Raw genomic sequence first — 57671 nt, 5'->3', positions numbered from 1 at the left:
TTGGCGGCTACATGAATGACAACTTCCTTGCCCTCAATCGTGCGCTTTCACCCAGTAAAGAACAGCTCACACAGCTCACGCGCAATGCCATTGAGGCAGCATTTGTCGACAAAGATACTCGTCAAAGTTTGCATCAAAAACTGGACGACTTTTGGGCAAACCACGGCGTACACTAAAGGAATATTCCCCTCACAGTGTTAACGTGAAGGTGGTTTGAGAAAGCACAGAAAGAAAGCGGGCTTGCCCCGCTTTCTTTTCATCAAGGAGAGACCATGAAAGCCTCGTTGTTTACGCTCACCGCACTCGCCGTATCATTTTCTGTCTTTGCCGACAGCCCTACAAAGCCCTTTGCTGAGACCATTTACCACAATGCTGACGTCATTACCGTTAATGATAATCAGCCAGAGGCCAGCGCCGTTGCAGTGTTAAACGGTAAAATCCTCGCGGTAGGGAGCGATGAAAATGTGCTGAAGTTAGCCGATGCACGTACCAAGGTGATCGACTTGAAAGGCATCACCATGATCCCAGGGTTTATTGATGCTCACGGTCATGTCATGAACACCGGCCTTCAAGCTGTCTCCGCGAACTTGCTCTCTCCGCCAGATGGACCAGTCACAGACATTGCCAACTTACAGACGTCGCTTCGCAAGTGGGCAGAAAAGCCCATCAATAAAGCGCAAGACTTCATCATTGGCTTTGGCTATGACGACTCGCAATTAAAAGAACAAATACACCCCACCCGATACGATTTAGATGCAGTGTCCACCGAGGTACCCATTCTTATTATTCACCAGTCAGGGCATTTGGCGGTACTCAACAGTAAAGCGCTCGACATGCTGGGTTTCACCGCCAAAAGTAAGAACCCACCGGGTGGCATAATACGCCGAGTTGCTGATAGCAACGTGCCCAATGGTGTGCTTGAAGAATCAGCCTTCTTTGGCGCATTGATCCCACTGTTCACACAAATCAGCCCCGAAGAAAACGAATTGTTGTTTCAAGCAGGCATGGAGCTTTACGCCAAATATGGTTACACCACGGCCCAAGAAGGCCGAACCATGTCTGACAGTGTCACCACCATGTACGACATCGCTCAGAAAAAGAAACTGCTGCTCGATGTGGTTGCCTATACCGACATTCAGCTTGGCACCGACATCATGAAACCACCGTACCTAAGCCAAAGCTATAACAATGGCTTTCGTGTGGGTGGCGTAAAGCTGACGTTAGATGGCTCACCACAAGGCAAAACGGCGTGGCTAACCAAGCCGTATTTGATCCCACCAGAAGGTCAAACTGCAGGTTACGCAGGCTACCCCATCATGTCTGATGAAGAGGCTGAGAAATACGTGGGCATGGCGATGAAGAACGGTTGGCAGTTGCTAACCCATGCCAATGGCGATGCCGCGATTGATCAGTACATTCAAGCGGTCGAAAAAGCGACACAGAAATACGGTGCTGGCGAGCGACGCTTCGTTTCTATTCACGCCCAAACAGCGCGAGAAGACCAAGTACAATCGTTTAAAGATCTCAACGTCATCCCTTCGTTTTTCCCCATGCATACCTTTTATTGGGGTGATTGGCATGCGCAATCGGTATTAGGCGATGAAAGAGCCGAGAACATATCACCAACAGGCTGGGCATTAGACCGCRACATGATATTCACGTCACACCACGATGCTCCCGTCGCATTCCCCAATTCCATGCGAGTGTATTCCGCCACGGTAAACCGCATTACACGAAGCGGTCGCATTCTGGGTAAAGACCAACGCGTGTCTTCGATGACCGCACTGAAAGCACAAACCATCTGGGCGGCGTATCAGCATTTTGAAGAAGACACCAAAGGCTCGATTGAAGTCGGTAAAGTCGCCGATTTGGTGCTGCTGTCTGACAACCCTTTGGAGATCAATCCATTAGAACTTGCTGACATCACGGTGCTTTCAACCATTAAAGAGGGAGAAGTGATATACACCCAAGAGGCCGCCATTGCCGATAATAGTTGTTCGACATCGCGAAAATGTCAGGCACTCGCGACACACACCTTCATGATCGCGGGGTTGATCCCCCACATTCACTGATACGACATTAAACGACACTTCATTCGACGATGTCGCCAGCCGAAAAGGGAAATTCAGTTAGGCAGCAAAGCAAGCTGCCTGACTGTCTCGTTGCCAGTGGTACCTGATGTTTAACCACCAATGCGCAATAAACCCTCCTACCCGCACCTTCTTGTTATTTCACTCATTTCTCTCACGTAATATTTGATGTTCTCTTTTCACTTAATACGCACTATGTTGCATTTTATCTACACTCACAGATAAGGAAGAAACAAACCGATTTTTCGTGACGTAGGTTCGCCACATTTACCGTTTGGGATAGATATGCGCATTTTTTCTGCATCAACCGACAAGTCCGCTCCTCTGCAGCGCGCTTGGCACTTGCTTCTCAATATGTCGTCGTTCGTTTTTGCATTAGTGCTTATTTACTGTATCTATCGTCTCTTCCAAACCTACGACTGGGGGCATCCGTTTACCAAGTTCCTCTGTTTTAGCGGGCTGTTTGCACTGGTTCTCACGCTGTTCCGTCACCGAGAACAAACAGACGACGTAGGCAATCCCATCTTGATCCTCGAATCCCTGTTTGCAGCCTTGGTGCTGGCGCTGATTTTTGCGCGCATGGTGCCCGCCTATGGTGACTTCCTGTTTGCCGCACCAACGGTCGATATTGGATACACCACAGAGCACGCCGCCAAACTGCTATTCATTCAGGGTGAAAACCCTTACCTAAGTCAGAGCATTAATATCCGACCAGAATTGGCACCGGAGCACCGCGGGTTTCACTACGGGCCGGGCATGATCTTAGGGTATGCTGCCGCCGCCTATTTCCCAGGCATTGGTTACAAGTTAACGAGCCTTGTGTTTCTCGCCATCACTGCCGTAGCGCTGTGTTCGTTAGTGGCAGGCTGTTTAGCATCAAGAAGCCAGAATGAAACCAACGACTGGCAAGTGCGGAGCGCCGTGTTGGCCTCGATGGTGTTGTTATTCTTGCCAGAGCGATTGTGGTACGAAGTGTTGCAAGTCGGTGCGAACGATATCTACCCCGTGGCATTGTTGCTGTTGGGCTTGGTGTGCGTTCAAAAAGAAAAGTGGTTGCTCGCGGGTGTGTTAATGGGGTTGTCATTCGCCACCAAGTTTTCCCCTGCCGCTTTCCTGCTCGCAATGTTTTTGCGCAAAGATATTCGGCTGAATTTTTTGATTGGTTGCGCCATTGGTGCATCACCCTTACTGATTTTCCTCGCGTGGGATCATCAAAGCATGATTGAGAACGTATTCATTCTGCGCTTTAGCCTGAATTTCGACTCCACGAGCCTCTATTCCATCACGCCAGACGTACTGCATGTGCTGTTCCCGCTCACCCAGCTTTGCGCCCTGCTCTACTTCTTGGTGCGTAACGCCACCCGAACCTTATCTATTGAAGAAACGGTGGTGTGCTTTACCTTGCTGCTGATCATTATTGAAGTCACCTTTAAGGAGATTCACGCTAACCATTTGATTTGGTTTTATCCCCTGATCGCTTTTACGGTAGCACTGTACCGACACAAACTCTTTCCAACCAAATAGCGACAACGAGCAGCGACAAAGTACGCATGAAAAATCCCGTGGCGACGAAGCGTAATAACGTTTGCGTCACCTTTCCTTCCTAATTGTTAAATTCGCGACAACCATTCCTATCGATTACTTCTTAAGCTTTCTTCAACGCAACCAAACGATTCACGGCACGCAGCATAGAAACATAGCCATTGTAGAATCAGGTCAAAATCAGACAGTAAGTGGTTAAAATACCCCCAAAAGTGAATATATTTTCACTTAGGTACTGTGTTTAACGCGCACAATATGAGATAACGTCGCCCTTGCAGCCAATCTGCATACTCGGCGAAGGATGCCGACGTCACTCTTTTAGCTCCATATCCATAAAATCAAAGAACAATTTGCGCTCATACATTAAGGAGGATGTTGAGGCTTAAGAGGCTTTATGAATCAATTAATTTCTGTTGGTGCGCTTGAATCATTTCTGATCGCCATTTTTGTGCTGTTCCTCGGCCACTTCATCAACGCACGCATCCCTGTACTTAAAAAATTCAACATCCCAGAGCCGATTGTCGGCGGTCTAGTCGTAGCAAGTGCCATTACTGTTCTGCACTTCAGAGGCATAGAACTCGACTTCCACTTGCCCTTGCAACACACCTTTATGCTGATGTTTTTCGCCACGGTTGGCCTCGCCGCTAACTACACGCAACTCATCAAAGGCGGCGCAAAGGTCTTCATATTCCTGGGTGTCGCGTCGCTCTACATCATGATCCAAAATGGGATAGGCGTATCCTTAGCCACCGCTCTTGGCCTTGACCCATTAATGGGGCTAATAGCCGGTTCCATAACGCTTTCAGGCGGCCACGGCACAGGTGCAGCGTGGGCACAAACCTTCCAAGATGTTTACGGCATGAACAACGTGCTGGAAATCGCGATGGCATCTGCCACCTTCGGTTTGATCATGGGCGGTATTATCGGCAGCCCTGTCGCACAGCGTTTGATTGATAAAAACAAACTGCAGTCGCAATACGGCACAACAAACAAAACCCACGACCAATTCCCGGAACTCGTGACCTATAGCGAGAACGAAGAAGACAACGTCACGGCGAAGAAGGTGATCGAAACTCTGTTCATCTTGCTGATCTGCGTGACTGGCGCGAAGTATTTAGAACAATGGGTAAGCAGCTTCGACATCAAATGGCTGATGATCCCAGATTTCGTGTATGCCCTGTTCATCGGCGTGGTGATCACCAACTTCGTTGAAGTGAGCAAAGTACAGAAACTGGACGTGGAAACCGTAGATATACTCGGTACTGTGTCCCTCGCGCTGTTCCTCGCCATGGCGTTGATGAGCTTAAAACTGTGGAACATTCTTGATCTGGCGGTGCCTTTCCTCATCATCTTGATTGTGCAATCTATGATGCTGGCGGCATTCACCTACTTTGTGACTTACCGCGTAATGGGGCGTAACTACGACGCTGCCGTTATCGCCAGCGGTCACTGTGGCTTTGGCCTAGGCGCAACCCCAACGGCAGTCATGAATATGGGCTCCGTGGTCAACCGCTTCGGCCCCTCACCACAAGCCTTCATGGTAGTGCCGATTGTTGGCGCGTTCTTCATTGATATCGTTAACCTGATCATTTTACAGGCCACGCTCACGATTATTGGCTAATGTTTTTTATTGCCGCTCTCTCTAGTTGGGAGAGCGGTGATAATCTGCTGTTCACTTCTTCTTTCGAAAATACTCTTCCACAAACTGTTTCATGACCGCCTGAAATTACAACTTCTACATGCCATCAAACAACGGTGTGCGAATAGACACTACTGGAACACACACCTTTGTATTAAGGAGTGACATCGATACAAATAAGCGATGGGCGTGCTTTTGTCCTTGTGATTTAAGGCGGTCGACCTTTGAATAATGCAAAGAGCATATCGTCCAAACACCAACCATTTACCTTGACGCAACACTTTTGAACCTGGAAACACAACCCATTGAAACTGAAAAGGTTGTGATTTTCTTCGAGTGCGTGTCCTGTTAGTGACGGCGAATTCAAATACTAATTACCAATTAACTACCCGATCATCTTCAACATTATTAGCGGAGGTTCGAGGACCAGCATTTTCTGAAGAATAAGACGACGCTCTCTCGAAAGATCTCAACGAATCCATTGCTGCACACCAACCAATGTTTGTTGGTAATTCAGTCGCATTTGCGGGCAGTGCTGAGAAGTAATTAGAAACATCCCTACCCAAGATTCTTTCAGCAACAAAAACAGCTCTTTGCTCCACATAACGATCAGCTAACCTTCCTCTTTGCCCCCACCCAATGACATAGTCATCGCAGGTTGCATTGTCTCTGTCATCGGGCACGCTAACAAAAGCAACATCTGACAAAGCAGAATACCTTTTAAACATCATCATTGATTCCAACAGCATTGCGACATCTTCTTGAGGTGTGTAATAACTGTACAAATCTTCTGCACCATCAAAGTCAAAAAGTAGACCTGCATATGAAGGCTCAATAGACCGGAGAAACTCGCTTGCATTTACGCCTCCAAACATAATATCAGCAATGTCTCGCAGCGTATCGTTAGCCAGCGGTATGCTGCTCTCAAGTTCCTGATGTACTGGCGTAATGCCACTCATCGCTTCGCGGATAGTGCCGCTATCACCAAGAGACAATAACGAATCATGAGGTAAATAGTCGTTTGCATGAGCGAGTTCGTGAGCAAGAAGTCTGAACAAGCCAGGGGCGATCTGATAAGCAGAACGTGCCTCATAACTGTTTGCCCTGAAAGTGTTAGACCAAGTTACATAGTCACCATTCCAATCGACATAACGCCTAAAGGCATCAAATCTAAGTCCATCACCGTAGTCGGTACGAAAATCATCTTGTTTGAAAATGGAGTCCCACTCTTCCTTATTGCGCCAAAGATATCGCGGATCGATATACATGGATGCGGTGTAGGAATGGTAGAACGAAGGACGGATATCGTAACTGATGACAATAGCGTTCACAGACTTAAAAAGATTATTGAGGTCTTGGGACGAGATAGATTCCATCGCTTCAAGGAAACTGGCTGCCATCCAGTCGTGCGACACAACGAGACGTGACTCAATATCGGAGAGTGAAACTGAGGAGGTCGAAACACCTATCGGTTTAATTGCACTTAAACTGCACGACTCATTGTCCAAAAATGCCTTTGAGCATGAAACCAGGTTTGTTGGAGAATCCTCTGAGAAAGCTGAGATGCTGTTAAGAGAGGGGACGCCATTAACGTTGACTGGAGTTCCCTCATCTTCAGGCGCATTTGGTGGACGCTCATTAGAACCACCGCCTCCACCGCATCCTAAAAAAAGCGAACAAGAAACTAAAAATATTAGCTTTGGTACTGATATAAATACTGCCATCTGCGTCATCATCCATGAAATACGGGTTCTTCCGAGCCAGATAAAAGCTCACTGGTCTATTACTGACCATTTGTCCCTGATTCAAGCAGTATACGGCGACTACTTCAGGCTCTCCTTCCCTAAAGTGAGACCGACTGTAAATTACCACGCTAACAGTGGTGGACACCAACGAGGGACTAACCGGACACACACCTTTAATATGGCAAAAAAACCACCTCAGTTATCTTTCTGCCATAAAGACCAATAGCGCCCTCTTCTCCTTGGTTTTGAGCAGGAAAATAGAAAAATCGCTGAAATTACGGCGAATGGGTGTATTGCAGGTAAGCAAAAACCACCGGTAAGGTGGTTATTCAACAATGGTGAGTAGTTTTGGCGATGTTAGCTGGCTGGGAGTCGAAATCCGCAAAGTCGCTTTCTCCCGAGTAAGGATAAAGCGCCCTTAATCGATGACTCTATGCCAATGAGGGTTCCCTTTTCAGCATGTTTGTAGGCATCAAGCCATTCAGAGGAATCAAACCCTAAGCGGTTGAGTATTGGAGGCGTTCGGCTATCAATATGACTACGCCTGCCTTCTCTGCATTGGCGACCCGTCCAATCGACAAATGCGAGATAATCCATCAGTTGAAAAGGTATATATAAATTGCCTGTCAGGTTTATTGTCTCCAAATAATGCGCACCACTGCAAGCTTCCATGCCTATACGTACGTGTTGAATATTTGCTAATGTAGTCAGCAAGTTAGCGCGAGATACAGATTTGTGAAGAATTACTTTTCCTCACTAATCGACAGCGTGCAATGAGAACTGGTGTTTATCGAAGTAAACACCGCAAAAGAATTGTGAAGACATGGAACCTCCGGTTTTGAAAAAGACACCTATGTGTGGCAAATCCGAATGAGGGAGGATCCAATTCATTCGTTATATACCATCTTTCCTGTGGAGGACTAAATGGATAACAATACAATCTATGGGCTACTAGGTAGCATTGTTCTTGCGTATCTCATACCCAAAGTTAGTCCCTATATAGATTTCTTATTTCAAAGAATCTTCGAACTACTTGTCACCAGCGTGCATAACCCAATTAATGGTTACTTCCGAAGGGTGAAACTCAGACGTCTAATAAATTTTCGTAATGACCGTAGAAATGATTCTGCAGTAACAGAACAAATAGTTAAGTCGTACGCATACTTACTACTTTTTTGGGGGGTGTTCGCTTTCTACATCAATCTGCTGTTGAATGAAAGTGTAGTCACGATGTTAGATGGAAATATTGCTCAAGGCATGCTGCTCACGATCCCTATCTATGTTGTAGAGTTTATTTGGCTTTCAGCTTCTGGTAGGGCAAAAAAACTGGTGGCAAGTAGAGGAAGGTGAGCTTATAACAAGTAAATAGACTCTGCAGGGAAAGACACTCTAACTCACAGAATTAACGGTGGAACTAACGAAACATACACTATTAGAAAACCATATTGTGCGAGAAAAGCACCTTAACTTCGATTTATAGCGTTTAGGTGGCTTTCTTTCGTGAAGATAATGCTTTATTCCCCTCAAAACGAAGTTATATTTTCGTGGGATTCTAAAGGGATATTATGAATGCAAGGATATATATTTGGCTTTTGATGGTTGTAGGTTTTGGAGTCAATGCTACAAGCGATAAAAGTGATGAATTTCGCAATTATGTACATCAAAATATAGCAAATCAGCCTCTTAAGAAAGTTGCTTTTGAAGCTGAAATGATCTGGAATGAACTGTTAAACATTTACAGGGATAAAAACAATAAAATAGATGAACTTGATGCTCGTGATTTTATGGTTGAGTTGGTCAGCATAGAAATGTGTTTAAGGCATTTACAATCCAAATTGACTAGTGAGCCCTCTATTAAAACCATGTATTTAGATACAGTAGAGCATTCTTTTGAATATGCAAAAGCACAAGATTATATCTATCAAATAGTTGGCATTGAGTATCAGGATTCAATTATACCTTTACTTCCAGAAATGACTTGTGGTGACCATTTAATCCAAGATGAAATTGATAATGTAACAAATGCATCCATACCAACGTACTAACGGGACATCAACCATTTAAATGCCAAAAAAACACAGAACACACTGCGGGGACACACACCTTAAAATGTCCCATTAGTTCCTCGTTCCATAGAAGCCACCAACGCCTTGCTAGAATAGGATTGGGCAATCCCTCGTTACTCTGACAGATTGACTTCCTCGGCCGCTCGCTCATTTGCAAACTCAACCCGACACTGTCCAATCATATTTTCCAGCGACTGTGCCGAAAGGTTAGGGTTCCATTGGAGAATGCGGCATCTCACGTCAACTGGTTGTGCCAAGTGCGTTTGGATGATTTGAGAGCAACTCATAAGTACCAATCGCTCCAAGCGTTTTACTACCTGAGCTGCGCCTTCAAAATCCGTTCCTGGCAGGATAACGCCAAACTCATCAGAGCTTAAATGTCCAACAAAGTCCCGAGGACGCAATAGACCAAGGCGCATACAGCGGGTAATTCGACGTAAAATCTTCACCGTCGCCGTGTGCCCGTAAGTCATTCTATATAAGCGCAATGAATCTACGCTAAGTACGATAATGTGCAATGGAGACTCATCACGATTCGCAGCAGCCACTTCTTTCATTAGTGACAGAGAAAAACACTTCTCGTTTTGTAACCCCGTTGTTGCATCAATCAGAGCAACGGTTCCCAACTCTTCGTTCAAGGTATAGTTCTTATAAATATGCTTTATAGCCGCTCGATACCAGTGCGTAAGGGTCTGCTGAAGCGTAAAGCTCAGGATAAGTCCAGTGAGAAGAAGCAAGATGTCGATTTTGAAAATATCTGCAAAGTACTCCGTCGGCATAAATAATACACTTCCCAAAATTCCACCAACAAGACCTAAGCCAAGGCCGAGGTAGAGTGCCGGCGGGTAGCTAAAAAATGCAGAAATTGTAGAGACGGAAAAGATAACGCCGAAGATGAAGTAGGAAAGGCTACCGCCTGAAAACTGCAATAAAATGGCGATAACGAGCCACGCTAAAGTACTGAGTACTGCCGTGATCATAGCGGCGTTTTGCCATGTCACGATGTCGGCATGCGTTACTACCCATACACCGTAACCAAGGAAAAACAGGATCGAAAGGGCAACAATGATGACAATGAATACATCATCTGCGCTGTGAATCCACACATATTCACCGCTAACAATCAGTGCAAGTGTAATGAGCGATAGCAGAAGCCTCTTCCATCCCTGTTCCTGTTGATTACGGTTTTGTCGGTCAATATAGGTATCGCTGCTAAAGCGTTCTTCTTTACTCGGGATCATCTAAAAATGCAGCACAAAAAAAATAAGGTTTACAGAATCAAGCGACCCAATCTGTATTCACTTAAATGATTTATGCGATAAATGTGTGAAGCACCCATTGAAACTGAGTAGATTGTGGTTTTGTTCAAGTTTATGTCACCCTAGCTCTTAATACGTGTGATGATCAATTCTCTTCATACTATGATGAGAAAAAATGCGTTGAAGAATGAGAATGCGGTACAGATGCTTGTCGATAAGCTAACGTAACTAATTGGGACATACACAGTTTAAGTCCGACTCACCGTTGCCATAAACATTGGTTCCCCCCTAAATTGACACATCAAATAGTGAGAGAGGTAATAATGTCACGAAAAAAATTCATGGAATCCCATGGTGCAATAAATCGTAACGACCGCTATGGGTGGGCATTTGTAAATCATGAAGACAAAGTGGTTATTTTTGGTGCTTGGGATGTGAATACCGAACCTGATAGAGCTTTGATAATGTCAACAGACTGGGAGCGAAATGAGTTAGGACGTAAGCAAAATGCATTTGGCGAAGCCATGGAGTATATCAAGCTTATTGAAAATAAAGGCTACTCACTAAAAACCTTCCCTATGATATTAGACGATAAATATGAAAATAATTCGGGCACTGGAAGAGCTAAGATCAAGGACTATGTTGAAGTATTGTCAGAAATGACCCTAGAAGTCGTTAGCGGTGATTATTATGCTGTCGGTAACCATGAGGTAAAACATTCTAAAAAAGCCTCTCCGAACGTTGCCCAAGATGTTAGTGACATATTCCAATCTGCAATCGAAAAGACAGAGCGTGAGAACTTAGTGCTCTCACGTATTGGGCAGGGGAAATTCAGACAAAATGTTATCAACGATTGGGGTAATGGTGAATGCTGTGCGCTTACTCTGACGAATGTTCGCGAAATTCTAATTGCATCTCATATCGTGCCTTGGTCTAAATGCGACAGTAATGAACAAAGGCTTGATGGTGCAAATGGCATTTTGCTTTGTGCCCATATCGACAAGCTATTTGATGCCCATCTACTAACCTTCGTCAAGAAAGGTTCAAAATTTGTATCTAAGTTGTCGCCTAAGATCGATCCTTCTGTATTGAAAGGGCTAGGAGTTCAACCTGGTTATGAACTATGCACCGAACGACTCAGCGTTTTACATCGTGAGCGATTTGAAAGGTATATGGTCGAGCATAATAAGCAGTTTCTGCATAAGTATGATAGCTAACGGAACTAACGGGATACACACCATTAAAACGCCAGAAAACCACCTCAGTTATCTTTCTACCATTGAGCCCAATGACACCCCCACCCCTAGGTTTTGATCAGGAACGTAGAAAAACTCGCTGAAATCACACAAGTGCTTAGTTTAAAACTCATTCAGCGAAAACCACTGCTGTAGGGCTTCAGCGGTGGTTTTGATAACTTCGTTTTTGCGGTCTGTTTTCCGGCTAATGATAAACCAAGTTAAAGGCAGCCCTTGCTTGGTGACCGAAACGGGTGCCACCAGCGCTTGTCTGATAGAGCGTTTAAGCGCCCAACGGGAAAGAATACTCACGCCCAAATCAACGGCGATCATTTCTACAATGGCATCGGTCATTTCCACCACTTGCATGTGTGGCAGACGAATACCGGAAGGACGAATAAAGCGCTCATATTCAAAGCCGGGGAGCGCATCCAGACTGTATGTGAGGTATTCGACATCCACCAAATCCTGAGCCTCTATCCAAGGTTTAGCTGTAAGCGGATGATTTGGGTGAGTTACCAGCACCAGTTCATCTTGCATTAGAGTTTTGCAGTCCAGTGCAGGATTCTCTGAACGCGCGGGAGAAATAACGATGTCGCTTTTTCCCGTTATCAAGGTGGCTTCGGCATCGCGTGTGGCGGCAGCAACAAAATCTATCTGGATCTTTTCTCTGCTAAACGCAAGCGATTTAAGAAAACCCGGCACCCAGTGGTAAGCGGAATATTCAGCAATCCCTATTCGGACTAGATGGCTGGCATTGGCAGCAGTGCGTTCAAATTCGTCTTCGGCGCGCGATAACTCGGGCAACACCGATGAGGCGGTTTGAATCAACGCTTGTCCGGCTGGCGTGGGTTTGAGTCTTCTTCCGTCACGCTCGAATATCGCACTTCCCAAACGACGCTCAGCTTCGGCAAGGCGATGGCTCATTGCGGGTTGGGTAACGCCAATGGCATCTGCCGCAGCGCCCAAACTGCCATATTTTCCAATCGCATCAAGCAACTGCCAGTGACGGATATCCAGCCTCATACATGCATCCTTTTTATGTATATATAGAGTTATTCATTAATCATTCTACATAAACATAGCTAGTATTCTCCCGTCGTTATTTAAAAAGTGGTAGGGAGACGTTTCATGGGCATGTGGATGGTGCTGGCAGCTGCATTGGGTTTCAGTTCGAACCCTTTGCTGGCGCAGTTGTTGCTGAGTCAAGGATTCTCGCCGGACTCCATCACTCTGTACCGTTTTGCTATTCCGACACTCGTGATGCTGCTTTTACTGAAAAAACGTCCGGTATTGGATGGTGAATTTCTGCGTTTTATCGCAGTGGGTGGCCTATCGGCACTTGGTATGTTGGCGTTTATGTCGAGTTTAACCAATCTTGAGCCGAACGCCGTGATCCTGACCTATTACGCCTACCCTATGTTCGCCATTCTGATTGGCTGGCTTTGTTTCAATAAAGCAATGAGCCGCAACCGAATGATTGCCGCGATGCTCATAGCTATCGCGGTCGGCATTATGCAGGAATCTCAAGATTTTGGTGCTTCTTGGCTCGATTTTATGGTTTGCCTTGCGGCTCCTGTGTCGTTCGCCGTTGTGATCAATATGTTCTCGCTGCCGCAGAAAACCCAAGATGCCACTGCCCGTATGTTTGCGGCATTGTTGGGTCACATGGTGATTCTCGCCCCTATCACGTTGCTCAGCAGCAATACGCTTTCGATGCCAACATCCTTTGACCAGCTATGGCTGATTCTGGCGCTGGGTGTGTTTTCCGCCGCCTTGCCCCAATACCTGTTTTCACGTGGGGCGCAATTAGCAGACATGGAACAAACCACCATGATCAGCAGTTGTGAGGTGGTATTTGCGTTGGGATTAGCGTGGATCTTTTTAGGTGATGAGATGAATCAAAGTGATGTGATGGCCACTGCCCTGATTTTGTTGGCGGGTTTAATCCGCTATGAGGGTATACCCCAGCCGGAGAGGGCAACAGATACACATGCTTAAGCGAAGAACGCAAAAGACCGCCGTTAGCCTATTTGTTTACCACGCGGTAATTCCCACGCTCTGTCGTTCTTCTCGAAGCCAACCTTAGGATAATACTCGCTCGCGGCGGGCGCAGAAATCAGGAACAGTTTGCAGTGATGTCCGAGTTGATCATTCGTTAATTGCATCAGCTTTTTGCCAATACCCAACCCTTGATACGCATCCTTGACCGCCAAGTCAGAGAGGTAGCAAGCATAGTGAAAATCAGTGATGGAGCGCGACACCCCCACCAGCGCATCACCATCCCATGCTGTTACTGTTAAATCCGCATTTTTCACCATCCCTTCCATTGTTTCCACATCATCAAGCGGACGACGAGCACCAAGGCTTGAATGCGCAAGCACGTCAATGAATTCAGCAGCAGTAATCGCACGGTTAACTTCATAGGTGATTGTCATTGATCTTCCCTCTCTTCTCGTCCTGTCTGCTTTTGCTTGTTTCAGCGTGGTGGTTTACGCGTGGTGGTTTACACATGGTTTCTTAACCAACACCTTCCCTATCACTAAAACAATTACATACTTATCATACCCGTCCGTCTCCCACTCGAATCCATTGTTCAACGCGGATCACATATAGAATTTAAATCTGTGGCTTAAATGCTTAGGAATGGAAGTCTTACGGACTTCTTACAGTGCTAAATTGACCCTGCATGTGCTTTGTTCTGCGAAAGTGTTAATTTGAAGACCGTGGTGGCTTGCTCTCCGCTTTCACACCCACAGTCATTAACGAGTGCGCAACACACATCTCCCCTTCTGATAGCGTATTTATTCTGACGCATCATTGCGAGCCACATCAATAGATTGATCAAAATCATAAATCTCTTCAAAGGGCGGATTTCTACCTTTTTTGGGGAGATTTGTACCTTTTGACCACTTTATTAATAAAGGAAATTGAGCACGAATTTACAGTGTGGATTTCCTCAATGATCAGCAACAAATGGCTAGAACTCTATCAATACATTCAAAAGCACATTGAAACGCTCCCTGCGGAGAGCGATATCGTTGAGTTGCTGAATGATAGAGTGATGTTCCTCAGCGCACAGTTCGTCAATGACGTGTCAGCAAAAAATAAGAATCAACAAGATTGGCTTGAGCACGAAGCGTTTACGCTTGTGATGAGCAACGTTGTTCAACAACTGTCGTTGACGAAACCTCTCATCACCTTTTTGTTTGAAACCCTGATGGCTGCGCAACTTTGTCAGCTTGCGATGGTTACCATCAATGCGCACAAATCCCTGCTTACTGATGATGACTATACGTGCAAATGCGGCTTGGCTTATCAACAGCTCGGTGAGTACGACTTGGCCAAAACTGCCTTTGAAGAATCCCTTTCTCTGAACGCTGAGAATGCCATGACCCTTTGTCATCTTGGCTTTAATTACTTGTTCCAAGGACAAACCGAGGAAGCCATTCATTACTTTGAGCAAAGCACGAAAATCGCACCTGATTTCGTTGGTGGTTACCAAAACCTTGCAGGTGTCTATTACCAAAACGGTGACTTTGCCTTAGCCGCGCAAAATGCCGAACTGGCGTTCAGCAAAGATACCTCGCTCGTTTCTACCTATATCACGGCCATCAGCAGTTACATCGCATTGGGTGAAAAAGCGAAGGCCGATAAATGGGTGAATGCCGCGTTTGAACATAACGTTTCGTCCATCGAGTTAGTCAGATTGGCGGGTATCGCCGCGCATCAAAGTGGTCGTTTGGAAGAAGCTTTAGAAGCACTGAATCACTATTTGGCACATAAGCCAGAAAGCTTTGATGTGTTGAACATTCGTGCACATGTAAAAGCGGACCTTAAGCTCTATGCCGAATTAGAAGAAGACATTGTTCAGCTTCGCGTCTTCGAACCGAACGATGAGTGGTCACTGGAGCAGTTGTTCTTGTGTTACTTCCACACCGAACGATGGAACGAGGCGCAGGCAGTCATGGTGCAACTCAACCGTCTTGCACCCCGTTACAAAATTACTTACCGCGATGAACTCAACACGATCAAGAAAAAGCTGAGCATCGACGTTCTCGAATTATCCTAACTATCTGGAGCAAATGTGAATACGCAAAATCATGACGGCGTTAAGAGCAATTCACGCCGTGATTTTCTGAAGCTGGGCGGTGTTGCCGCAGCAACCGTTACGGTTGGTGCAGCGGCGGGTGCCGGCTTCGTTTTGGGTCGCGACCCTGATGCGAACGTGGGCTGGGGCCGTACTGAGTCTGGTCACGACATGTTCTTCAACCGCGAACCATTTCGTGTAGATGTTGCACCAACCATGGAAGTGGCGGGCAAATTGGAACGCCCAGAGTGGAGTGATTTCCTTTTCCACCGTACCCGTGTGTTTGCTGCTGAAATGAAAAAAGGCTGGGTGCCAACCAATGACTGGCGCGACATTCCCGACGCACGAGTGCGTGACTACTACTCACGTTACCCAGAGCGTTGGGCTGACATGCGCCAATCGTTTGAAGAAAAAGCAGAGCACACCGCGAATTTTGAAAGCCACCGTTCCCGCTTTGCACTTGGCTGGGCGTATTCCGCAGCATACATGCGCGGCAACATGAGCAACTTCCCGCCTAGGCCAGAAGGTCACCCAGACGTGGTGGATTTCCAGTGGGTTAAACGTGCTAAACAAGAGTTTAAATCGCCAGCGCATGCCTCTGAACTCATCAAGAAGATGGCGTTTAAATTCGGCATGAGTATTGTTGGCATCACCAAGATGGACCCGAACTTTGTGTTTAAAAACACCATGCGCGGTATGCCTGATTGGGATGAAAGCATTCCTAAGCACTGGAAGAACGTCATCATTTTCGGTACCCCAATGAACTGGGATCCAATGTATGCCGCGATCGGTTACTCCACCTCTTACGATGGTTACTTCCGTGCGAAAAATGCCTCTGGTCTGATGGCAGCTTACCTTGGGGAGCTAGGTTATGCGGCTCGCCCGCAATGGCCAGGTTCTGATTACGAAATCGTTGTTCCACCACTGGCTATTAAAGCGGGTATGGGTGAAGCGGCGCGTAACGGTATTCTTCTGACACCAGAGCTGGGTCCAAACATTCGTTTAGCGGCGGTGATCACTGAGCTGGATCTGGAAGCAGACAAGCCAATCGACACCAAAGTTAAGCACTTCTGTGAAGAATGTAAGATCTGTGCGGACTCTTGCCCGAGCGAATCTATCAGCAAGGCCGACAAACCTGATGCTGTGGTTCGTGGTTACCGTAAGTTCGAATTTAACCAAGACAGTTGCTGGACTATGTGGCGTCAAGGCCCAACGGAAACCGCGATGGGTTGTCGTGTGTGTATTGCAGTTTGCCCTTACACCCGCAAGAACAACTGGATCCACGCACTGGTGAAAGAAGCGGATCCGCGTGACCCAACGGGTATGACACGCAAAACACTGCTCGCGATGCAGCATAACTTCTTCTACTACCCAGAAGCCGAAGCGTATCACGGTGATTGGAATGGCGGTCGCTTTGCCGGTTATCACCAACCGCCAGAGTGGATGCGCAGCGAGAACTACCTCAAGGTCGAGAAAACTTGGGAATACGACGGCAACTGGGAGGGTTTCTAATGTTTCCACAATCTACAGTACTGGACCCTCTGTTCTGGATGGCATTCGGTGCGCTTCAAGTGCTGGTGTTTGCTGGTGCGAATCAATGGGCTAAACAGTTCGACCTAGGCATGAACTGGTGGAAGTGGGGCTTGGTCGGCGGCTGGTGGGCATCCATTGTCCTGACCGTTGCAGGTGCCTTTACGCTACTGGGCGAAAACGAAGGCCTTGCTGGTTGGTACTTCCTTGGATTTGCTGGCACTGCGCTGATCATTGCAGGTGCCGTGATCTTGCGTCTGTTGTTTGCATTGAAACCAAAAACAACGCTGTAACAGCGTGATTGTTTAACCCATACCCAAACAACCAGACTCTTAAACTTTCAGGGTGCTTGGGTAGCCAAATAGTAGGAACAGATCTTGGGCGTGTTCGATGAACTCGACAGCCTAAGATCTGCATAGATCATGACGAATAAGAAACCCGCTAATCGAAATAAGAACCTTGAGAAGATATTGAGCGTCGCTTCCGTGATTGTTCTGATCTTGGCTTGGTTTCTGGGTGGGCTGCGCACCAACAATTCGCAGACACAATTTTTTGAAAGTATCACAAACAGCGGAGAGCAAATCGTACAGGTTAGCCCTCAGCTGTATAAAATCGTGCCACTCGGCGACAACGCCGATAAGTTGGACGCGCTTAAATGGATAAGCTTCGGCTCGGGCATTGGCTATGGTGGCTCGCTCACTATTGGTGGTGTGTTTATGCCCGATGGTGAAGTGCAAACTATCTCGCTACTTTCTTCCAAAGAAACCTCGTCTTACTTTGAAAAAGTGGTCGATGAGAAACTGCCAGAAGCCTTGCTGGAACAAAACATTCGAACAGCCTTGTACGTAGACGGTGTGTCGGGTGCAACCCTGACATCAGATGCTTATTCCGCTGCGCTGAATCAAGCTGCTGACCCAGTTCGACAGCAGCTATTTAGCTATCAACTGACTGAGAAAGCGTCGCCACTGTCCTATTTCAAATGGCTAGATGCAGCCGCGCTTCTGTTCTTTGTCGCCGCTGTATGGGTAAACAAAACTCGGTCACCGCATAAAGCGAAGATGAATGCAGTCTTGCTAGCGGGATCGACGTTGGTGTTCGGTTTCCACGCCGCCGCCTTGTATTCCGCCTCGACGATGGGTGGTTTGATTTTTGGCTCATGGCTGACTGGTGTCGCAAACTACACGCCGTTTATTCTGCTGGTACTGAGTATCGGCTACATCCTTTACTATAACCGCAATGTTTACTGCCAAAGTCTATGTCCTTTTGGAGCCATTCAGCAGTGTTTGGCAAAAGTGGGCAAAGCCAAAGCATCGCCTGTGCGTCATACCTTTTTTGTTTGGATGCCACGTGTACTTCTGATTGTTACCTTGTGTATGGGCGCATATTTCCGAAACCCTGCCGGTTTTGTGTATGAACCCTTTGGCATTGCTTTTGGCATGATTGGCGGCATGTACCTATTCGTATTGACGGTCATGATTTTATTAACCTCGTTGATCGTGCGTCGTCCATGGTGTCAGAGCTTGTGCCCAATTAACGCGATGACAGATTTCATTGTGTTCAATAAAAACTGGTTTAAGCAGACGCAAAACAAAGCGAAGAAAAAGAACCGTCAACCGCGTGTGCGCAAGGAAGGGACAGAATGAGACAGAAACTTTCGTTTGTTTTCTTTTGTGCGGCGACAGTGCTGATATTGCTGCAATTGATGTCTAACGTCATGGAACTGAGCGAGGAACAAAGTGAAAATCGCCTCATTCACACGGTGAGCCGCCAAATTGAAGTGAAAGCAGTAGATGTGGTTGAAAAGCCGGAAGTGGACTTCAAACAAATGGCGCACGATATGCAGGAAGAAATGTACTGATTATCTCTGCATGAGTGACACCGAAAAACAACAATAAATATATCGGCACTTGGGATTACCTAAGTGCCTTTTGAGCTTTGCATGGTCGAAAAGAATATCCCCGTTGAACGCATGCGTTCAGAAGTCTCGTTGGTGAATCCAAACGGTTTCCGCATCTCTGAATTGTATGCCACAAGAGGCGTGGAAGATGTTTCCAGACCTCACCGTCTGAATTTCAGCGCCTTGGTTTACGTGACCGAAGGTGAAGGAGTTCACTACGTTGATCACCAAATGTATGTGCTGAAACCGGGCACATTGATCACGATTGGACGAAATCAAATCCATGGCTTCGCGCAATCGCGCACCGTTAATGGCTTCGTGATCCCCTTTAATTGTTCCTATCTATCCAATGGGCCGGATGATCCGCATGTCGATCTGATGCTGGATGCGATTACACACATCAACCGTATTCCCAATGTCGGAGAAAATGTCGATACACTCATTCAGCTCCTTTCTGAAGAGTTTGAGTCGACATCTGAATTTAAAGCTGAGGTCATTCGTGGCTTGCTAAGAGCAGTATTGCTTAAATGTGTCGTGCCAGAATATTTAGCGATGCAAAGTTTGCCAATGACGACCAACACGCATACGGATTTTATTCGTCTAAAACAGTATATCGAAGCAAACTTTGCAGAAAGGCCGTCGACCACTGACATCGCCCTTGTGTTAGGAAAAAGCGTTAAACAACTGGATAAACTTGCCCGTTCAAACACAGGCGACAGCGTGAAAGACTTGGTGGACGATCGCGTGCTGGTGGAAGTGAAGCGTTTACTGGCGTTTAGCCAATATTCCATCGCTGATATTGCAGCAAAGTTGGGCTTCAATGAAGCCACCAACATGACGAAGTTCTTCAAACGGCACACGGAAATCAGCCCTAAAGACTTTAGGCAGCTATGTCGTATGGGGCTGTGTAATAGGTAGATACACCGGTTCGCAGGTTCGCGTTACTTACCGCATATCAATCTTGAATAGAGAACGAAAAGAACAAGGGTACTCCATAAAATTCGTTACCCTTGCCTAGGCGCTATTACTCGACTCTAAACATCTGAACCTTATTGTCTAAATCGTTCATTTTCTGACTATAGTGTCCAAGCTTATTCTGAATTATCGCTGACCCTTCACGGGATTTCATTGCAATAGCAACCAATTGTTCCAGCTCAGTTGACACACTCAATACCGTCAGCGCCTGCTGTCTTGCTGCCTCTGTGATGCTGGCATTTTTTTCAGCCATTTCACTGATGTTGGTGCCTAACGTTTGCAAAGAGTCTTTCGCACCTTCAACAGACTGCTGAGTTTGATAACTTACATCTCGACTCTGCTGCATATTCGAAAATGAAGCTTCTGTGTTGTTTCGAATTTCATCAAGCATTGTCGCAATTTGCTCGGTTGATACCTTACTTCGCTGTGCCAACGTTCTCACTTCATCAGCAACAACCGCGAAGCCTCGACCCAAGTCGCCCGCTCGTGCCGCTTCGATTGCCGCATTAAGTGCCAATAAATTGGTTTGCTCCGAGATTCCATTAATACTTTCAAGAATCTCCTTCACATTCATCGTCTGCTGTTCGAGCTCTTGCATCATCAGGAACGTCGTATCAATACTGCCAATGAGTTTTGCCATCGTAGCAACAGATTGCTCACCATTTGACACCGCTTCTCCCGTTACATCCTGAGCAGAATGGGTCGTCTCTTCTACATCAACGGCAAATCTAGCAACTTCATCACTACTCTGTGACATTTCTACCATTGCTGCCGCGAGGCTGTCACAACGTGACGAAGTATCGTGACTCGATTGAACATCTTCTTTGGTAAGCTTCATCACCTCCTCAAGCGTGGCATGTGATTCTTTTGAAATCTCAGTGACCGACCTTAATATGACGCGAATACTCGAAACAAAGGTATCAAAGTGTTTCTCGATATCGCCAAACTCGTCGTCAAACCCGCTGTAAATTTCTTGCGAGATATCTTTGGTGCTTGCCATGTCTTCCATGTGTCGGCCCAATGAGTGAACACGACGATTGATATCTTTTACCGTAAAAATCGAAAGTAAGAGCAATGGAGCAAAAACCGCACCTACCATTACCATTGAAATCACGCTCATCATTTCTACGCGCCCAGTTGCCTCTCGCACGTAGTTCATCATGTTTTCAATAACCTGATTTTTTAGCTTATTGACGGCCACAATGCGTTTCGTCGCCATTGGAAACCATTCTTTCGCAGTAGGTCCGCTGATCTTATCTAAATTCTCACGCTGACTTAGAAATTGAGATTCAATCGTTGATAGTTCATTCCACAAAGGCGCATTTTCTAGTTGCGTAAATGCCGATAACAACTCGCCGCTTAGAACGGTACTCGTACTGTGCGCCTCATAGTTAAAATCACTAATGTAACTCTCAATATTGGCGTACATTCTTAGGTCAGTGCTTCCGCGTGCAAAAACACCATTTAACGCCCCTCGAGATTGGCCGGCCTTCTCTTTCATTTTGATCAACGAAAGAAGCCCAAGCAGTTGTTGTGAAATGATAGGGTCTGAAGATTGGGCGATGATGGCTGAAGCACCTAAAATTGCGTAGCGATTTAGTGTCGAATAATAGTTAAATGGTGAATCGACAATTTCTAAGCGATCAACTTGCGAGCGAATAGATTGTGTCTGTCTAAATTGCGTATTCAAATCGCTCGAAATGGTATTCCAAATTGCAGTATCAATATATTCGGGCGAGAAACTCAGTAAACCCATTTGTGCCGCATCGGCTTTAGGTCGATGATTTACTAATTTCTGAACTTGTTCTGCTTCTCCGTTTGACCCAATAACACCCGCCGTTAAACCGCGTTCGACAGCAAAGTTATGTGCCACATTGTCTAGAAGATTAAACAGCTCTACGACTTCAGCATTCTTGTGGTAATCGTCCACTGCAGCGCGAGAGTTCACAACCTCTCTTAGGCCAAGCAAAACCAGTAAAAAGAGAGGGATACCCGATATTATGATCAGCTTTTTGCTTAAGCGAATTGAACTTAGAAAGTGCAACATAGACAGATACCTAGCGTAGTATAAGACACTATTATCCTAGTAAGAAAATTGTCTATAACTTCATCTATTTACATGCTGAATATGGGGTCTGTGGCTACTATCTCAAATTTGCCAATAAACCAGATTACATGTCTCGAAATCAAATTAATTCCCTTGTTTTTTACGTGGTTATGAAACAGGCATTTCAAATGAACTTTTTGTCACAATTGTACGGAGCCATACCTTTTTGAGCGTAAGATTTGCACAAATAAATCTCTATTCAATCACACTTAACGGAGATTGAAGGGCACGGTACGCGCTTCTCATTGTTTGGATAAAGGATTTGAAAGGGATTCTTTAGAAAGTGGCACTACTCGCTACCTAGCAACGTTCGAGGACATTTCGCCGTCGGCCTTTGGTGCCAATCCAATTAGATCACAAAGATCAATTTGCAACTTTCTTGACGGAATCTGCCTTGGATGACGTTGAACCCAGCGTTCGCCACGCTTCATATTCTTCGCCGTTTATCCAAGTAACGCCGATGTGTTCTTCCCAGTGCTTAAAATCCGCACTGCGATAACGCTCCACCGCGCAGCCACCCGCGCCGAATGCCATTTGGCACACGCTAAGAATGAGGTATTCATCATCATGCCGAAGCGAAGCTCCATCTCCTTTCCAAGGACTACACGATGCCAATGGTCGTGAAGGAGCGCGGAATACGTCAATTTCAGATGCGACGCCATCGAAGGCTTGTACCCGAGTAATCGAACATTTTCCCGCGTAAAACTCGTGATTACCGATAACCACATCAGGTTCGAGTGGTTGCCACCAAGGTATTGGCTTCGACACATCCATTTGGCGTTCGTTTTCTCGTTTATCACACCCTGTTAGCTGGCTGGTAGTCACGACTACCAAGACCGCAACAAGAAGCGGCATCAAAAAAACATATCGTGATGAAGAGGGAACGTTGCTCATCTGCTTACTTGCCTACCTGTTTGCCTTAGCGCCGCTCTCGATTTTTTTCGTTTTTAACGAAAACAATTTTGGCGTCATCGTTCGGTTAATGTCAAAGATGATATTCACTATGCTTCTTTCTGCTTCCCTCCTTCGGCTTCCCAGCGACAACCCTCATCGGCCTCCTTAGTTATATCCATTTCCTGCAGTGTTTGTCTTGATGTTCCGCCCGCCTCTTCATTTAAGTGTTATTTACAAAACAACGAGAGCACTTCTGTTGTTGCGACAATTGCTAACGCTTCAAGTACTTCACTGTGTCGCACTGAATGAAACACTCTGTGCCAATCGCTTCACGCCGCTCTTATATATTTCACCCTCAGTAGACGCAACACTTAGGCGACACACTAACAACGTATTGCTTTTTATAACAAAAATAGAAAAAAGAACGAGACATATAAATTCAGACTCAATTTGGCATGGTTGTTGCGAATAACACCTTCGACTCACGTCATTTGAACCCCTTAATTTTAAGGCACGTTTATTTATTGAAGGATACGTTTAATATGAATTTCAAACGGACGAGAAAATATTCACTCCCCATTTTCGGTGCACTGTTGGCACTTATGTTGTCACTTCCTAGTCAGGCGGGTATTCCAGGAATGCGCGGCTCTCAACACCTTGGTTTTACCGTGCCAAATGCACAAGAAGCGGTGGACTTTTTTGTCGATATCATTGGCTGCGAGGCGTTTTACACTATCGGTCCTTTTGGTCCATTCGACGACGATTGGATGACCGATAATTTGAATGTGAATAAAAAGGCAGTGATCGATATCGCGCACCTCGTTCGCTGTGGTAACGGTGTTTCACTCGAGATCTTCGAGTATTCCTCGCCAGACCAAAATACCACAGGCCCGAAAAACAGTGACATTGGTGGTCACCACCTTGCCTTCTATGTTGATGATATGGATGCGGCAGTCAGCTATCTAGAAAGCAAGGGCGTGAAAATCCTCGCGAAGCCCCATACGTTTACGGATACAGGGATGGAAGGGCTAACTTGGGTCTATTTTATGGCGCCATGGGGCATGCAATTAGAAATTGTTAGCTACCCGTACGGCCAAGGCTATGAGAAATCGACAAAAAGCAGAATGTGGGATCCCCGCTATTAATTCACCATTATACCCAAACTACCTAAAGGTACAGAATTCAGGTTGTTTGGGTATATCACAAAGCGGAGGTGAATCAATTTACCTCCGCTTTTCCAAGGAACAACCCTATGACAGCGTTCAAACGAAAGAGAATAAATATAACCTGTAAACACATTGCCACTTCCATTTTGCTGATCTTTGTTCTTTTCCTCGTTAACGCTCAAAATGCCTATGCCCATTTCACACACTTTGAGCCTCGAATTATTCATGTTTCAGAAAAACATGGCGGCTTAGAACTTTTACTAAGGATGCCGCTCCCCTTACTGTTATTAGATAAAACATGGAGAGGCTCAGACTCTCTTCAGAGTATTCCCTTCACTTATCAGAAAAAAACAGGTGAAGACACGCAATACATTGTTGATGTCAGCGCAATAGAAGAGCACTTTTCCGCTTTCAGTCAATTAGTTACTGATAACTATTCCCTCACACATACCAACCGCCCGCCCAGCGAACTTATCGTCACCGATATTCACATATTCAATAGTGACCAGCGGAAACCATTTAGCTCACTTGAGCATGCGGAGCATTCCTTTATCGGTGGCAATATCGTGGTGGATGCAGATGCCAGTAACTTATTTGAAAGCAGTATCGACGTGCGATTACTTGCCCCCACGGCTACTTTTGATGGCAGGTACAACATTGATAGCGAATTAGGAGTCCACCTGAATGCCATTGAAAAACTAGCAAATATCGTACAAGTACATTCGCAGCAAGGCACATCCAACACATACAGTTCTATTGGTCCATTGCACCTGAGCTTTGAACCGGAACCAGACCCACTCGGTGCATTTATCAATCATTTAGGTAATGGTGTCCTTCATATCCTGATCGGCCTAGATCACGTGCTGTTTGTGCTTCTTATTGCTCTAGCGTCAACCTCTTGGTTGCAAACGCTAAAACGCGCAACAGCGTTTACCATTGGGCACTCAGTCACACTCGCTATGGGCCTTTACGGGCTGACACCCGCAGGCACTTGGTTTATTCCTGCGGTGGAGATACTGATAGCACTCACTATTCTTTACGCCGCTATTGCTGTGGTTACCAAACACCAAGAAATCTTTGGCTATATGGCAATTTCCTTTGTGGGCCTTATCCACGGTTTCGGCTTTTCTTTTATTCTCAATGAGTTGGTATCAGAGGCTGGAGGGTTGAATGTACTCGATCTTATTGCTTTCAATCTCGGCATCGAATTTGGGCAATTGATCATTTATGGCGTATTCGCCATCTTACTGCTCATAAATAGACGATTTGACCCGCTTCAACGACTGCAGCTCAACAAATGGCTACCGTTTGCCGCGATCCTTCTTTCGGTATTCTGGGTCTATGAACGCAGTGTCCAACTATTGACGTAACCCAAATCCAAACCTAATCGGGATATTTGTTGAAGAATCACATGTTTTAAATAGGAGAGAAATATAGTCAGCGGTAACACTCCATATTCAGAAAAAAAATCCCGCCTTTTGCGGCGGGATTGATGCGGTTATGTGTTGCTAATAAAGCAATTAACGAACGTTGTATGAATATGACAACATCAGTTTCATGTCATTACGATCGTTTTTGTAGTTAGTGTCTTCTGAACGGAAATATGCTGGGAAGAAGTTAACATTCAATCCTTTCAAATCTCCTTCAAGGAAACGGTAGCGAATGTTGTAGTCAATCGAGTACATGGTACCGTCGTACGTGCGTTCATCACCAGTAACACTGGTGTCTGTAACGACATCCCAACCGTAGTTACCACCTAGACCCATGCTCAAGCCAGGAATACCCCATGATGCAAAGTTATAGTCAACGCTTAGTTTGACTGCTTTGGTACCATCTGGGTTGTAATCTTCAATTTGTGATGTTGTTTGCATGAAGTTACGGTTGTCAGAGTTTGCCCATGGCGTCAGACGGAAGTTGTATGATGCTGTGTCTGGTGCGTCTGTTTGGCTATACGCTAAACGATATGTAAAGCCGCCATTTTTAACATCAGCACCCAACGCCACGTAACTTTCAACCGAAGCATCATCTACGCCAGACAGATCACCTTCTACATACTTACCGCCTTGGTAGAACATAGTGGTATTCAACTTGGTTTCTGCGTTCAGATCCCAACCGTATTTAACCACAGCTTGCCAGTTATCACGGTAATCTTTACCTTGGCCGTAACCAAGGTCAATCGAGCCGTTATCTAGTGCATAGATGGCGCCGACCGAGTGGATGAAATCAATTTTTCCTGCTGGTTTGCGTGGATTGCCGTTTGCGTCAACAAGCCCGTCCATACCACCTTGGTGCCAGGCGTTAGTCATGTCATGAAACTCATCTGTCCAATCGTTCTTGAACTGATCAGCCCATGCATAGCCCACATGAAAGTTGCCGACTGAAAGCTTACCTTCAGCACCACGATATGAGTGTGGGTTTAAGCCCCAAGAAGAGCGAATCGTACCCATATCAATTCGGGTGTAACCAGCGCGTGCAGCAAAACCAAGATCTTTATCGCCTAACTTCATTTTAAGCGCGGCGATGTTCAAAGACGTATTAGTTTTTTCACATGCATCGCCCTGCACACCATCATCGTTACAGTCGTAGTCATAAAGCAAAATTTCTGACTGACCAACTGTGTCACCAATTTTCATCAGGGTACTACCCCAAACATCAAAACCGATGAAATCTTTGAAATAGCCTGAGCGGTAATCAAAGGCTAATTGAACAGTTTGGTTTTCGATTTGCGGTTTGAAATCTGCACCTGGTGCGCGGTCTTCACGATCTCGGATATAAAGGAAGGTATGAAGATTTAATTTTGAGTCTTCGTAAAAAGCTTGTTTGGCTTCTTCAGTTAAATCAACCGCTGCCACGCTTTGGTTCATAGCATCGTTAGCATCTAACTCGGCAGTAGCCGTAAATGAGCAGAGTGCAGCAGCAATAGACAAACTGAGTACAGACAGTTTATTGGCTTGGATTCTCATTATTAGTTCCATATTGTAGGGTATGTTTTAGGTCTGGATACATAATATTCCAACAAATGAAACAGTAAAAACAAAACGTCATTTCAAATATCGCATTTATGATAACGATCATAAAATGAAAAGATGTTTTATTTTTAAATGATCGTGGTTTTATTTATGCAACATAGATCGCGGACGTCTTAAAAAAAGGGAACATTTGAAAGGGAGAATGGTCTCGGTACGATTGCCAAACAACCTATGTGGAATTCGCGAGGTATGAGCGAGAGGCCTTGGGCTTTGGGTTCTGTTTTTTACAGTGAAGCGTAAACGAACAAGGCAGCTCTTCGTTTCGGACAAAGAAAAAGCCCCTTGATTGCTCAAAGGGCTTGATACTGCAAATTTTGCGTTACTTAAAGCTTGGGTAGGCTTTGCAACCAAGGCGAAGAGAAACTTCCGCGGCCGCTTCGTGTAAGTAGCTAATAAATTCAATTTTTTTGCTTTCAGTGAAGCGCATTGTAGGCAATGAGATACTCAAGCCAGCAACGATATGGTTGAATCTGTCGTACACAGGAACAGCAATACAGCGTAGACCCACTTCTTGCTCTTCGTTGTCTTCACCATAACCCTGTTTTTTCACTACAGGCAGCTCAGCGAGCAGTTCTTCTATGTTTTTATGTGTCTTCGGGGTCGATTGAGTGAACACAACGTCTTTCAGTCGATCACGGACGTCTTCTGCTGACATTTCGCACAACAACACTTTACCAATGGCGGTACTGTAAAGCGGGTTACGCTTACCAATACGGGATTGCATGCTAAGTTTATATTTTGAATCGATTTTATGGATATAAATGATGCTATCATCATCCAAAGCACCAAGGTGTAGCGCTTCCATCGTTTCTTCTGAGATTTTACTCATTTCAATGTTGGCATAGTCAATAATGTCAACATTCTGAAGCGCGCCAGCGCCCACTTCGAACAGTTTTAGTGTTAACGCATAGCGTTCCGTTTCACCTTCCTGAGAAACGTATCCCAGCGTCTTCATGGTTTGCAAGAAACGATAGACCGTACTTTTAGACATCATTAGACGCTGAGCCAAATCGCTTATACCAATCTCTTTCTCGCCACCTAGCGTTTCGAAAATCGCCATGGTCTTTTGAACCGATGAGACGGAGTCAGGTTGCTTATTGCTCATATATTCATCCTTTACACAATTTATTTGCGCTCAATCAAACAGCAGCAAAGTGGACATGCAACATTGTAGGTGTGTTGTCACAGAAATCAATCTTCGAATAAGATTTATAAAACATTATTTTTATCGCGTAGTACGCTATTTTGAAACAGAGATAAAATTCATTCATCCCTTAATATTCATTTTTGCGATGATACATTGAACATATAGACTGAAGCTGAACGTAAAAGAAGTTAGACAGTTTCTTACCGAATTTTTAAGAAGATAATCGCTCAGCATTTGTCCCAACAAGAAAGCGCCAACTAAATGCTGGCGCTCATTAAAGGCTATTTATTGAATACGATAGCTAAAGTGGTAGGTGCTACCCCCTAAGTTCGTGGTATCGACCGACCAGAACCCATCAACCCAAGAAACGCGATTTTCTACGTCATGCGCTTTAGTATCCCCTAGCGCATCCAAGAACTTCACTTTTACTGGTTCGTTGGTGCGCGTTGGTTGGCTAATCCACACATTCATTCGTTTTCCCTTTCTCTGCGTCATCACAGAGAACTCACCTTCTGATTCAAAATAATCATTCATAACAGGTGCTGCAGTAAACACGTTGGCGGCAAACACCTTTTGTTTCTTCTCAATAACTGCGTGCGCTTCGCTTGTCTGAACGACAATCTCAACGTCTGGTTTTTTCGCGTATTTTTCTGTCTGCTTCGCGGAGAACTGAGGCAGCAAGGTATAAGCGTAATCATCAACCTTGCCTGCGCCCGTATCATGCGGAATTTTGCTAAGAAGCGTCACGCCCATGACGGCCGTGTCTTCCATATTGTTGTTATTGGCTGGGTAAAGATCGTTCCAATTACCTAAACGCTGATCCCACATAAGCTCAATAGATTTATCGGTCGGAATGTAAACCCCCACCTGCGAGCCCTTAACGTTGCCTTTCACGTGATACGTATTTGTCGCGGTGCGTTTTTCCATATCCACGGTTGGCATCCACAATTCACCATCCACAGTGATCTCGTTTGAGCCATCCATATTTAGCTTACGGTTTTCAACGACGGTAGAAACACCCCATGTTTTGGACGATTTCACGTCAGAGCCTACCATTACGATTTCATCATCAAACATGAAGTAAGACTTCTTCGCGGTCGTTGGCACTTGTACAGCTGGCGTTTCACCAGGGCGCGTATTCATGAAATCAGCACCATAAACACCAAACTCACCGTTCGATACACCACCGACCCAAGTCATCTCTTTTTTCTTGTTCGCGTAAGTGTAAAAGCCCTTACATTTACCAATATCTAGCCCTGTCGTTGTCGTTCCCGCCATGTGGCGAGGGTCAATCAACGGCCACCAATCGGTGTATTGGTTATGATCCGCATCGTACAAGTACGTCATACCATCCGCGGTGTACCAAGCTTTGGTGTTTTCGGTGTAGCCCGCGCCACACTCAAAGTTACCAATACGGTTTGAATGCAGTGCGAGGGTAAAGGCATACCCTTCTTTACGGTGAACAACACGGTCTTGATTGTAGTAAGTAAAATTACCCTCAAGCTCCCCACTCGCCTTAAGACGCTTGTCATCAAGAATGCGCTGAGCGACATCCAACACTTTAAAATCGCTCGCTTTGGCAAAGAACACATCCTGATCAGTCTGCAGTTGCTCTTTGATGATTCCGCCAAGTTTTTTCTTGAGCTTACCTTCACGCGAATCATAGTAACGAAGCAAAACACTCAACGCCCCGCGCCCTTCACCTTTGTTTTGAGCCCAGCCTCGAGAGATCGCACGTCCGTTAACAGCGTCCATCATTTGGGCTTTGAATAGAAACGGGGCAACGGCGCTCATCAAGTACTGATCAACCAAGGCATATCGCTCGTCGTCTAGCGTGATACCCGTGTTGTCGATCATCACCATGATGCGTGAAATATTGGAAAGCAAAATCATGCCGTAGGTACCGATATACGGAATATCTTGGTGCTGGATAAAGCTTCCATCTTCGTAGAAACCATCTTTTGCAGAAACAGGCACCAAAACATCAGGAATGCTGTCTAGCGCCAGTTGGATTTCCTGATCGTTTTTATCAAAAATCCCGCGTTGAAGTACGATCAGTGCCGCATCGACTCGATTTGCTCCCGTGGTTGGGATTTGGTTATGCGGCGAAGATTGACCGTATTGGAAGTTAGGATCTGCTTGGTGATAACGTGAAGCATTGATCGCTTTGGTGATGATTTCCGCGGGCAGATGCTCATACACCAAAGTCATAATGTCATGCAGAAATTTAGGGGTGCCAATTTCCCACTCATGCCAGTTGTCTTTCGGATGCTGATCTAGGTTTTCGTTGTAAAAACCATCAAGCAAGTATTCTACACCAAACAAAATGTTATCAAGGGTTTCCTGAGTCTGAAACTCGCCGCCGACGCGATAAGCAACGGCCATATCAAACAAACGCATAAACGACGCTTTGGTGTTTTTTTCATGAACGTGTTTTTGCCCGTTTGTCACTTTGTACAATGGCAAAGAAGCCCAAAGGTACTCTGGATTATCAACGACAAATCCCGCTGAAGACGCACGTGCCTTTTCAATTTTGGCATCAATCATCAGGTCATAAACGGGGTCAGTCGTATCTATTGGAGCCCATAGAGCAGCCCAATTAGCCACAGCCATATCGTAATCAATAACGGCAGCATTGGTATTGAAAGCGCGCTCTGCTCCGTCAACATCAGCAGACATCGCGTAAGCAGAATGGCTACCAGAAATAGCCAGGGCAACAGCAAGTACAGAGGTTTTAATATTCATTAGGGTTTCATCTCTTTTATTAGGATAAATTTTGAATACAGATATACCCAAACAACCGGGAGCTCATTGCGAGATCCCGGGTTTGTACAATTTCTTATTATTTTTTTCTTTGTTATGCGCTCAGTAATTCGGCGTCCTTCAACGGAGGTAGCTCCGCTTTTGGCACCGCATCAATCAGGCGTTTTGTGTAAGGTTGTTGTGGATGGTTGATCACTTGGTCGACAGTGCCCTGCTCCACGATGCGTCCTTTTTCAAGAACCACCATGCGGTCACAGAAGTATTTCACCGTCGCGATGTCATGAGTGATAAGAATAAACGCCGTCCCGAAGGAGTTTTGGTACTCAATCAGCAAATCTAGCGCCTGTGAGCGTAAGGACACATCCAGTGCCGCTGTCGCTTCATCAGCAATAACCAACTTAGGCTGAGTGATCAACGCACGCGCAATCACGATACGTTGACGCTGTCCACCCGAGAACGCATGGGGATAACGGCTAGAGAACTCCGGCGGAAGCCCTACCCACTTCATGATTTTACGCAGTTCGTTTCGGCGCTCTTGCGCTGTCATTTCTGGTTTCAATTGCTTGAGCGGTTCTTCAATGATATCCGCAACAGTCATTCGTGGATTGAGCGAAGACCATGGGTCTTGGAAGATCAGGCGCAAGTCAATAAACAGGTGGTCTTTGTGTCCACGTTGATGGCCGACCAAATCAATATCTAAGTTGCGGCTATCATCCACATAGCGAATTTCGCCAGTAGTAGCATGTTGCAGACCCAAAATGGCACGACCTAATGTCGACTTGCCAGAGCCTGATTCACCAACGATACCCAGAGATTCGCCTGGGTTCACCACCAGCGATACATTCTCTAGCGCGGTTAAACGGTTAGGCTTTTTGAATATGCCGCCGCCATTTTCAAATATCTTGGTGACGTTTTTCGCGTCGATTAACGGACGCTTACCTTCCATACAAGCAGGATCAAACGCCACTTTATGCTGTGAAGGTAACTCCAGACGTTTGGTCGCTTCCATCAGTTTAATGGTGTAAGGGTGCTCGGGTTGTTCGAAGATTTGACGAACCTCGCCGCGTTCAACCACGCGTCCTTTTTCCATGACGACAACGCGGTCAGAAATTTGTGCCACCACACCAAGATCATGGGTGATGAACAATATCGACATGCCAATCTCTTCTTGAAGTTTTTCAAACAGTTTCAAGATTTCGGCTTGTGTCGTCACGTCCAATGCGGTTGTTGGTTCGTCCGCAATCAAAATGTCAGGACGGCTAGCAATCGCCATGGCGATAACCACACGCTGGCGCTGTCCACCTGATAACTCAAACGGATATTTGTTTATCAAATTTTCTGGGTCAGGCAGCATAACCTGCTCCAGCAAAGTGATCGTTTGTTTGTGCGCCCCTTCCTTTGTCAACGCTTTGTCGACCATGAATAGCGCTTCTTTGATTTGATCACCCACCGTATGAACAGGGCTCAGTGCGCTCATGGGCTCTTGCGAAACCAAAGAGATGTTGTACGTGCGGATCTTGCGCATCTCTGGGCCGCTTTTCGCTAGCTTAGTTACATCGATTTCATTGCCATCGATGTTCAGCAAGATTTCGCCCGAGTCGATGCGACCCGTGCCATCCAAAATTTGCATGATGGCGCTTGAAGTGACGGACTTACCAGAACCTGACTCACCAATAATTGATAAGGTTTCACCACGTTTCAAATCGAAACTGGCATCCTTTACCGCGTGAAATGTTTCAAGCGTGGTTGGGAAGCTCACATTCAGATTGTTAATTGCTAATACGATATCAGACATTATTTTGCCCCTTGCTCGTGGTATGGGTCCGTCGCATCACGTAGGCCATCACCCAAACTATTCATTGCGAGAATCACGATAACAACCATCGCTGCTGGTAGCAGTAACCAAGGCGCATCTGCCACAGAGCGAATATTTTGTGCTTCTTGAAGGAGTACACCCCAACTCACTACTGGCGCCTGTAGGCCAAGACCTAAGAAGCTCAGTGCTGTTTCACCCAGGATCATCGTCGGAATCGCCAAGGTAACGTTCGCGATGATGTGGCTCATAAAGTTCGGCAGCATATAGCGGCGAATAATTTGTGGTTGCGTGTTGCCATCAAGCCACGCGGCGTTCACGAATTCTTCGTTACGCAGTGCCATAAATCGGCTGCGCACCTCACGTGCCATGTCGGGCCAAGTCACACAGCCCAAAATCAAGGTCACGAGGAAGTATTTGGTAATGCTGTCCCATTCACGCGGTAGTGATGCCGTGAGTGCCATCCAAAGCGGCAGAGTCGGAATGGCTTTGATGATTTCCATGGTTCGGTTGATGACGTTATCAATCCAGCCACCACGTAAACCTGCGATACCACCAACGCTGATACCGATAACCAAGCTAAAGAACACCCCCATCAAACCTACCGAGAGGGAAATACGTGCACCAAAAATCACGCGGGAGAACATGTCGCGGCCCATACGGTCCGAGCCTAACCAGAAGAAGGGTTTCTTCTTATCATGTGGTGCGATGAACTTGGTCGACATTGGGATAAAGCCCATTAGACGGTATGGCTCAGACTCACCAAAGAAAGAGAAATAGGACTTGTTGTTCTCATCGATTTCATACGATTTCTGCAACGTCATCGGGTCTGTTTTCACCTTAAACACCGTGAGGTGAGGTGCCCAACGCCAACCCTGCTCTGTCGTTTCAAAAAAGTTCATTTCTTGCGGCGGTGCATAGGTGTATCGACGCCAGCTATCCCCAGACTCAAACGGTGCAAAGAACTCAGCGAATGCAGCAACAAAGTACGCAATACCTAGCAGCCAAATACTGGCCCATGCCAATTTGTGGCGACGCAGTTTAATCAAAATCAGCTGTGTTGCAGTAGCTTCAGCCAAGTCGATTTTCTGAGGCTTACGCTTAAAAATATTTAATTTATCAACCAGCGTAGTCATGGCCATTATTCCTTTTCCATGCCCGCGCGAACGCGTGGGTCAATCAAGCGCAACAAAGTGTCTGAGATAAGCGTACCGATGATGGTTAAGCCACCCATGATGAGAAGAATGTCTCCGGCCAGTACCATGTCTTGTTTTTCCAATGCGCCCAGCATCAGAGGGCCAAGCGTTGGCATGTTCATGACCTGACTAACAATAATGTCAGCACCTAGTAAGGTTGGAAGTAACCAACCAATGGTCGAAACCATTGGGATCAGAGCAAGGCGCACTGGGTATTTCACGGTAAGGTGTACTTCGCCTAGCCCTTTCGCACGCGCAGTTTTCACGTACGGTTTGTTCATTTCATCAAGAAGGTTGGCGCGCACTTTACGAATAATGTTTGCCATGCCAGATGTACCTAGTACGAGGATGAATACCCAACTACGTGATACAGAGTCCCAGAACTTGCCCCAAGACATAGGCTGACCAATATATTCATCAGAGTTGATACCGGTTATCACGGTATCGAAGTACTCATAGCCAATCAGAATAGCGATGATGGCAATAACGAAGTTCGGCGTTGCCATGCCGATGAAGCCGACAATAGTGGCAACGTAGTCACCAACAGAGTATTGACGCAATGCAGAGTAGATACCGATAGGAATGGCGGTAAGGAACATGAAAGATAGAACGCCAAGCATCAACATGATGGTGGTAGGAAGGCGACTTTTAATGGTGTCCCACACTGGCTCTTGAGTCGACAATGACATGCCAAGATCGCCGGTTAGAATACTAGAGAACCAGTTCCAATAACGCGCAACAAGTGGCTGATCCAAACCGTATGTTTCACGCAAGATTTCAATCATCTTCGGGTCAACGGTTTGGCCTAAAGATTGTAGTTCGGCAATTTTTGCCGTTGCAAAATCACCCTCGGGTAAATCTATCACCAAAAATATAATAATCGACATGAAAAAGAACGTGGTTGCCATGTGCAACAGACGTCTACTTGTATCGACAAAAAATTCGTTCATTTGAAAATTCCCCAACACTCGCTGATTCAGTTGTGTCTAGAAAAAAATGGCCATTCAGAACGAGTCTGAATGGCCTTTATTGTTATTGTTGTTTCCAGAGTTGACCCATACGCATTGGCGCCGGTGTCATTAGGTTGTATGACTCAGGAATATCAGAAGGAACGTTTTGCAATTGCTTGTTAACGATCACTGTTGCAGGCAGTTTTGCTACCGTACCAATCGCGTAAAATTGCTCTTGTGCGATATCAATGATTTCTTGCATCAACTCGTTTTGCTTCTTCAGATCTGGTGTAACACGAAGCGTTTTGTAAAGTTCAATCTGACGTTTCACATGAGCAGGTGGCTCAACCGCAGAAGCTGCATCAGGCGTTGCTGACCAGTTGTACCAACCGAGCGCATAAGTAGATTCAGGCGAGAATGGGAAATACCAACGCGCTTCATCAATGATGCCCACACCACCGTCACCGTACCAAGGCACCATGTCGTAATCGTTTGCAAACTTCATAGAAAGCTGTAGCGAGCGGTCAACAATTCGGATGTCCAAGAAGATACCGATTTCTTTCCAGTGCTTTTTCACCATTTCTAGTGAGTCACGGGTTTCTGGTTCAACCAATGTGGTGCTCAACGCTTCAATGCGTAGACGCTCGCCGTTTTCCATCAAACGGTAGCCGTCTGCGTCACGCTTATCCAAACCCATGTCATCAAGCAGTTTGTTCGCTTTAGCTTGGTCAAACTCTAAGTATTGATTCGCCATTTCTTCACTGAAAAACGGTGAAGAATCAAGCGGTGCTGCTTGGTATGGTTCGACTGAGCCAGCAAAAATGGTCTCGCTGATGTCCCAACGGTCAATACCGTGTGAAAGTGCGACACGGAAATCTTTCTCCGCAAAAATCTCACGCTTAACTGGGTCTTTTGAGTTTTGGTTCAAACCAATAACCAGTGAGTTCATGCGTGTTTCAGGACGCAGCATGACTTCGTAGCCTGATTTTTCTGCGTTACCAAAAATGATTGGACGGTTTTGGGCATTGCTCACATGGCGTGCTTGGAAATCTGTTTTACCTGCCACTGCGCGAAGCAGCATTTCTTCTTTGTTTTCGCTGAATGACCATCTCACAGAGTCAAGGTACGGCAATTGGTTGCCCGCAGTATCGACTTGCCAGAAGTACGGGTTACGAACGTACTCTGCGAAGGGTGCATTCGCTGAAGGTGGCGTTTCGACAACCCAAGGAGCCATGGTTGGGCGATCTGGGTTTGCGTAGTAGCCAGTGAAGTAGTGAGCAGGACACTGAACTTCATAATACTCACGCCATGAAGAGAATCCTGCATCTGTCGCTTGCTTGTCAGCACCATCATTAAACTGAGGCTGGTACTGTGAACAGTATTCGCGGCTAAAGCTTGTGAAGTTTGAACCATCTACACCCGCAAGTTGACGGATGAATAGACCATTTGGCTCTTTCAGCGTGAACTTAACTGTGTGCGGATTAATCACAGTCACAACCGCTGAATCTGGTTGTGGGAGGTTCATCGGGCGGTTACCCGCGTGGTTCGGGTCTCCCAACACATCATTCACATAGTAGACAATATCGTCAGCCGTAAAGTCTGAACCATTTGACCACTTCAGCCCTTGGCGAAGGTAGATAGTGTATTCCGTTGCATCAGCGTTGGCTTCAAAGTGGGTAGCCAAACTTGGTACGACGTCCGTGTATTCCATGTTGAAGGAAAACAGGTTGTTGTTACCCAGAATACGCATACGGTGGCCGTTATCGCCCCACATACCAACAAGGTCAAGCGAGCCGCCATATTGGCCCAAAGCTTCATGTGGCGTGACAACCAGCGGGTTTGTTGGCAAACGTTGTTCCAGAGGTGGAAGTTTTCCCGCCTCAACGAGCAACGCAAGTTCTGGTGCTTGCAATGAATGTGATGCCATTGCAGGCGCTGCCATGATGGTGGCGATAGTAGCGGCAAGTAGGGTACGCTTACTAAGGTTATTGCCTTTCATATTGTTCTCCGAAGAGTTTATCTAATAATTCACAATGAAACTGGAATGGTTCGCTTAAGCGTCCCGTATTATTTTCTTTGTTCTGAAATCACACTGATCAGCCACTCGCTCTTTCCTCGCGGGATTTTGCCGTGAATCACGGGCACTGCGGCTTGAGAGAACAGGAGGTTTGAGTTAGGCGAACACGGCATAACGTCATACTCCCCCTGCCCTTCAATGAGCTGTAATTGACTGCTTCGAGCGCTTCCTTTAACCAAGGCTTGTTCGCGACATTCACGGCCGCCAATGCATTTCACCCACGTATCCACCGCATATCCGGACATAATGAAATCAATGTCGGCATCGCTTGAAATTCGATGGCGTCGCCATTCAATACCGTCAGCAAACCATTGGGTGGTTTGCACCACACAACCCGCAAACGGTGTCCATTCAGTCAGTAAGGTGTTTTCAAGCAATTCGCTTTTTTGGAGAGATGTTCTGAAAAGCCAAGCGCGTGTCTCTGGATGACAAAACGCAAAAACGTTGTCGCCGATAAAGCCTTGGTCAATCCAACGTAGAGATTCAACGCAGAAGCCATGTGCTGAGGAGTATGCAAACTTAAGATATTTATCGTGGCTATTTCGCAATTCAGCGGCACTTGGAGAACCCGTTAGCAGGGTACTCATGCCATTTTGGCGAGCAACAATGTGTTTATTTAACGGCAAGGTAACGCATGCATCTCGCTGATGGATATCACTTTCCGTTGCCTGCCAAAAAGGATGTGATTCAGGCAATCTCACCGCGGCAAACCCTTTTAAAGCAAGCAATGGCGACATCGGGCTGTTGTAGAACTCGCTAGCAATAAGATTAGGATAACGAAACCCCACACTCAGCATGCCATCACTTAAAATCGGTTGTTGACTCCACCAACGTAGCGATACCGCCCAAAGCGCTCTCATATCTTCAATACAGAGACCCACCTGAGCAAGTGCCGACGAGTAGTTAGCGAGCTCACTCCAAACGCCTGCGCCCGCAAAGCGATATGACATAGACCGACCATAAGCGATAGGTGCGCCATCAGATCCAACCCAAAGCGAAAAACTCTTTGCGAACAGTGCCGCACGCTGAACAAAACGGTGGGAAAACGCATTCAACTCAGAGGTGTAGTGATCAGCAATCGTGTTCGTCCAACGCGAAAACAACAGACCGTAATAATGGAAAGCGAAAGGATTGTAATAGTCTGTGCAACCACCTTGGCCATCTCGATACCACCCATCGCCAAGGTACATGTCGTCGATTTCTCGCAAGTCACTTCTTAGTACGTCCATGTCGAAACGAGCACCAACATGGCGAAGTGCCATCAAGATCAAAACACGAAAGAAATGCCAATTATTGTTAGGAATGCGGATATAGGTTACGGCTTGTAGCCAACTCACCAGGTTAGCGCGTTCTGCCTCATTCATTGCGAGATAGAAACGAGTTTCTTCATCAACCATCGCAAAAGCGATGGCAGACATTTCCACGCAACGTTGGTTGAAATCCGTCACCTCTCCCCAGAAGGACGAATGGTCGGGATTAACACCGTTTACGACAGCAAGGCGCAGCGCTTCAATAACGTCAGGGGCTTCATCGCCTAGAGGAATAGCACCCCATAAGAGACGCGCAATGCCTTCTAAATTTTGCGCTTTATCATCGTAATGAGCGTGTATTGAAGCAGATTTAATGGCGGCACTTTCAGGGCAAAATGAGGCTATCTGGTCCGAAATGAAAGTTGACAGTATCGTCGCGGTGTCACGACGATTTGTGTACTCAACATTTGAGCCATACATGGCAAAACTTTTCATTTCCAGCATTCCAAATCTGTTCTGATGGAAATTATTTAAACGCATTTCCTATATTTTCAAAACATCTTTTCATTTTAAATTTAGGCTAGATCATGTTTTTTGTTTTGCCACTTTTTAAATTGTGATCGATCATCTATTTCATGATTAAAAACGGTGGCTTACCTCGCACTATTAAAGACACCATTTGCGCCATTTTAATGGCAGTGTGAGCGAAATACGCAGCATAAGATGCACACAAATAGTGACGTCCACTCTGACTTTCCGAATCAATTTTAAAACGATGTTTCGGACATCCACCGTGACATGCAAACCGCCACTGGCATTCCAAACATTTTTTTGCGAGGTTCGCACTCTTTGACAACCCAAATGCACGATTGGCAACCCCCTCGTTTATCGACGTGAGTGACTCTTCGTGAATACTCCCCAAAAAGTGCTCAGGATAGACATAGTGATCACACGCATAGACATCACCATTGGCTTCAATCGCAAAATTACTGCCGCATTGCGCAGCATGAGAGCAAAGCGTCGCGGGATACCCAAGATGACTGGCTAAAGTGCTATCAAACATTTGAACGAACACCTTACCCACATCACGCGCTACCCAAACATCAAACACCCTGCATAGAAAATCTCCAAATTGATGTTCACCTACCGACCAGCTAGTCACGTCAGCGTGTGAAACTTCGGGCTGTACGAGTGTCAATCCGCCTTGTTGTGATAACGCAGCGCGCTCGATCAGCGGAATGAACTGCAAGTATTCACTCCCTATCGAAACAAGGAATTCGTAAACAGCCTCAGGATGATCCCCATTGATATCGTGTACTACCGTCAGCGTGTTAAATGAAACGTGATGACGCTTGAGTATGGAGATAGCTGCCATCACTTTTTCAAATGTCGGCTCTCCATTTCGTTTCACACGATACGCATCATGTAGATGCTGTGGACCGTCAATTGAAATGCCCACCAACACCTGGTGCTCTTTAAACAGCAATGCCCATGATTCATCAATGTTGATGCCGTTTGTCTGAAACGTATTCACGATGTTGACTGACCGATTAGCCGCATACTGTTGTTGTAATTCGAATGCACGCCGATAAAACGCAACCCCCAGCAATGTTGGCTCCCCCCCCTGCCATGAGAACACCACTTCATCGCCTTGCTGAGCATCGATTTGCTGAGCGATGTAGCGCGACAAAGTGTCATCATTCATTCGCCAATCACGCTGTCGTTCTGGATAGAGCTTTTCTTTTTCTAAATAGAAGCAATAGACGCAGTCTAAGTTACACACTGATCCGCTGGGTTTCGCCATAGTGAAGCAATGTGAAGGCACCGGAATGTCGTAAGCCGCCTCCTTCAAATCACGATATAAACGATGCGTTGCTCTCGGCCGAGTCTTCACGTAATCATGTGTTTTTGGGGCACCAGTGTCGGGATCAAAGTAAATTGAATTCGTCATAAATCCATCAGAAATAGCGCTATTCGCGTCAGCATAAAGGCAGGAAGAAAATGGATATCTACATGCGGAAAAACAAAAAAAGGCACAACAATGTTGTGCCTGTAAGATATTGATAAAACGATTATTAGACTTTGCAGTCAATCACAAATTACGCATCAAACCAGCGCCATTCATAAGCGTCTAACGACAAGGTTTCTTTTACGCCTTGTACGTTAGTCATAGTCACCTGTTGAGGAGTGTCACTGTAATTAACGACAGTGGCTTTACCGGTTGCAGGGTAATACGCGGCATCCACCAAATGTGCATTTGTCGTCCATGGATATTCGATATTTTCACTTTGGCTTAACCACAACAGAATATGTTGCAGTAAGCGTGCATTTGTCATCGTAAACGGCAAGTTACCAAGGTAAACCGAGCGGCCTTCACCATATTCACGAGCGGTAAGAGCAAGGTGCTGACCTTGCGCTGCGATCACGTCCAAATCCTGAGCCTGAGAGTACACATAGCTAAGGTTACCGAAGTCTTCCTTACCCGTCAGACACTGTGCAAGATAATGCGTTTGAGTGGGTTTCACAGGTTGTGCCACACGCCCCATGGTCAATGACGTTTCTTTTTCCAGACCGAACACATCACCCAATTGGAAGAAACGACCGTTCTGTAAGTGTGCAGACGGGTCACTGATACCCAATAAACCTCCGCCTTTACCAACAAACGCACGCAATGCAGTTACGATGGCTGGGTTTCCCCAGTATTCGCCGCCACTCCACGCAGAGTTCGCATCACCAGTGTTGATGATAACTTTGATATCGTCTGCTATGCCATTATTCAGAATGTCTTCGAAGCTGATGAATTCAACATCGAATGGCAACCCTGCCAAACATTCCAAAGGATTATTGCCCACCAGCTCCATCACATCAGGACGTGGTGGTACATAGAAACGCTGGTCTTGCGCTTGGTTTTGAAGCCAAGAGCGCGCGAGACCCCATGCGTTTAGAACAGCAACTTTCCCACCAATTTTGGCAGACTCTGTACTCGCACTCAGTTGGCGATATGTACCGAACTCATCAGAAATTTTCGCCACATGGTCGATAAAGTGCGGGAACTTGTTCGCCAGAGATAAATAGCCACCATAACCAATACGGTCGAGAGGCTTATGAAGCATGGCTCGACGAATTTTCACCCAGTTAGCCATCGATTCAGTAACAGGGTTATTGCCCTCTCGGAACACATCTGGGAAGAAGTAAGGGTAGAAACGCGCTTCTTTAATTTGGCCACCTGCCGAATCGGTTAGACGGCGCAGAGCTACACCATCTTCTACTGCACCGACGTTAATATCGATGCCAATCTCTTGGTAACTTGGTAAGAAAGGTTCGGTGCCAATCCAGTGATCACCTTGGAACATCGCCGCACGCTTTCCAGCATCGTGGGCCATTTGCACCAACTCGCCGGCGAACTCCGCAACAAATTTTTGAATAAACGCCATCCAATCTAAGTAACACTGGCTTGGTACCTTATAGGTACCGTTGTAGTAACCTGCATCAACAAAGTCTTCTGGCGACAGGCGATAGCCATATTCTTTTTCAAAATCATCGAGTGCTTCTGGGCTGACTGTTTCGCCATAGCCCGTCCAATCACGGTAGATATCCTGATTTTGTTCGTTAGCATCAATTACAAACAAGAAAGCAAACGTGGTGAAGCGCACCACTGTGGTATTCGGGTGGTCTTCTAACCATTTGGCAAAGTAGCGTTTCAGGTGCGCGCGGCACTCAGGGTGATAAGGGTCCAAGCTTCGGATTTTATCGCCCGTCCAACCGTTGGTTAACGCGTTATACATTGACACGCTATCCCATACCTGACGAACCATCACCGACGCTGTGTACTCATGGTAAGGCGTTGCATTGCATACAGTGATCGTCCCAGTATCCGCATCAAACACCCACTGTTCCGCTGGAACAACGTCACCCGTTGTGCGGTTACGTACTTCCCAATGACGAGAAGGGACACAGTTGTCGTCTAGCTCATATTTCTCAGAGCAATAGCCTTCAAGCGGTTTGATCATCAGCTCGCTTGACATTGCCGTCAGCGGAAAAGAGGACAAGTACTTACGATGAAGAAACTCAGGGTGTGCTTTCGCGTACTCTTGATCCGCGCGAACAATGCAGAGCACAGAGTAAATATCGCAATCTTGCTCAGCAAGACTATCAGGCATTGTTGTACCATCGCTGTCGCGCAACGCATCAGCTTGCCAACGCTTGTAAAGGTCTAAAACGACATCTTCTTGACCAACTTCTACTGGCAGGGTCATGTGGCCTTGAGTGTTATGTTCCATGTTATTGTCTAAACCTCGATATCCAATTGTACGTCTTCACGTTTAATGCCTTGAGTTGGTAGGCCTGTGTCGTAATCTCTCACTACTGGTGCGACACCATCTGCCGGACGTGGGCGGAATAGCCCCATCCACTCTCTTTCTTTTTCAGGTCGCCAAGGTCGACATGCCCACTCAAAGGAGCGGAAGGTATCGCGAATGTGGTCCATGTACCCGAGCAACTCATCATGTAATGTATTGCGAACATCAGCGTAGTCAGGGTGCTCAATCAGATTGTGCACCTCACCGCTATCATTGATGCGGTCATACAGTTCATCCGTTCCCATCAAGTTAACAACCAACTTAAACGTGTCAGTTACCCAACCGCGAACAGGAATAAACCCACCGTTAGAATCGTGTTCAACTTCATAACGGTTAAATTCCACCATCACGCCGTTAAATTCACGCTTTGACGTATCATCAGCCAAGAGATCGTGGCCTGGCATAATCGGTGGCTGTTCTATTTGCGCAAGTTTTAGCAAAGTAGGCATGATGTCGATATGACTAACAGGGCGCTCAACCACTTTGCCCGCGTGCAAGCCATCAGTGTTTTTGATGATCAAAGGGATGTTAGCGATTTCATCGTAAACCGCTGGGCCCTTGCCCCACAGTTTGTGCGCGCCATTCATTTCGCCATGATCAGAGGTATAAACAATCCACGTGTTCGCTAACTCACTCTCTTCAAGGTGAGATAAAACACGGCCGATTTCTTCATCAACAAAATCATTGCAGCCGAAATAGAGCGGATTCATAAAGTACTGACTATCCACACCCGACCCTTTCGCACGAGACCAAAGGCGATGATGAAGCGGTTTCGTTTCCAGCTCATCAAACGCTGCTTCACCGAGGTCAAATTTAAAGTCTTTAAACTTTTCGACATGCTTTGGTGGGCAAGTAAACGGATGATGAGGTTCATCATAAGAAAGCACTAACAAAAATGGCTTATCTTGCTCACGGTGTGCCTTAACAAAATCCAACCCGCGATTCGTAATACGGTGACCCCATGTAAACTCAGGTTTGATTTCGTGCGCTTCGATTGCCGATGGCGAATTCAACCCACGTCGCCATAAGGTAATTTCTTCCTCGGTTAATTCATTGAGGTAATTGACGCCATCAAACCAATAGTCTGCATGCCAACCCGGAGGGCAAATGCCTGTACCGAAGTAATCGTGACCATCCAAATGCCATTTGCCGACATAGCCTGTGTTATAACCTTCGGCTTGGAAGATCTGTCCCATGTGACGGATGTTATTACCCAGCGCAAGGTTGTTCGTCCATGCGCCGCTTTGGTGTGAATACATACCCGTAAACAAGCCAGCTCGCGCAGGGGTGCAAAGCGGACACGTTGTATAAGCACTGTCAAAACGCACACCCGTATCCGCTAAGCGATCAAGATGTTGGGTGTCAGTGGCTTGACCTGAATAACGCTCAACGACATTCGCGCCTTGGCTATCGGTCATGATCAAAATAATATTGGGAGCTTTGTTCATCGTGTTCGCCTTACCAGAAGAAGTTGCGATAGCCATTCGCACGCATTAAGGCTTCGAGGTAGTAATAGTCACCATACGGCAGCATGTTGTCGCACAACCCTACTTTCACGAAAGAAGCGCCTTGCGAAAGCAACCCTTCTGCGGTTGGGTGATCGCACAAATCACATTGATCCATCAGGCCCTGCAGTAAATACATTCCCCATTGGCTGAACTGAGCAGCTTCTTCAAGCAAGCCAACACGGGAATCATCGCCTTGTGGTAACGCATGCGCTTTGTCTTCTAGTGCTTGTGCAATCAGTAAAAAGCCCGCCGACGTAATGGCACCAGCCGAACTGTCTTTGTACTGAATTTCATTCTCAGGAAGGCGATAGTCCCAAACAGGTACACCATCGGCAGTGATCGACTCAGCGGCAAAACGGGCAAGCTTTTTAGCGAGGTTCAGGAAATTGTCGTCTTTGGTGTAAAGGTATGTCTGCGCATAGCCGTGAATCGCCCAAGATTGACCGCGAGCCCAGCATGATTCGTCGGCATACCCTTGGAAAGTTTCCCCTTTCACCGGCGTTTGGTAGATCGGATCAAAGTTAAACGAGTGGTACGTGGAGTAATCATCACGAACGATATGCTTAGCTAACGTCTCACTGTGGCGAATCGCCGCAGTGCGATAAACAGGCGCCCCCGTAATTTCTGATGCCCAGAACAACAGCGCAGTATTCTGTAATGAATCAATGATTGATTTACCTTGAATCACATCCGGTTTTTCGAGAGACAGTGGATGCGTATCATTCCACGCAACAATGTACCCCCCCACTTTACGAAAACGATGCAACAAATGATCAGCAGCGCGGAGTGCCATCATTTTCGCGTCTTCACAGCCCGTCAGTTTATATTCCGCTACGCAGCTCAAGCTGTATTGAAAGCCCAAATCATGATCAAGCCAAAAAGGGTCGAGCAGCATATCCGCAAAGTAAGATTTGCGTAGCATTGCGCTGTTTTTATAGCGCTCATCTGACGTTGTTTGATAACAAAGCCAAAGCTGCCCTGCCCAAAAGGATGAAACCCAATCGAAAGCGCCGCAATGTGTCCAAGAGAAGTCAGGGTTGCCAATTTTTGGGTTCCGCTCACCAATACACGGAATGTTGCGTTTAATGGTCTTCATGACCTTAGTTAAATGCCCTTGCACTCGCGCTTGATTTAGCTCGCCCGGCAATGAGGGTAACGCAATATATTCGTTCATTTTCTACTCGCCAACACGGAAATATATTTAAGGAATTAGCCGCATTCTACGTAAAGGTTTTAGAAAAAAACCCACCGCAAATCACAATAACAAAACATCGTTTCATTTTTGATTATTTTAAATGCAAACCAAAAAAAGGCCGACAAAAGTCGACCTGTAAAGGTGTTGATAAAAGGAGTTTACATGTAGGTCTTGATTAACGAGCGAGCCACCCGCCATCAACAGCAAGGGTGAATCCATTGATGTAATCAGCCGCTGAAGACGCCAAAAATACCGCCGATCCCCCCACATCTTCAGGGGTACCCCAACGGTTTGCAGGGATACGTTCACGAATCGCTTTTTCACGCACTTCGTCTGCGCGTAATGCAGCGGTGTTATTCGTGGCCATGTAGCCCGGAGCAATCGCATTGACATTGATATTGCTCGACGCCCATTCGTTAGCCAACGCGCGGGTAAGTCCCATTACTGCACTTTTTGATGCTGTGTACGATGGAACACGAACGCCACCTTGGTAAGAAAGCATCGACGCTATGTTTATGATTTTTCCGCCACTTTCTTGCTCATTGTAAACTCGAGCAACAGCTTGTGACATCAAAAACACAGACTTAAGATTAATATTAAGTACATCATCCCAATCGGATTCGCTGAACTCAATCGCATCTTCTCGACGAATAATCCCCGCATTGTTTACTAAAATATCAATACGTCCAAACGTTCGACGAGCTTCTGCAATCACATCATTAATCACGGCTGGCTGACTAAGATCTGCCGTAATATTGTGAAAGCGTCGCCCGGTTTTCTCGATTCGCTCAGGCGTATCATCCGCACTGCCATAGTTCACGCCAATAATGTCTGCCCCCGCTTGAGCCAGGGCGACGGCCATGCCCTGACCAAGACCAGTATTACAGCCACTGACGATGGCGACTTTTCCATCTAGTCCAAATGAACGTAAAATCATTTTTAAAACCCTGTTTTATTTTTATCTTTTATCATCATATATCGTGACGCTGCAAATTCAATAAATTAAAACGCCATTTTAAAAAAATTACTCCATTTTCTGATTCAGTTCGCAGTACAGCACAATCCTATTTGTAGTAAACCGAGTCAGACACATCACGTAAACGCGCAGCCGCTTGCTCTGGCGTCAGATCTCGCTGTGCTTCACCCAGCATTTCATAGCCAACCATAAACTTACGAACACTTGCAGAACGCAATAGCGGTGGGTAGAAACACGCATGTAACTGCCAATGCTTAGAGGCGCCAGTGCCTTTATTCTGGGGCGCACCATGCCACCCCATCGAATATGGGAAACTGCACTGGAACAGGTTGTCATAACGCGTGGTGAGTTTCTTGAGTGCTAACGCTAGATCAGCTTGCTGATCAACCGTCAACTCGCTCATCAGAGTTGTCACTGCTTTCGGTAACAGCATGGTCTCAAACGGCCATGCCGCCCAAAATGGCACAAGTGCAACCCAATGCTCCGTCTCAACTACAATGCGCTCCTTTAGCAGAAGTTCACGTTGCACATAGTCATGAAGCAGTGACGTCCCATGCTCTTCGAAGTAGTGTTTTTGATAATGATCTTTCGTGGCCACTTCAGTGGGAACAAAGCTGTTTGCCCAGATTTGCCCATGAGGATGAGGTTGTGAACAGCCCATTGCCTCTCCCTTGTTTTCAAAAATCTGAACCCAAGGGTAAGTTTGACTCAATTCGTTGTACTGACTGATCCAAGTGGCAATGACATGCTGGATTTCATCAAGGCTCAATTCTGGCAACGATTTACTGTGATCAGGGGAAAAACAAATCACACGCGCCTCACCTTGCACCCCTTCGATTTTCATCAAAGGGTCATCCATTTGCTGTATTAATGGTGTTTCTAAATTTAGCGCCGCAAAATCATTTTTGAACACATAAGTATGTCTGTACTGTGGGTTTGTTTCACCAGAAATACGTGCATTACCGGCGCATAGATAACAGCTTTCATCGTGTGTCGGCAGCGTTTTCTGATTAACAGCTTCTTGGGCTCCGCTCCAAGGCCTTTTCGCGCGATGCGGGGAAACAAGCACGTAGTTTCCTGACAGCGGGTTGTAACGTCGATGCGGATGCTCGGTTGGGTCAAACGCGGTAGCAGTCATTTTTTGTCTCGTCTTGAGTATGAAGAAGAAATCAGCGGGCACACCATAGGTACCGGCCTGTTGTTATTAGTACCCGTTCAATCAAAGCATGGCGGTGGTGATTGATTATCCTCAACGGAGCGTTCACTCTTTGGCGCTATATCGCAGCCCACCACAACGTTAATTGCTTCGCGCACGTTTCTGTAAAACACGGTACTTCTGAATGTTTTAGCAAAACCCGCACTCTGGAGTGCCTGAATCGGCTTCACTTTGAAGTTGCAGAAGTAGATATGTTGCTTTTGACGGTTAACCCAATCAGCAAGCATCTGCGCACCGCTGTAATCAATGAAATTGATACCTCTACCCAGAATAAATACGTGTTTAGCCGAACAAGTTTGTAGGCTGCGTTGAAGATGCTGACAAGAGCCATAAAAAATTGAGCCATTGATACGGATAACCGCTGCGTCTCTCGCAATGTCAGCAGGGATATTAAACGAGGCAGGATCGAGGTATTCCAACGATGGGCACGAGGTTTTGCGAAGATAAAAGAACAGAGAAATCAGCATGCCGACGTAAATCGACAGTTCAAGGTGGAGCACTAAGGCTGCGATAAACGTAGCCACCAATACCAATGCTTCTTTCTTATCGCTTGCCAGAATATCTCGAATATGGGTGACATCAATTAAGTTATAGGCCACAACGAATAAAATTCCTGCCATCCCTGCTATCGGGATATACGCAGCATACGGAGCAAAAAAAAGAAGAATAATGGTAAGAAACAGGGCCGCAAATATCGCCGCACACGGTGTTCTTGCGCCACTGGTGAAATTCACACCACTTCGAGTAAAAGAACCAGAAGATACGTAACAGGAAAAGAAAGCACCAACAATGTTCGATAGCCCCTGCCCGATAAACTCTTGGTTTGATTCAATCAACTGACCCGATTTCATCGCCACAGAGCGAGCAATGGAAATGGCTTCAACTAGCCCTAACAGAGCCACTGCCAATATTCCCATCCCCATACGTTCAATGGTGACGACATCCGCAGCAGGAAGGGAAAAGTGAGGCAAACTGCTCGGCATCGCGCCAACCAATGCCACATCACCTAACATGAGTGCGAGCAAGGTCGCGATGATCATCGCACAGAGCATGTTGGGGCCTTTTGCCCAAAAGCGCTTTATGACCACACAAGAAAAAATTGTGACAGCGCCAATCGCCATACTTTTCGCATCGCTTTGCGGGAGCGCTTGGAGTGTTAGAGTCAGGTTTTCAATGGCCGTTGAGCCACTCTCTATATGAATACCTAACAAATGTTTTAGCTGACTGACGGCAATCACAACCGCAGCACCTGCTGTGAAGCCGAGTACCACAGAGTGAGAAACAAAGTTAACCACCGCGCCAAAACGCATCAACCCCATGAGCACTTGCACAAGACCAGCGCAAAGCGTCAACGTCAGCGCAAGTTGAATAAAGAGTGGGGAACCCGGCACTGCAAATTGGCTGACTGTTGTGAATACAATCACGGACAACGCCGCCGTCGCGCCAGAAATCAAGTGGCGGGATGAGCCAAATAACGCAGCAATGATCGCCGGAACGATACACGTATAAAGCCCATACTCCGCTGGCATACCCGCTATCATTGCGTATGCAACACCCTGAGGCAGCACAATGATGGCGCCCGTCAACCCGGCAACAGCATCTGCTTTTACATCTTCACGCGTTATTAAAGGCAGCCAGTTTAGAAAAGGAAAACAACGCTTCATCAACGCAGATATTGACTGTTGGGGTAAGACAATATTCATGGTCTTGCGGCTCACTCACAATAGGAAATCAAATAAAGCGGCTCGTTCCGCAACAGCTAAACGAGCCAAAGGGTTAAGCAAGTGCCGCCACGGCTTCTCTCACTAATCGTCCGATTTCATCCCAGTTTTTTGCATCAATGAGATCCGCAGGCACCATCCATGTACCGCCGCAAGCCAACACAGAAGGAATCGACAAATATTCCGAAATGTTGTCTTGTGATACACCGCCAGTTGGCATAAACGACACTGGGTAAACCGCATTCAATGCTTTCAACATCGCAGGGCCACCCGACACACTTGCAGGGAAGAATTTCAGTGTTTTTAGCCCCATTTCCATCGCGGCTTCAACCAAGCTTGGGCTATTCACACCAGGAATGATCACAATGCCGCGCTGCTGACAATATTTCACCGTCGTTGGGTTAAAGCCAGGGCTCACGATAAAGTCTGAGCCAGCTTCAATGGCTTGATCGACTTGCGCAGACGTAAGCACTGTTCCCGCCCCAATCAGCATGTCAGGGAACTCATCGCGAATTCGGCGAATACTTTCTGCCGCCGCATCAGTACGAAATGTAATTTCAGCACTCGGCATACCATTTTCAAACAAGGTTTTCGCCAATGGCACGGCGCTATCTGCATCTTTAATTGCAATAACAGGGATGACTTTTAACGCCGACAGACGAGCGTTCATTGCTTCAATACAAAGCGACTGTTCCATGTAAAACTCCAAAATAGTGTTGTGAAATACCCAACAACCTAAAGGTGCCAGGTTCAGTGAGGTTGATTGGGTATAATTGTGTTTAACTGGTGCAGAGACGGCATCTTATCGAGGGGAATAATCGCCCCTTTCGCCTGAATCACATGGCTTGCTAATAAGTGCGCAATCTGGGCGGAACGAATAACGGATAAACCGGATAGTTGTCCAAACAAATAACCAGCATTAAATGCGTCCCCTGCCGACGTGGTATCAACCACCGTTTCGACTGCCACTGCGGGAATGTTATTCACACTGTCACTTGAAAACACGAGACAAGATTCCGCACCACACTTAATAACAACATGTTTGCAGCCCAAAGCCTTCACGCGTTCAACGGTGTCATTTGCAGTCAGATCTCCAAATAACAACGCTTCATCGTCAAACGTCAGTAGCGCGATATCCACAAATGAAAGCACCTCGTTGAATGCCATTCGTGCGGTGCTTTCATCTTCCCAAAGTCGAGGGCGGTAGTTGGTATCAAACACCACCTTGCCCCCTGCTTCACTAAATCGACGTAGTGCAAGAATCAATCGGTCTCTTTGCTCTTCAAATTGGATAGCCAGTGAAATACCGCTGAGGTAGACAACATCGAATTGATTCAACTGTGTCAGTAATTCGGCATCATCAAAACCTTGAACCCAATACCTTGCCGCAGAATCTGAACGCCAATAATGAAACGTTCGCTCTCCGCTAGGATCATTTTCAATTAAGTAAATTCCCGGCAGTTTGCCTTCAAGCTGAGTGACATGAGACACATCCACGCCCTCTCGCACACAGGCATCCAGGACATGCTTACTTTGGGAATCAGGGCCCATCGCAGACAGAAAGCTCACAACAAGTTTGGGTTCGACGTTGTCTACCAGTTGGTGTAAGCGAGACAAATAAATCCCTGAATTCAGCGTATCTCCGCCGAAACCCCGAGCAATCCCACTTTCTGTTTCACGAAGCTCAATCATGCACTCCCCAAGGAATGCAACTCGATATTCAGACATAGCTGTCCCCTTACTAGAATTGCCTTCATTCTAATCTTGATATTTATTTTTGAAATGCCGTTTTATTTAAATTTAAAGGTAAAGTTTATTTGTGTGACATAGTAAACAAAACGCCGTTTCATTTATGGCGTAAAGATGGGTAAGGAGTACTATTCTTTCATCGTTGATTATTGATAAGAGAATCAAAATGCAAGTTCGTCAATCCATTCATAGTACGCATGCAAAACAACTAGATACCGCAGGTTTAAGAGAAGAATTTCTTGTAGAAAGCATCTTCAAAACTGGCGAAATCACCATGACGTACAGTCACATTGATCGCATCATTTTTGGCGGTATTTCCCCAACAGATTCGGTACTCACTTTTGCTGATAACCTGGGTGAAAAACTGGGTGTTGCATATTTTCTAGAACGCCGTGAACTAGGTTTAATCAATATTGGCGGTGACGGTGTCATTACCGTTGATGGAGAAGAGCACTTCATCAATACAAATGAAGCGTTATATGTCGGCATGGGTGCTAAAACGTTATCGTTTACCAGCACAGATGCTAACGCACCTGCTAAGTTCTATTTTAATTCTGCGCCAGCACACACCCAGTACCCGACGAAAAAAGTCACACTGGAAGAAGCCGCTCCAGTCACCTTAGGTGATGTTGAAAGCAGCAACAAACGTACAATCCACAAGTATTTTGTGCCTGATGTTTTGCCAACGTGTCAGCTATTGATGGGCATGACAAAACTGGAGCCTGGAAGTCTTTGGAACACCATGCCATGCCACACGCATGATCGCCGCATGGAAGTCTATTTCTACTTCAACATGAAAGAAGATGCTGCAGTGTTCCATATGATGGGAGAGCCGAGTGAGACTCGCCATCTAGTAGTACGAAATGAAGAGGCCGTCATTTCACCAAGTTGGTCCATTCACTCCGGTGTTGGTACTCAAAGCTATACCTTTATCTGGGGTATGGTCGGAGAAAACCAAACCTTCACCGATATGGATCACATCGATATTAAAGATCTTAAATAACAAGCTTATGCGGTATTGCTTATCCACAATACCGCATACCCTCACACCAATATCCTTAAAAACTCCGCCTATGAAAAAGCCTCTGTAAAAAGAGGCTTTATTTTTGTGATGAGCAACTTCAGAGTAACCACCTTACATCGACAGCCACAACCACAGCTATCACCAGCCTCATACCTAAATTTAGTTAATCCCTACGAGCTTTTTGTTTGTCGCACTTTTCGTCATACAGCCTAAAACACAGTGATTATGCTTAACGCATCAAACATGTCAGCAGGTCACACAATGACGCAATACACCGATTTTGCTCACAAGCATGCCCGCTTTCTCTACATGATTCGCGTCACCTTGGTGATGGGGTTTATCTTGGTTATCGTCAGAGTTTTCGATGTTCCCTACGGATATTGGGCGTTAATCACTGCGGTCACCATACTCGGCGCAATACCTTTTGTCGGTGGTGTGCTTTCGAAAGCCAAGCAGCGAATATCTGGCACAGTCATGGGCGGATTACTTGGTATGGCGCTGTTTCTTATTCCACCTGACTATCATTGGACGCATCATATCGCCTTTTTTGTCTTACTCATTGCTGCTATGTATTTCACACAAGAACACTATGCTTATGCTGCGCTGATGGCCGCAGTGACCATTGTGGTTGTGGCGGGTGGCGGGCCTGCTGATTTTGAAGCAGCAGGATGGCGAATACTCAATGTGCTTTGGGCAGGTGTTCTCGCTGTGGTGGTCAGTGTATATGTTTTTCCTGCCAAAGCGACCGACCAGTTTCTGCTATTAGTTGAATCATTTCTGCAAGAACTAAGCCACTACTATACACAGCACATTGAGTCAGCAAAGCAAGGCGCATTCGAACCTGCACATGCAGACAGGCTCAACGAATTGGTCGACAAGCAACAAAGTATTTTGCCGCACGCGCTGAAAGAATCAGGCGTTCACACGCCTGCCCTCAACACCATCTTACTGATCGAAAAACGACTTTATGCGGAGCTTGAAGCGCTGATCAGCACCCAATGGGATGCACAGCAAGGGAAAGACGAAATCAGCGAACTGGATGGGCTGACAGACTCACAATATGCACTTGCAAAACAGTTTGATGCACTTGCGCTGCAAATCACCAATAAGAAGGTCACGGCAATACTTGAGCAAGACATTGGCATTCTCAATCTGGCTTCCAGCAACATCGCCCACCCCAAAGGCGACACCCGTGACATCAGCTACTTTGGCTATCTGTGGTTGAACCGTGAAATGGCGAGACAATTTGCACAATTAACCGTAGTTACCAAGAAAGTGTTTGCCTACCAATAATTGCATGAGCTAAGTGCGGCGACATTGCCATAGCACCTTTGGTGCGGTTATCCCTCCACACCCAATAAAGGTAGACTTATTGTTCTGAACACGTATGATCTCGGATAACGTTACATTAAAACAACCTAAGTGGTTGTTTAAAAATAAGATTTAGAATCTATTATGATCAGAGATACAACCCTCGCGCCTTACAGTAAATGGACAAAACCTTTTGTTTCAGAAGTCGCTGAGATCATTAACCTACTGAAAGACAACGGCTATGATGCGAATCAGCTAATGAGCGTGACTGGCCTACAGCCAAAGAACGTGAACGCATGGACAGCGCGTTATAAGAACGAACCTGACAACGTGTCATCGATTCCTTATCCGTGCTGGTGCTTTTTGTGCGCCCTTGCAGGTAAGCCAAATATTCAAAGTGACGGTGAAACGATTCAGGTCAACGTGCGAAGAGTGTTGTCTTACTTCAAACCAACCGCGTTTAGACCGAGCGACGTTTTTGTTTGCCCAACCAGCGAGCAATTTAGCAACCTAATCGATAACGAGAACTACGAAACACTAACGACCGAGAAGCTGTCTGAGGTTTTCCATTGGAATGCTAAGAACTTCGCGCATGGTATTTCACAAGGTTCGTTACCTTTCTTGAACTGGAGCCTGATCGTCATGACGCTCGGCATTGATATCCAGAAAATGATTCTGAAAAACCTCGAAGGCCCAGTCTTTATCGACTAACTTCGACGCTTGGCTCCGAAACTCAAATTCTGACGTCTAGATTCGGGGCTCCAAGATTCAAAAAACTCAAAAGCCGCTGATTGAAGTGACCCCGTAAAGTTGGACATTTCTGTTAAGCGGCTTTTTTGCTGGCGGTATTTTGCGTCGGCCTTGAAAACCCTTGTTGTGTGTAGCGGGTTAGTACACTACTTCATGCCTGCACCGACTGTAGCTCGGACTTCTATGCCTGTTGGATCGAAACCTTCTAGGCAATATACATTTACGCCGAAATAGTCCGGCGTAACCCGCTTTCTATGAAAAGGATAAATACCACAGACCTTACAAAAGTAGTGTTCGGCTGTGTGTGTATGAAATTGATAAGTGTTTAGTGATTCAATGCCAGATGTGATGCGCATTGACGTTTCATGAACTTTGACCATAAGAGCGTTCTTCTTAACGCAAATTGAACAGTCGCAGGTCGTTAACTCTGGAAAATCCGAATCAATTTCGAATTGTACTGCCTGGCAGTGACAGGAGCCTTGAAAGGTTTTTTTGTGATTCATAGGTGATTTCCTGTTTCGGTGCCCAATATCCACATCTCGTTGCCGCTGGAAAACCAAGAAAATCGCCATCATCGTCTAAGTTCGGAAGATGGTCGTTATCTTAAATTCAATAGTAAGAGACGGGGCTATGTGGGATGAATAACACTGCCAAATTTAGCTATTGAAGCCATAGTCGTTTGCTAGTGAATCCCATCAAAATCTCTTTTCTAAACAATGAGAAGAACACGCTTCGACCCTTTTGATCTATTGAATTTCGCCAAAAACCACATTCCAACGAAAGGAATGAACGATGCGCGATATTCAAATTCTACAAGATACTCTACAAAATCAGTGTCCCACTATTCATAAAAAACGGCTTCAGTCGCTGATACTTGCGACCCCATCCTCACTCGATGGGGCTGACCTCACGCTCACTAAACTCGGTCGATCTCTTAACGTCATAACCACGGCTAAACGTTCCCGTGGCGCGATGTTGTCCAACGTACGAGGAACGACTCATGTTCTACATGGGCGTCACTCGACCGAGGTAGCCGAAAGGCGAACAGAATAAGGATAATGGCAGCCATTTAATCGAAGGAGAAAGCGCGGAAGAATAGACACACAGTGACGTAGCCCGTTGAAGCTATGGAATGCCTAATAACTTCATGGCGTCCCTCGCCTGTTAATCAGTGGCGAGCATCCATCCGGAGGTCACCCGAGCAATTGGCTTAATAAAGAAGCAACGGGCTTGTCCAACACCCAAATAAAGTGTCGGTTGCGCGACACGTATTCTTATTTGTTATGTGTTTCACTCTAACTCACTCAAATCCAGCTTTTCAGCAAAAGAAATAGCAGATTCTTTATCAATGCCATTTATCGTAATCATTCGAGCAGTCTTATCACCAACTGCGTCAATTGTAACCTCGATATGTTTTGCGGAATTTTTACCAATGAGTTTCCGTTTTTCAAATATTTCCCACGCATCAATTTGAAACTCGTTACTTAACAGACTCTTCATATCATCCGATGACATGATTGGATCTGGAATCATCCCCTCGTAAATATCATCAAAATCTCTGATTTTTCCTTTTTTTACGAAGACATAGTGCTGGCTCATACTTGATTCTCGTAAGACACATAACGCATTAAACACCGGATTGGTGAAGTTGGCAGATTTTTTTAACAAAAAGGTGACAGCTTTACCAAGTCCACGTGCTTTGACTTGTTAGTACTTTTCACCACCAATTCTCGAAAGATCCTTATCTATGCGCTATGTCAGATAGCTCTGTAGAATATCCATTTACCTTTAAAGAGATTTGACCAAGATCATACGTGTCTTGTGTAAATATTTGTGCAATGACTTCATTTCCAGACTTAGTAAAGTTAAAACAGGGTTATGACTCAAATCTGACAGTATTGCAGTACCAAATTCCAAGTTCACCAAAGCCTTAAGTTCCGAATGAAAGGCATCTATCACCGAACATTAAAACCAACACTCTAATATTTCAATGCTTGCCTCTTGAAAAGGCATTTTCCATGTAACACCGATATTAAAAGCTACGGATGAAAGATGATCATCTACGCCCGAAGTATCAAGGGTTACTTCCAACTCAGAATTTCTTATTAAATGGAACATACTTTCCTTGAGTACTAACACCAAGCTAAGCGGCGCGCGTTATTGCTTGAGCGCTATGTTAAATGACATAACCGCCAAGCCTGCTGATTGTAAATGCAACATACTCACCGATAACCTTAGGGTCGTGAGTATGTAAAACATCCTCCTCAATGAGAACCCCACAATCTACCATGACGGGATTTATTGAAATAATTTCTCCAAATGCTCTGTATTTCCAGCCTTGAATTTGTTCAAGACATTTTTTCTTTTCGGGATTCCCATGAAAAGTCGACTCCCAAGACTCTTCTTCGTCAAGCATATTTGAGAATTCAAATTCAAAGGCTTCTCCAAGCTTGGGCATCGTCTCAATATCAAGAGTCAGTTCATCCATAACACAGTACACGCAGCCGTCTATTTCAATGAACGCCTCAAGATATGTGCCTTCTGTAGAAAGTAACTTCGCTATCATATTTGCCATTTAACGCCTTGTTAACGCGCGAAAAACTAGCGTGCCATACGATTGAACGAAGCGAAAATGGCACGCGTTTTGAGTCACTTCCGAACAACTTTCCATGTGCGCAATTAACCATTATTCCTTTACTATTAACTACTTATGTATTCCATTCTCTATTTTGTAGCACAACCCTATAGCCATCAAGATCTTCAAACGTTTTACCTACAACGTCCCAGTAATCATTGTATGAAGTAACAACCTTAAAGCCTGCTTGCACCATTTGAGTACAGCACTTTTCCCAAACACTATCTTCAGAAAAATAAAAAACCAAAAGGTTATCTTGTGTTGGGGCTGTACCAACAGTCGTCCCCTTATGATGGGTAAACTCTAAGTGATAATTATGGTTTTCATGCCCGATGATTGAACCGTCAAAGCCATTGTGACCCTCAAAAGTTCCTAATAGTTTGAAACCTAGACCATTTACATACATTTCAGTAATAGCATCTAAGTTGTCCGTAGGTCTAGCAACCCTCATTTTCGCTGTTTTTGGTATCATCAAATATCCTTATTTTTCATCAAAACACATAACGTTTGCTAGCGAATCCCCACAAAATCTCTTTTCTAAACAATGAGAAGGACGCACATCGACCCTTTTGATCTAATAAATTTCGCCAAAAAACACATTCCACCAAATGGGATGAACGATCCGCGAAATTCAAATTCTACAAGATACTCTACAAAATCAGTGTCCCACTATTCATAAAAAACGGCTTCAGTCTCTGATACTTGCGACCCAATCCTCACTCGATGGGGCTGACCTTACGCTCACTAAACTCGGTCGCTCCCTTAACG

The 57671-nt window shown here is 45.9% G+C and carries 45 protein-coding genes and 4 pseudogenes (1 of these 49 running past the window's edge); 21 read left to right on the top strand and 28 right to left on the bottom strand.

Annotated elements, in window-relative coordinates:
• From L4D06_RS06460 to gltS, 4 genes are all read left to right on the top strand, one after another.
• A protein-coding gene (locus L4D06_RS06460; protein WP_429738351.1) for an adenosine deaminase crosses the window boundary here: on the top strand, positions 1 to 176 show its 3' end. Its footprint begins 838 nt before the window's first position; the window shows 176 of its 1014 coding nt (coding positions 839-1014); the start codon falls outside the window, past its left edge; it ends in the stop codon at positions 174 to 176.
• A 96-nt stretch (positions 177 to 272) separates the two neighbouring features.
• Complete coding sequence (locus tag L4D06_RS06455; RefSeq protein ID WP_429738350.1) at positions 273 to 2072, top strand: amidohydrolase; 1800 nt, start codon at positions 273 to 275, stop codon at positions 2070 to 2072.
• A gap of 303 nt (positions 2073 to 2375) precedes the next feature.
• Positions 2376 to 3614: a glycosyltransferase family 87 protein gene (locus L4D06_RS06450; RefSeq protein WP_429738348.1), complete on the top strand. Its 1239-nt coding sequence runs from the start codon at positions 2376 to 2378 to the stop codon at positions 3612 to 3614.
• Positions 3615 to 4026: 412 nt separating this feature from the next.
• Positions 4027 to 5253, top strand: a complete 1227-nt coding sequence (gene gltS, locus L4D06_RS06445; protein ID WP_429738346.1) for a sodium/glutamate symporter — start codon at positions 4027 to 4029, stop codon at positions 5251 to 5253.
• 392 nt (positions 5254 to 5645) lie between these two features.
• Here the strand turns inward: gltS and L4D06_RS06440 are convergent, their stop codons facing one another.
• Both L4D06_RS06440 and L4D06_RS06435 read right to left on the bottom strand, forming a co-directional pair.
• Positions 5646 to 6995: a hypothetical protein gene (locus tag L4D06_RS06440; RefSeq protein ID WP_429738344.1), complete on the bottom strand. Its 1350-nt coding sequence runs from the start codon at positions 6993 to 6995 to the stop codon at positions 5646 to 5648.
• A gap of 639 nt (positions 6996 to 7634) precedes the next feature.
• A pseudogene (locus L4D06_RS06435) lies at positions 7635 to 7841 on the bottom strand (IS110 family transposase); the annotation flags it as partial.
• A gap of 740 nt (positions 7842 to 8581) precedes the next feature.
• Here L4D06_RS06435 and L4D06_RS06430 point away from each other — a divergent pair.
• Positions 8582 to 9061 carry a hypothetical protein gene (locus L4D06_RS06430; protein ID WP_429738342.1) on the top strand — a complete coding sequence of 160 codons (480 nt, stop codon included), beginning with the start codon at positions 8582 to 8584 and terminating at the stop codon, positions 9059 to 9061.
• A gap of 134 nt (positions 9062 to 9195) precedes the next feature.
• Here the strand turns inward: L4D06_RS06430 and L4D06_RS06425 are convergent, their stop codons facing one another.
• A complete protein-coding gene (locus tag L4D06_RS06425) occupies positions 9196 to 10323 on the bottom strand; it encodes a GGDEF domain-containing protein (RefSeq protein WP_429738341.1) in 1128 nt (375 codons plus the stop codon).
• A 341-nt stretch (positions 10324 to 10664) separates the two neighbouring features.
• Here L4D06_RS06425 and L4D06_RS06420 point away from each other — a divergent pair, with 341 nt between their 5' ends.
• Complete coding sequence (locus tag L4D06_RS06420; protein ID WP_429738339.1) at positions 10665 to 11558, top strand: HNH endonuclease; 894 nt, start codon at positions 10665 to 10667, stop codon at positions 11556 to 11558.
• Positions 11559 to 11699: 141 nt separating this feature from the next.
• Here L4D06_RS06420 and L4D06_RS06415 read toward each other — a convergent pair whose 3' ends face one another.
• Positions 11700 to 12602: a LysR family transcriptional regulator gene (locus L4D06_RS06415; protein ID WP_429738337.1), complete on the bottom strand. Its 903-nt coding sequence runs from the start codon at positions 12600 to 12602 to the stop codon at positions 11700 to 11702.
• A gap of 105 nt (positions 12603 to 12707) precedes the next feature.
• Between L4D06_RS06415 and L4D06_RS06410 the strand changes: the two genes are divergently transcribed.
• A complete protein-coding gene (locus L4D06_RS06410) occupies positions 12708 to 13577 on the top strand; it encodes a DMT family transporter (RefSeq protein ID WP_429738335.1) in 870 nt (289 codons plus the stop codon).
• A 23-nt stretch (positions 13578 to 13600) separates the two neighbouring features.
• On the opposite strand, the gene L4D06_RS06405 is transcribed toward L4D06_RS06410, so the two are convergent.
• Positions 13601 to 14014 (bottom strand): GNAT family N-acetyltransferase, encoded by a 414-nt coding sequence (locus tag L4D06_RS06405; RefSeq protein ID WP_274165824.1) that lies wholly within the window; start codon positions 14012 to 14014, stop codon positions 13601 to 13603.
• A 524-nt stretch (positions 14015 to 14538) separates the two neighbouring features.
• Here L4D06_RS06405 and L4D06_RS06400 point away from each other — a divergent pair.
• From L4D06_RS06400 to L4D06_RS06375, 6 genes are all read left to right on the top strand, one after another.
• On the top strand, positions 14539 to 15648 hold the full coding sequence (locus L4D06_RS06400) for a tetratricopeptide repeat protein (RefSeq protein ID WP_429738333.1): 1110 nt from the start codon (positions 14539 to 14541) through the stop codon (positions 15646 to 15648).
• Positions 15649 to 15663: 15 nt separating this feature from the next.
• On the top strand, positions 15664 to 17178 hold the full coding sequence (locus L4D06_RS06395) for a 4Fe-4S dicluster domain-containing protein (protein WP_274165826.1): 1515 nt from the start codon (positions 15664 to 15666) through the stop codon (positions 17176 to 17178).
• Positions 17178 to 17489: a hypothetical protein gene (locus tag L4D06_RS06390; protein WP_429738332.1), complete on the top strand. Its 312-nt coding sequence runs from the start codon at positions 17178 to 17180 to the stop codon at positions 17487 to 17489. Before L4D06_RS06395 ends, L4D06_RS06390 begins: the two co-directional genes overlap by 1 nt.
• A 129-nt stretch (positions 17490 to 17618) precedes the next feature.
• Positions 17619 to 18839: an FMN-binding protein gene (locus tag L4D06_RS06385; protein WP_429738331.1), complete on the top strand. Its 1221-nt coding sequence runs from the start codon at positions 17619 to 17621 to the stop codon at positions 18837 to 18839.
• Positions 18836 to 19054, top strand: coding sequence for a hypothetical protein (locus L4D06_RS06380; RefSeq protein WP_429738329.1), 219 nt, complete (start codon positions 18836 to 18838; stop codon positions 19052 to 19054). The genes L4D06_RS06385 and L4D06_RS06380 overlap by 4 nt, the downstream gene beginning before the upstream one ends.
• A gap of 81 nt (positions 19055 to 19135) precedes the next feature.
• Positions 19136 to 20011 (top strand): AraC family transcriptional regulator, encoded by an 876-nt coding sequence (locus tag L4D06_RS06375; protein WP_429738327.1) that lies wholly within the window; start codon positions 19136 to 19138, stop codon positions 20009 to 20011.
• 106 nt (positions 20012 to 20117) lie between these two features.
• Here L4D06_RS06375 and L4D06_RS06370 read toward each other — a convergent pair whose 3' ends face one another.
• Together L4D06_RS06370 and L4D06_RS06365 are read right to left on the bottom strand one after the other, a co-directional pair.
• On the bottom strand, positions 20118 to 22115 hold the full coding sequence (locus L4D06_RS06370) for a methyl-accepting chemotaxis protein (RefSeq protein WP_429738325.1): 1998 nt from the start codon (positions 22113 to 22115) through the stop codon (positions 20118 to 20120).
• A gap of 423 nt (positions 22116 to 22538) precedes the next feature.
• Positions 22539 to 23069 carry a hypothetical protein gene (locus tag L4D06_RS06365; RefSeq protein WP_429738323.1) on the bottom strand — a complete coding sequence of 177 codons (531 nt, stop codon included), beginning with the start codon at positions 23067 to 23069 and terminating at the stop codon, positions 22539 to 22541.
• 542 nt (positions 23070 to 23611) lie between these two features.
• Here L4D06_RS06365 and L4D06_RS06360 point away from each other — a divergent pair.
• A complete protein-coding gene (locus L4D06_RS06360; RefSeq protein ID WP_274165833.1) occupies positions 23612 to 24214 on the top strand; it encodes a VOC family protein in 603 nt (200 codons plus the stop codon).
• Between the two features lie 107 nt (positions 24215 to 24321).
• Entirely contained in the window at positions 24322 to 25605 is a 1284-nt protein-coding gene (locus tag L4D06_RS06355) for a HupE/UreJ family protein (RefSeq protein ID WP_429738321.1), read from the top strand.
• Between the two features lie 150 nt (positions 25606 to 25755).
• Here the strand turns inward: L4D06_RS06355 and L4D06_RS06350 are convergent, their stop codons facing one another.
• The 17 genes from L4D06_RS06350 to L4D06_RS06270 all read right to left on the bottom strand — a co-directional run bounded on the left by L4D06_RS06350 (position 25756) and on the right by L4D06_RS06270 (position 51162).
• Positions 25756 to 27198, bottom strand: a complete 1443-nt coding sequence (locus tag L4D06_RS06350) for an OprD family outer membrane porin (RefSeq protein WP_429738319.1) — start codon at positions 27196 to 27198, stop codon at positions 25756 to 25758.
• A gap of 385 nt (positions 27199 to 27583) precedes the next feature.
• Entirely contained in the window at positions 27584 to 28369 is a 786-nt protein-coding gene (gene kdgR / locus L4D06_RS06345; protein WP_429738318.1) for a DNA-binding transcriptional regulator KdgR, read from the bottom strand.
• A 327-nt stretch (positions 28370 to 28696) separates the two neighbouring features.
• Complete coding sequence (locus L4D06_RS06340) at positions 28697 to 31156, bottom strand: polysaccharide lyase 8 family protein (protein WP_429738316.1); 2460 nt, start codon at positions 31154 to 31156, stop codon at positions 28697 to 28699.
• A 112-nt stretch (positions 31157 to 31268) separates the two neighbouring features.
• Complete coding sequence (locus L4D06_RS06335; protein WP_429738315.1) at positions 31269 to 32969, bottom strand: dipeptide ABC transporter ATP-binding protein; 1701 nt, start codon at positions 32967 to 32969, stop codon at positions 31269 to 31271.
• On the bottom strand, positions 32969 to 34123 hold the full coding sequence (locus L4D06_RS06330; RefSeq protein ID WP_429738313.1) for an ABC transporter permease: 1155 nt from the start codon (positions 34121 to 34123) through the stop codon (positions 32969 to 32971). Before L4D06_RS06330 ends, L4D06_RS06335 begins: the two co-directional genes overlap by 1 nt.
• Before the next feature lie 5 nt (positions 34124 to 34128).
• Positions 34129 to 35133, bottom strand: coding sequence for an ABC transporter permease (locus L4D06_RS06325; RefSeq protein ID WP_429738311.1), 1005 nt, complete (start codon positions 35131 to 35133; stop codon positions 34129 to 34131).
• 82 nt (positions 35134 to 35215) lie between these two features.
• Positions 35216 to 37132 (bottom strand): ABC transporter substrate-binding protein, encoded by a 1917-nt coding sequence (locus tag L4D06_RS06320; RefSeq protein ID WP_429738309.1) that lies wholly within the window; start codon positions 37130 to 37132, stop codon positions 35216 to 35218.
• Positions 37133 to 37200: 68 nt separating this feature from the next.
• On the bottom strand, positions 37201 to 38955 hold the full coding sequence (locus tag L4D06_RS06315; protein ID WP_429738307.1) for a DUF2264 domain-containing protein: 1755 nt from the start codon (positions 38953 to 38955) through the stop codon (positions 37201 to 37203).
• A 133-nt stretch (positions 38956 to 39088) separates the two neighbouring features.
• Positions 39089 to 40411: an anaerobic sulfatase maturase gene (locus L4D06_RS06310; protein ID WP_429738305.1), complete on the bottom strand. Its 1323-nt coding sequence runs from the start codon at positions 40409 to 40411 to the stop codon at positions 39089 to 39091.
• Positions 40412 to 40559: 148 nt separating this feature from the next.
• Positions 40560 to 42740: a 1,3-beta-galactosyl-N-acetylhexosamine phosphorylase gene (gene gnpA / locus L4D06_RS06305; RefSeq protein WP_429738303.1), complete on the bottom strand. Its 2181-nt coding sequence runs from the start codon at positions 42738 to 42740 to the stop codon at positions 40560 to 40562.
• Positions 42741 to 42748: 8 nt separating this feature from the next.
• Positions 42749 to 44266: a sulfatase-like hydrolase/transferase gene (locus tag L4D06_RS06300; RefSeq protein WP_429738302.1), complete on the bottom strand. Its 1518-nt coding sequence runs from the start codon at positions 44264 to 44266 to the stop codon at positions 42749 to 42751.
• 10 nt (positions 44267 to 44276) lie between these two features.
• Entirely contained in the window at positions 44277 to 45500 is a 1224-nt protein-coding gene (locus L4D06_RS06295; protein ID WP_429738301.1) for a glycoside hydrolase family 88 protein, read from the bottom strand.
• A gap of 196 nt (positions 45501 to 45696) precedes the next feature.
• A complete protein-coding gene (kduD, locus tag L4D06_RS06290; protein ID WP_429738299.1) occupies positions 45697 to 46458 on the bottom strand; it encodes a 2-dehydro-3-deoxy-D-gluconate 5-dehydrogenase KduD in 762 nt (253 codons plus the stop codon).
• 127 nt (positions 46459 to 46585) lie between these two features.
• Positions 46586 to 47635 (bottom strand): UDP-glucose--hexose-1-phosphate uridylyltransferase, encoded by a 1050-nt coding sequence (locus L4D06_RS06285; RefSeq protein WP_429738298.1) that lies wholly within the window; start codon positions 47633 to 47635, stop codon positions 46586 to 46588.
• A 77-nt stretch (positions 47636 to 47712) separates the two neighbouring features.
• Complete coding sequence (locus tag L4D06_RS06280) at positions 47713 to 49416, bottom strand: SulP family inorganic anion transporter (RefSeq protein WP_429738297.1); 1704 nt, start codon at positions 49414 to 49416, stop codon at positions 47713 to 47715.
• A 73-nt stretch (positions 49417 to 49489) separates the two neighbouring features.
• Positions 49490 to 50131 carry a bifunctional 4-hydroxy-2-oxoglutarate aldolase/2-dehydro-3-deoxy-phosphogluconate aldolase gene (locus L4D06_RS06275; protein WP_429738295.1) on the bottom strand — a complete coding sequence of 214 codons (642 nt, stop codon included), beginning with the start codon at positions 50129 to 50131 and terminating at the stop codon, positions 49490 to 49492.
• Positions 50132 to 50184: 53 nt separating this feature from the next.
• Positions 50185 to 51162 (bottom strand): sugar kinase, encoded by a 978-nt coding sequence (locus L4D06_RS06270; RefSeq protein WP_429738293.1) that lies wholly within the window; start codon positions 51160 to 51162, stop codon positions 50185 to 50187.
• Positions 51163 to 51349: 187 nt separating this feature from the next.
• Between L4D06_RS06270 and kduI the strand changes: the two genes are divergently transcribed.
• The 3 genes from kduI (at position 51350) to L4D06_RS06255 (ending at position 54229) form a co-directional block, all read left to right on the top strand.
• The gene (gene kduI, locus L4D06_RS06265) at positions 51350 to 52186 is read left to right on the top strand and encodes a 5-dehydro-4-deoxy-D-glucuronate isomerase (protein ID WP_429738291.1); all 837 of its coding nucleotides are present in this window, start codon (positions 51350 to 51352) and stop codon (positions 52184 to 52186) included.
• A 282-nt stretch (positions 52187 to 52468) separates the two neighbouring features.
• A complete protein-coding gene (locus L4D06_RS06260; protein WP_429738289.1) occupies positions 52469 to 53500 on the top strand; it encodes an FUSC family protein in 1032 nt (343 codons plus the stop codon).
• Between the two features lie 162 nt (positions 53501 to 53662).
• Positions 53663 to 54229: a hypothetical protein gene (locus L4D06_RS06255; RefSeq protein WP_274165836.1), complete on the top strand. Its 567-nt coding sequence runs from the start codon at positions 53663 to 53665 to the stop codon at positions 54227 to 54229.
• Positions 54230 to 54414: 185 nt separating this feature from the next.
• Here L4D06_RS06255 and L4D06_RS06250 read toward each other — a convergent pair whose 3' ends face one another.
• On the bottom strand, positions 54415 to 54771 hold the full coding sequence (locus L4D06_RS06250) for a GFA family protein (RefSeq protein ID WP_274165837.1): 357 nt from the start codon (positions 54769 to 54771) through the stop codon (positions 54415 to 54417).
• A 26-nt stretch (positions 54772 to 54797) separates the two neighbouring features.
• Here L4D06_RS06250 and L4D06_RS06245 point away from each other — a divergent pair.
• Together L4D06_RS06245 and L4D06_RS06240 are read left to right on the top strand one after the other, a co-directional pair.
• Positions 54798 to 54913, top strand: a pseudogene (locus L4D06_RS06245) (IS110 family transposase); the annotation flags it as partial.
• Positions 54914 to 55060: 147 nt separating this feature from the next.
• Positions 55061 to 55231: pseudogene (locus L4D06_RS06240) on the top strand (IS4 family transposase); the annotation flags it as partial.
• A 327-nt stretch (positions 55232 to 55558) separates the two neighbouring features.
• On the opposite strand, the gene L4D06_RS06235 reads toward L4D06_RS06240, so the two are convergent.
• The 3 genes from L4D06_RS06235 to L4D06_RS06225 form a co-directional block, all read right to left on the bottom strand.
• Positions 55559 to 55867, bottom strand: a complete 309-nt coding sequence (locus tag L4D06_RS06235) for a forkhead box protein (protein ID WP_429738286.1) — start codon at positions 55865 to 55867, stop codon at positions 55559 to 55561.
• Between the two features lie 577 nt (positions 55868 to 56444).
• A complete protein-coding gene (locus L4D06_RS06230; RefSeq protein ID WP_429738285.1) occupies positions 56445 to 56843 on the bottom strand; it encodes a hypothetical protein in 399 nt (132 codons plus the stop codon).
• Positions 56844 to 56976: 133 nt separating this feature from the next.
• Complete coding sequence (locus tag L4D06_RS06225; RefSeq protein WP_429738283.1) at positions 56977 to 57375, bottom strand: VOC family protein; 399 nt, start codon at positions 57373 to 57375, stop codon at positions 56977 to 56979.
• Between the two features lie 148 nt (positions 57376 to 57523).
• Between L4D06_RS06225 and L4D06_RS06220 the strand changes: the two are divergent.
• A pseudogene (locus tag L4D06_RS06220) lies at positions 57524 to 57671 on the top strand (IS4 family transposase); the annotation flags it as partial.

Source organism: Enterovibrio makurazakiensis (assembly GCF_050336585.1).
GTDB lineage: Bacteria > Pseudomonadota > Gammaproteobacteria > Enterobacterales > Vibrionaceae > Enterovibrio > Enterovibrio gelatinilyticus.
This window is presented reverse-complemented; position numbering and strand designations above follow the sequence as displayed.

What these genes read in the sequence shown, in the direction of transcription:
- L4D06_RS06430 (WP_429738342.1), top strand. Translation starts at nt 8,582, where the DNA reads ATGAATGCAAGGATATATATTTGGCTTTTGATGGTTGTAGGTTTTGGA.
- L4D06_RS06330 (WP_429738313.1), bottom strand. Translation starts at nt 34,123, where the DNA reads ATGACTACGCTGGTTGATAAATTAAATATTTTTAAGCGTAAGCCTCAG.
- L4D06_RS06365 (WP_429738323.1), bottom strand. Translation starts at nt 23,069, where the DNA reads ATGAGCAACGTTCCCTCTTCATCACGATATGTTTTTTTGATGCCGCTT.
- L4D06_RS06270 (WP_429738293.1), bottom strand. Translation starts at nt 51,162, where the DNA reads ATGTCTGAATATCGAGTTGCATTCCTTGGGGAGTGCATGATTGAGCTT.
- L4D06_RS06275 (WP_429738295.1), bottom strand. Translation starts at nt 50,131, where the DNA reads ATGGAACAGTCGCTTTGTATTGAAGCAATGAACGCTCGTCTGTCGGCG.
- L4D06_RS06300 (WP_429738302.1), bottom strand. Translation starts at nt 44,266, where the DNA reads ATGAACAAAGCTCCCAATATTATTTTGATCATGACCGATAGCCAAGGC.
- L4D06_RS06285 (WP_429738298.1), bottom strand. Translation starts at nt 47,635, where the DNA reads ATGACTGCTACCGCGTTTGACCCAACCGAGCATCCGCATCGACGTTAC.
- L4D06_RS06335 (WP_429738315.1), bottom strand. Translation starts at nt 32,969, where the DNA reads ATGTCTGATATCGTATTAGCAATTAACAATCTGAATGTGAGCTTCCCA.
- L4D06_RS06380 (WP_429738329.1), top strand. Translation starts at nt 18,836, where the DNA reads ATGAGACAGAAACTTTCGTTTGTTTTCTTTTGTGCGGCGACAGTGCTG.
- L4D06_RS06225 (WP_429738283.1), bottom strand. Translation starts at nt 57,375, where the DNA reads ATGATACCAAAAACAGCGAAAATGAGGGTTGCTAGACCTACGGACAAC.
- L4D06_RS06450 (WP_429738348.1), top strand. Translation starts at nt 2,376, where the DNA reads ATGCGCATTTTTTCTGCATCAACCGACAAGTCCGCTCCTCTGCAGCGC.
- L4D06_RS06320 (WP_429738309.1), bottom strand. Translation starts at nt 37,132, where the DNA reads ATGAAAGGCAATAACCTTAGTAAGCGTACCCTACTTGCCGCTACTATC.
- gltS (WP_429738346.1), top strand. Translation starts at nt 4,027, where the DNA reads ATGAATCAATTAATTTCTGTTGGTGCGCTTGAATCATTTCTGATCGCC.
- L4D06_RS06280 (WP_429738297.1), bottom strand. Translation starts at nt 49,416, where the DNA reads ATGAATATTGTCTTACCCCAACAGTCAATATCTGCGTTGATGAAGCGT.
- kduI (WP_429738291.1), top strand. Translation starts at nt 51,350, where the DNA reads ATGCAAGTTCGTCAATCCATTCATAGTACGCATGCAAAACAACTAGAT.
- kduD (WP_429738299.1), bottom strand. Translation starts at nt 46,458, where the DNA reads ATGATTTTACGTTCATTTGGACTAGATGGAAAAGTCGCCATCGTCAGT.
- L4D06_RS06325 (WP_429738311.1), bottom strand. Translation starts at nt 35,133, where the DNA reads ATGAACGAATTTTTTGTCGATACAAGTAGACGTCTGTTGCACATGGCA.
- L4D06_RS06235 (WP_429738286.1), bottom strand. Translation starts at nt 55,867, where the DNA reads ATGAGCCAGCACTATGTCTTCGTAAAAAAAGGAAAAATCAGAGATTTT.
- L4D06_RS06350 (WP_429738319.1), bottom strand. Translation starts at nt 27,198, where the DNA reads ATGAGAATCCAAGCCAATAAACTGTCTGTACTCAGTTTGTCTATTGCT.
- L4D06_RS06410 (WP_429738335.1), top strand. Translation starts at nt 12,708, where the DNA reads ATGGGCATGTGGATGGTGCTGGCAGCTGCATTGGGTTTCAGTTCGAAC.
- L4D06_RS06310 (WP_429738305.1), bottom strand. Translation starts at nt 40,411, where the DNA reads ATGACGAATTCAATTTACTTTGATCCCGACACTGGTGCCCCAAAAACA.
- L4D06_RS06230 (WP_429738285.1), bottom strand. Translation starts at nt 56,843, where the DNA reads ATGGCAAATATGATAGCGAAGTTACTTTCTACAGAAGGCACATATCTT.
- L4D06_RS06340 (WP_429738316.1), bottom strand. Translation starts at nt 31,156, where the DNA reads ATGAATATTAAAACCTCTGTACTTGCTGTTGCCCTGGCTATTTCTGGT.
- L4D06_RS06385 (WP_429738331.1), top strand. Translation starts at nt 17,619, where the DNA reads ATGACGAATAAGAAACCCGCTAATCGAAATAAGAACCTTGAGAAGATA.
- L4D06_RS06250 (WP_274165837.1), bottom strand. Translation starts at nt 54,771, where the DNA reads ATGAATCACAAAAAAACCTTTCAAGGCTCCTGTCACTGCCAGGCAGTA.
- L4D06_RS06415 (WP_429738337.1), bottom strand. Translation starts at nt 12,602, where the DNA reads ATGAGGCTGGATATCCGTCACTGGCAGTTGCTTGATGCGATTGGAAAA.
- L4D06_RS06420 (WP_429738339.1), top strand. Translation starts at nt 10,665, where the DNA reads ATGTCACGAAAAAAATTCATGGAATCCCATGGTGCAATAAATCGTAAC.
- L4D06_RS06425 (WP_429738341.1), bottom strand. Translation starts at nt 10,323, where the DNA reads ATGATCCCGAGTAAAGAAGAACGCTTTAGCAGCGATACCTATATTGAC.
- L4D06_RS06390 (WP_429738332.1), top strand. Translation starts at nt 17,178, where the DNA reads ATGTTTCCACAATCTACAGTACTGGACCCTCTGTTCTGGATGGCATTC.
- L4D06_RS06255 (WP_274165836.1), top strand. Translation starts at nt 53,663, where the DNA reads ATGATCAGAGATACAACCCTCGCGCCTTACAGTAAATGGACAAAACCT.
- kdgR (WP_429738318.1), bottom strand. Translation starts at nt 28,369, where the DNA reads ATGAGCAATAAGCAACCTGACTCCGTCTCATCGGTTCAAAAGACCATG.
- L4D06_RS06315 (WP_429738307.1), bottom strand. Translation starts at nt 38,955, where the DNA reads ATGAAAAGTTTTGCCATGTATGGCTCAAATGTTGAGTACACAAATCGT.
- L4D06_RS06355 (WP_429738321.1), top strand. Translation starts at nt 24,322, where the DNA reads ATGACAGCGTTCAAACGAAAGAGAATAAATATAACCTGTAAACACATT.
- L4D06_RS06260 (WP_429738289.1), top strand. Translation starts at nt 52,469, where the DNA reads ATGACGCAATACACCGATTTTGCTCACAAGCATGCCCGCTTTCTCTAC.
- L4D06_RS06295 (WP_429738301.1), bottom strand. Translation starts at nt 45,500, where the DNA reads ATGAACGAATATATTGCGTTACCCTCATTGCCGGGCGAGCTAAATCAA.
- L4D06_RS06370 (WP_429738325.1), bottom strand. Translation starts at nt 22,115, where the DNA reads ATGTTGCACTTTCTAAGTTCAATTCGCTTAAGCAAAAAGCTGATCATA.
- L4D06_RS06400 (WP_429738333.1), top strand. Translation starts at nt 14,539, where the DNA reads ATGATCAGCAACAAATGGCTAGAACTCTATCAATACATTCAAAAGCAC.
- L4D06_RS06405 (WP_274165824.1), bottom strand. Translation starts at nt 14,014, where the DNA reads ATGACAATCACCTATGAAGTTAACCGTGCGATTACTGCTGCTGAATTC.
- L4D06_RS06440 (WP_429738344.1), bottom strand. Translation starts at nt 6,995, where the DNA reads ATGGCAGTATTTATATCAGTACCAAAGCTAATATTTTTAGTTTCTTGT.
- L4D06_RS06375 (WP_429738327.1), top strand. Translation starts at nt 19,136, where the DNA reads ATGGTCGAAAAGAATATCCCCGTTGAACGCATGCGTTCAGAAGTCTCG.
- L4D06_RS06360 (WP_274165833.1), top strand. Translation starts at nt 23,612, where the DNA reads ATGAATTTCAAACGGACGAGAAAATATTCACTCCCCATTTTCGGTGCA.
- gnpA (WP_429738303.1), bottom strand. Translation starts at nt 42,740, where the DNA reads ATGGAACATAACACTCAAGGCCACATGACCCTGCCAGTAGAAGTTGGT.